At 73.0% G+C, this 55,932-nt stretch carries 51 protein-coding genes and 1 riboswitch (1 of these 52 only partly in view); of the genes, 24 read left to right on the forward strand and 27 right to left on the reverse strand.

The features are described 5' to 3' along the window. Positions 1-333: 333 nt before the first annotated feature. On the reverse strand, positions 334-1,167 hold the full coding sequence (locus AC07A6_RS30600) for a glycosyltransferase family 2 protein (RefSeq protein ID WP_478779335.1): 834 nt from the start codon (positions 1,165-1,167) through the stop codon (positions 334-336). 23 nt (positions 1,168-1,190) lie between these two features. Continuing rightward, positions 1,191-2,552 carry a tetratricopeptide repeat protein gene (locus AC07A6_RS30605; protein WP_478779336.1) on the reverse strand — a complete coding sequence of 454 codons (1,362 nt, stop codon included), beginning with the start codon at positions 2,550-2,552 and terminating at the stop codon, positions 1,191-1,193. A 144-nt stretch (positions 2,553-2,696) separates the two neighbouring features. Between AC07A6_RS30605 and AC07A6_RS30610 the strand changes: the two genes are divergently transcribed. Both AC07A6_RS30610 and AC07A6_RS30615 read left to right on the forward strand, forming a co-directional pair. Further along, positions 2,697-2,855, forward strand: coding sequence for a hypothetical protein (locus AC07A6_RS30610; protein ID WP_478779312.1), 159 nt, complete (start codon positions 2,697-2,699; stop codon positions 2,853-2,855). Positions 2,856-2,975: 120 nt separating this feature from the next. Continuing rightward, entirely contained in the window at positions 2,976-3,230 is a 255-nt protein-coding gene (locus AC07A6_RS30615; protein ID WP_478779313.1) for a hypothetical protein, read from the forward strand. 58 nt (positions 3,231-3,288) lie between these two features. Here AC07A6_RS30615 and AC07A6_RS30620 read toward each other — a convergent pair whose 3' ends face one another. Then, complete coding sequence (locus AC07A6_RS30620) at positions 3,289-3,543, reverse strand: hypothetical protein (protein ID WP_362469866.1); 255 nt, start codon at positions 3,541-3,543, stop codon at positions 3,289-3,291. Positions 3,544-3,710: 167 nt separating this feature from the next. Here AC07A6_RS30620 and AC07A6_RS30625 point away from each other — a divergent pair, with 167 nt between their 5' ends. Next, the gene (locus AC07A6_RS30625) at positions 3,711-4,496 is read left to right on the forward strand and encodes an alpha/beta fold hydrolase (RefSeq protein WP_478779314.1); all 786 of its coding nucleotides are present in this window, start codon (positions 3,711-3,713) and stop codon (positions 4,494-4,496) included. Positions 4,497-5,016: 520 nt separating this feature from the next. On the opposite strand, the gene cobC is transcribed toward AC07A6_RS30625, so the two are convergent. After that, positions 5,017-6,426: an Rv2231c family pyridoxal phosphate-dependent protein CobC gene (gene cobC / locus AC07A6_RS30630; RefSeq protein ID WP_478779337.1), complete on the reverse strand. Its 1,410-nt coding sequence runs from the start codon at positions 6,424-6,426 to the stop codon at positions 5,017-5,019. Between the two features lie 119 nt (positions 6,427-6,545). Here cobC and AC07A6_RS30635 point away from each other — a divergent pair, with 119 nt between their 5' ends. Continuing rightward, the gene (locus AC07A6_RS30635) at positions 6,546-7,301 is read left to right on the forward strand and encodes a ZIP family metal transporter (protein WP_362474613.1); all 756 of its coding nucleotides are present in this window, start codon (positions 6,546-6,548) and stop codon (positions 7,299-7,301) included. Positions 7,302-7,321: 20 nt separating this feature from the next. On the opposite strand, the gene AC07A6_RS30640 is transcribed toward AC07A6_RS30635, so the two are convergent. From AC07A6_RS30640 to AC07A6_RS30670, 7 genes are all read right to left on the reverse strand, one after another. Further along, entirely contained in the window at positions 7,322-8,677 is a 1,356-nt protein-coding gene (locus AC07A6_RS30640) for a cobyrinic acid a,c-diamide synthase CobB (RefSeq protein ID WP_362474616.1), read from the reverse strand. Between the two features lie 5 nt (positions 8,678-8,682). Further along, positions 8,683-9,282, reverse strand: coding sequence for a cob(I)yrinic acid a,c-diamide adenosyltransferase (gene cobO, locus AC07A6_RS30645; protein ID WP_079425618.1), 600 nt, complete (start codon positions 9,280-9,282; stop codon positions 8,683-8,685). Further along, positions 9,282-11,369 (reverse strand): putative cobaltochelatase, encoded by a 2,088-nt coding sequence (locus AC07A6_RS30650; RefSeq protein WP_478779315.1) that lies wholly within the window; start codon positions 11,367-11,369, stop codon positions 9,282-9,284. Before AC07A6_RS30650 ends, cobO begins: the two co-directional genes overlap by 1 nt. A 331-nt stretch (positions 11,370-11,700) precedes the next feature. Beyond that, complete coding sequence (locus AC07A6_RS30655; protein ID WP_478779316.1) at positions 11,701-13,221, reverse strand: cobyric acid synthase; 1,521 nt, start codon at positions 13,219-13,221, stop codon at positions 11,701-11,703. Beyond that, positions 13,218-14,174, reverse strand: a complete 957-nt coding sequence (locus AC07A6_RS30660; protein WP_478779317.1) for a cobalamin biosynthesis protein — start codon at positions 14,172-14,174, stop codon at positions 13,218-13,220. Before AC07A6_RS30660 ends, AC07A6_RS30655 begins: the two co-directional genes overlap by 4 nt. A 58-nt stretch (positions 14,175-14,232) precedes the next feature. Continuing rightward, positions 14,233-14,318: riboswitch (cobalamin riboswitch) on the reverse strand. A gap of 158 nt (positions 14,319-14,476) precedes the next feature. Then, on the reverse strand, positions 14,477-14,698 hold the full coding sequence (locus tag AC07A6_RS30665; RefSeq protein WP_007263389.1) for a hypothetical protein: 222 nt from the start codon (positions 14,696-14,698) through the stop codon (positions 14,477-14,479). A 28-nt stretch (positions 14,699-14,726) separates the two neighbouring features. Further along, the gene (locus tag AC07A6_RS30670) at positions 14,727-16,010 is read right to left on the reverse strand and encodes an inorganic phosphate transporter (RefSeq protein ID WP_362460732.1); all 1,284 of its coding nucleotides are present in this window, start codon (positions 16,008-16,010) and stop codon (positions 14,727-14,729) included. A 319-nt stretch (positions 16,011-16,329) separates the two neighbouring features. On the opposite strand from AC07A6_RS30670, the gene AC07A6_RS30675 reads away from it, so the two are divergent. Together AC07A6_RS30675 and AC07A6_RS30680 are read left to right on the forward strand one after the other, a co-directional pair. Continuing rightward, positions 16,330-17,460 carry an alpha/beta hydrolase family protein gene (locus tag AC07A6_RS30675; RefSeq protein WP_362460729.1) on the forward strand — a complete coding sequence of 377 codons (1,131 nt, stop codon included), beginning with the start codon at positions 16,330-16,332 and terminating at the stop codon, positions 17,458-17,460. 140 nt (positions 17,461-17,600) lie between these two features. Next, positions 17,601-19,013, forward strand: a complete 1,413-nt coding sequence (locus AC07A6_RS30680; RefSeq protein ID WP_478779318.1) for a hypothetical protein — start codon at positions 17,601-17,603, stop codon at positions 19,011-19,013. A gap of 121 nt (positions 19,014-19,134) precedes the next feature. On the opposite strand, the gene AC07A6_RS30685 is transcribed toward AC07A6_RS30680, so the two are convergent. Both AC07A6_RS30685 and ypfJ read right to left on the reverse strand, forming a co-directional pair. Continuing rightward, positions 19,135-19,530, reverse strand: a complete 396-nt coding sequence (locus tag AC07A6_RS30685) for a VOC family protein (protein WP_478779319.1) — start codon at positions 19,528-19,530, stop codon at positions 19,135-19,137. Between the two features lie 69 nt (positions 19,531-19,599). Further along, positions 19,600-20,490: a KPN_02809 family neutral zinc metallopeptidase gene (ypfJ, locus tag AC07A6_RS30690; RefSeq protein WP_478779320.1), complete on the reverse strand. Its 891-nt coding sequence runs from the start codon at positions 20,488-20,490 to the stop codon at positions 19,600-19,602. A gap of 256 nt (positions 20,491-20,746) precedes the next feature. Between ypfJ and AC07A6_RS30695 the strand changes: the two genes are divergently transcribed. The 3 genes from AC07A6_RS30695 to AC07A6_RS30705 all read left to right on the forward strand — a co-directional run bounded on the left by AC07A6_RS30695 (position 20,747) and on the right by AC07A6_RS30705 (position 23,927). Continuing rightward, complete coding sequence (locus AC07A6_RS30695; protein ID WP_362460720.1) at positions 20,747-22,345, forward strand: ABC-F family ATP-binding cassette domain-containing protein; 1,599 nt, start codon at positions 20,747-20,749, stop codon at positions 22,343-22,345. 375 nt (positions 22,346-22,720) lie between these two features. Continuing rightward, complete coding sequence (locus tag AC07A6_RS30700) at positions 22,721-22,942, forward strand: helix-turn-helix domain-containing protein (protein WP_007263382.1); 222 nt, start codon at positions 22,721-22,723, stop codon at positions 22,940-22,942. A 205-nt stretch (positions 22,943-23,147) separates the two neighbouring features. Then, on the forward strand, positions 23,148-23,927 hold the full coding sequence (locus AC07A6_RS30705) for an enoyl-CoA hydratase/isomerase family protein (RefSeq protein WP_362460717.1): 780 nt from the start codon (positions 23,148-23,150) through the stop codon (positions 23,925-23,927). 315 nt (positions 23,928-24,242) lie between these two features. Here AC07A6_RS30705 and AC07A6_RS30710 read toward each other — a convergent pair whose 3' ends face one another. From AC07A6_RS30710 to AC07A6_RS30735, 6 genes are all read right to left on the reverse strand, one after another. Further along, positions 24,243-24,998, reverse strand: coding sequence for an SDR family oxidoreductase (locus AC07A6_RS30710; protein WP_362467601.1), 756 nt, complete (start codon positions 24,996-24,998; stop codon positions 24,243-24,245). 10 nt (positions 24,999-25,008) lie between these two features. Continuing rightward, positions 25,009-25,794 (reverse strand): SURF1 family cytochrome oxidase biogenesis protein, encoded by a 786-nt coding sequence (locus AC07A6_RS30715; protein ID WP_478779321.1) that lies wholly within the window; start codon positions 25,792-25,794, stop codon positions 25,009-25,011. Between the two features lie 92 nt (positions 25,795-25,886). Further along, positions 25,887-26,120, reverse strand: a complete 234-nt coding sequence (locus AC07A6_RS30720; protein WP_078905232.1) for a hypothetical protein — start codon at positions 26,118-26,120, stop codon at positions 25,887-25,889. 86 nt (positions 26,121-26,206) lie between these two features. Further along, entirely contained in the window at positions 26,207-27,184 is a 978-nt protein-coding gene (locus AC07A6_RS30725; protein WP_478779322.1) for a DEDDh family exonuclease, read from the reverse strand. A gap of 74 nt (positions 27,185-27,258) precedes the next feature. Next, positions 27,259-29,874 (reverse strand): MXAN_6230/SCO0854 family RING domain-containing protein, encoded by a 2,616-nt coding sequence (locus AC07A6_RS30730; RefSeq protein WP_478779323.1) that lies wholly within the window; start codon positions 29,872-29,874, stop codon positions 27,259-27,261. Between the two features lie 149 nt (positions 29,875-30,023). Continuing rightward, complete coding sequence (locus AC07A6_RS30735; protein WP_478779324.1) at positions 30,024-30,650, reverse strand: TetR/AcrR family transcriptional regulator; 627 nt, start codon at positions 30,648-30,650, stop codon at positions 30,024-30,026. A gap of 140 nt (positions 30,651-30,790) precedes the next feature. Here AC07A6_RS30735 and AC07A6_RS30740 point away from each other — a divergent pair, with 140 nt between their 5' ends. Genes AC07A6_RS30740 through AC07A6_RS30755 form a run of 4 tightly spaced genes read left to right on the forward strand, consistent with a single transcriptional unit; the run spans position 30,791 to position 35,003 of the window. Further along, complete coding sequence (locus tag AC07A6_RS30740) at positions 30,791-31,588, forward strand: acetoacetate decarboxylase family protein (protein WP_125818894.1); 798 nt, start codon at positions 30,791-30,793, stop codon at positions 31,586-31,588. 1 nt (position 31,589) lies between these two features. Beyond that, positions 31,590-32,474 carry an SDR family NAD(P)-dependent oxidoreductase gene (locus AC07A6_RS30745; RefSeq protein ID WP_478779325.1) on the forward strand — a complete coding sequence of 295 codons (885 nt, stop codon included), beginning with the start codon at positions 31,590-31,592 and terminating at the stop codon, positions 32,472-32,474. Positions 32,475-32,493: 19 nt separating this feature from the next. Continuing rightward, positions 32,494-33,786, forward strand: coding sequence for an amidohydrolase family protein (locus tag AC07A6_RS30750; protein WP_362467587.1), 1,293 nt, complete (start codon positions 32,494-32,496; stop codon positions 33,784-33,786). Continuing rightward, positions 33,783-35,003: an amidohydrolase family protein gene (locus AC07A6_RS30755; RefSeq protein ID WP_478779326.1), complete on the forward strand. Its 1,221-nt coding sequence runs from the start codon at positions 33,783-33,785 to the stop codon at positions 35,001-35,003. The genes AC07A6_RS30750 and AC07A6_RS30755 overlap by 4 nt, the downstream gene beginning before the upstream one ends. A gap of 59 nt (positions 35,004-35,062) precedes the next feature. Here AC07A6_RS30755 and AC07A6_RS30760 read toward each other — a convergent pair whose 3' ends face one another. Beyond that, entirely contained in the window at positions 35,063-38,170 is a 3,108-nt protein-coding gene (locus tag AC07A6_RS30760) for an NACHT domain-containing protein (protein ID WP_478779327.1), read from the reverse strand. 121 nt (positions 38,171-38,291) lie between these two features. On the opposite strand from AC07A6_RS30760, the gene AC07A6_RS30765 reads away from it, so the two are divergent. Genes AC07A6_RS30765 through AC07A6_RS30775 form a run of 3 tightly spaced genes read left to right on the forward strand, consistent with a single transcriptional unit; the run spans position 38,292 to position 40,988 of the window. Next, positions 38,292-39,230, forward strand: a complete 939-nt coding sequence (locus AC07A6_RS30765) for a sterol desaturase family protein (RefSeq protein ID WP_478779328.1) — start codon at positions 38,292-38,294, stop codon at positions 39,228-39,230. After that, entirely contained in the window at positions 39,227-39,916 is a 690-nt protein-coding gene (locus AC07A6_RS30770) for a lysoplasmalogenase (protein WP_386272962.1), read from the forward strand. Before AC07A6_RS30765 ends, AC07A6_RS30770 begins: the two co-directional genes overlap by 4 nt. Before the next feature lie 28 nt (positions 39,917-39,944). After that, positions 39,945-40,988 carry a zinc-dependent alcohol dehydrogenase family protein gene (locus AC07A6_RS30775; RefSeq protein ID WP_362467579.1) on the forward strand — a complete coding sequence of 348 codons (1,044 nt, stop codon included), beginning with the start codon at positions 39,945-39,947 and terminating at the stop codon, positions 40,986-40,988. A 62-nt stretch (positions 40,989-41,050) separates the two neighbouring features. Here AC07A6_RS30775 and AC07A6_RS30780 read toward each other — a convergent pair whose 3' ends face one another. Further along, positions 41,051-42,595, reverse strand: a complete 1,545-nt coding sequence (locus tag AC07A6_RS30780) for a S8 family serine peptidase (RefSeq protein ID WP_362467577.1) — start codon at positions 42,593-42,595, stop codon at positions 41,051-41,053. A gap of 257 nt (positions 42,596-42,852) precedes the next feature. Here AC07A6_RS30780 and AC07A6_RS30785 point away from each other — a divergent pair, with 257 nt between their 5' ends. The 3 genes from AC07A6_RS30785 (at position 42,853) to moaA (ending at position 46,007) form a co-directional block, all read left to right on the forward strand. Further along, a complete protein-coding gene (locus tag AC07A6_RS30785) occupies positions 42,853-43,218 on the forward strand; it encodes a DUF485 domain-containing protein (protein WP_362467575.1) in 366 nt (121 codons plus the stop codon). Next, positions 43,215-44,852, forward strand: a complete 1,638-nt coding sequence (locus AC07A6_RS30790) for a solute symporter family protein (protein ID WP_478779329.1) — start codon at positions 43,215-43,217, stop codon at positions 44,850-44,852. The genes AC07A6_RS30785 and AC07A6_RS30790 overlap by 4 nt, the downstream gene beginning before the upstream one ends. A 165-nt stretch (positions 44,853-45,017) precedes the next feature. Next, a complete protein-coding gene (gene moaA, locus AC07A6_RS30795) occupies positions 45,018-46,007 on the forward strand; it encodes a GTP 3',8-cyclase MoaA (RefSeq protein ID WP_478779330.1) in 990 nt (329 codons plus the stop codon). Between the two features lie 63 nt (positions 46,008-46,070). On the opposite strand, the gene AC07A6_RS30800 is transcribed toward moaA, so the two are convergent. Both AC07A6_RS30800 and AC07A6_RS30805 read right to left on the reverse strand, forming a co-directional pair. Further along, positions 46,071-46,307 (reverse strand): hypothetical protein, encoded by a 237-nt coding sequence (locus tag AC07A6_RS30800; RefSeq protein WP_007263363.1) that lies wholly within the window; start codon positions 46,305-46,307, stop codon positions 46,071-46,073. 138 nt (positions 46,308-46,445) lie between these two features. Next, positions 46,446-46,778, reverse strand: a complete 333-nt coding sequence (locus AC07A6_RS30805; RefSeq protein ID WP_362467568.1) for a DUF3099 domain-containing protein — start codon at positions 46,776-46,778, stop codon at positions 46,446-46,448. 178 nt (positions 46,779-46,956) lie between these two features. Here AC07A6_RS30805 and AC07A6_RS30810 point away from each other — a divergent pair, with 178 nt between their 5' ends. Then, positions 46,957-47,235, forward strand: a complete 279-nt coding sequence (locus tag AC07A6_RS30810; protein ID WP_362467566.1) for a GlsB/YeaQ/YmgE family stress response membrane protein — start codon at positions 46,957-46,959, stop codon at positions 47,233-47,235. A gap of 72 nt (positions 47,236-47,307) precedes the next feature. Here the strand turns inward: AC07A6_RS30810 and tyrS are convergent, their stop codons facing one another. Genes tyrS through AC07A6_RS30825 form a run of 3 tightly spaced genes read right to left on the reverse strand, consistent with a single transcriptional unit; the run spans position 47,308 to position 51,546 of the window. Continuing rightward, positions 47,308-48,576: a tyrosine--tRNA ligase gene (gene tyrS, locus AC07A6_RS30815; protein WP_478779331.1), complete on the reverse strand. Its 1,269-nt coding sequence runs from the start codon at positions 48,574-48,576 to the stop codon at positions 47,308-47,310. Between the two features lie 52 nt (positions 48,577-48,628). Next, entirely contained in the window at positions 48,629-50,023 is a 1,395-nt protein-coding gene (locus tag AC07A6_RS30820) for a metallopeptidase TldD-related protein (protein ID WP_362467562.1), read from the reverse strand. Next, positions 50,023-51,546: a TldD/PmbA family protein gene (locus AC07A6_RS30825; protein ID WP_362467560.1), complete on the reverse strand. Its 1,524-nt coding sequence runs from the start codon at positions 51,544-51,546 to the stop codon at positions 50,023-50,025. The genes AC07A6_RS30820 and AC07A6_RS30825 overlap by 1 nt, the downstream gene beginning before the upstream one ends. Before the next feature lie 184 nt (positions 51,547-51,730). On the opposite strand from AC07A6_RS30825, the gene fabG reads away from it, so the two are divergent. The 3 genes from fabG to AC07A6_RS30840 all read left to right on the forward strand — a co-directional run bounded on the left by fabG (position 51,731) and on the right by AC07A6_RS30840 (position 53,910). After that, positions 51,731-52,450: a 3-oxoacyl-[acyl-carrier-protein] reductase gene (gene fabG / locus AC07A6_RS30830; RefSeq protein ID WP_125819328.1), complete on the forward strand. Its 720-nt coding sequence runs from the start codon at positions 51,731-51,733 to the stop codon at positions 52,448-52,450. A 5-nt stretch (positions 52,451-52,455) separates the two neighbouring features. Further along, positions 52,456-53,226, forward strand: a complete 771-nt coding sequence (fabI, locus tag AC07A6_RS30835; protein ID WP_007263356.1) for an enoyl-ACP reductase FabI — start codon at positions 52,456-52,458, stop codon at positions 53,224-53,226. A gap of 240 nt (positions 53,227-53,466) precedes the next feature. Continuing rightward, a complete protein-coding gene (locus AC07A6_RS30840) occupies positions 53,467-53,910 on the forward strand; it encodes a hypothetical protein (protein WP_362467557.1) in 444 nt (147 codons plus the stop codon). 15 nt (positions 53,911-53,925) lie between these two features. On the opposite strand, the gene AC07A6_RS30845 is transcribed toward AC07A6_RS30840, so the two are convergent. Further along, complete coding sequence (locus AC07A6_RS30845; protein WP_385771523.1) at positions 53,926-54,603, reverse strand: FadR/GntR family transcriptional regulator; 678 nt, start codon at positions 54,601-54,603, stop codon at positions 53,926-53,928. A 120-nt stretch (positions 54,604-54,723) separates the two neighbouring features. On the opposite strand from AC07A6_RS30845, the gene AC07A6_RS30850 reads away from it, so the two are divergent. After that, positions 54,724-55,932, forward strand: the 5' portion of a protein-coding gene (locus tag AC07A6_RS30850) for a CynX/NimT family MFS transporter (protein ID WP_478779332.1). 81 nt of this gene lie beyond the right edge of the window; only the first 1,209 of its 1,290 coding nucleotides appear in the window; it begins with the start codon at positions 54,724-54,726; its stop codon lies off the right edge, out of view.

Below are 55,932 nucleotides of genomic sequence, written 5' to 3' on the forward strand. Positions count from 1 at the left end.
GCGTCACTTCGTGATCGCCTTCGGCGACCCTTGACAGGCCGTCCCGCCCCGGAAAGCCGAAAGACTGCCGGGAAACCCCCAAAGAAACGGCACGGCCGATAGTTGGAGGGACGGGTCCCTCAGCGCTGAGGCGAGGGGCCGGGCGCTGGCCCGCCGGGCATTCGGGCCCCAAAAGTCGCGATCCCGGGCCAGGGCGCGACTACCTGCACGAGAGGCCGATCCGATCCCCCTGGGAAGCCCCCAGGCGCAGCAGATCGCTACGCGCTCCTCGTATCTCGGCGTCTGTCGGCAGTCTTGGGCTGATACCCGCGCCAGAGGTAGATCGGAGCAGCGTCAGATCACGGGCGGGCGGCCGAGGCGGGTCATCTGCCATACCGTCCGCCAGCTGATGGGGCGTCGGGGTGGGCAGGGGCGGCGGACGCCCTCGAAGAAGCCGGCCCACCATGCGGTGAGGCCCGTGAGCGGGGGGCGCTGCGCCAGGGTGTAGGCGGCCCATGTGGCGAGGTAGACGGGGACGAGGACTGCGGGCAGGTGGCGTTTGGCCAGCCATACGCGGTTGCGGCCCGTGTTGCGGTAGTAGACGGCGTGGCGGGACGCGGCCGTGCGGGGGTGCTGGAGGACGAGGTCCGCCCGGTAGTGGATCTCCCAGCCGGCGTCCAGCGCACGCCAGGCGAAGTCGGTTTCCTCGTGTGCGTAGAAGAAGGGGGCCGGGAAGTCGCCGATCTGATCGAAGAGGGTCGTGCGGATGGCGTGGCCACCGCCGAGGTACGTCGTGACCGGGCCGGACCTCAGCGGGTCCGATCCGCCCAGGCGGGGGACGTGCCTGCGCTGGCTCAGACCGTTCTCGTCTGCGATCCGGAAGCTCACGATGCCGAGGTGGGGGTTCTCCGCGAAGGCCTCCCGGACCAGGCGGAGGGTGTCCGTGCGGGGGAGGAGGCCGTCGTCATCCAGGACGACGACGATGTCGTTGGTGTCCGGAAGCGCGCGCACGCCGGTGTTCCGGCCGCCCGGGATGCCAAGGTTCTCCGGCAGGTTGATCGAGTGCACCCACGCCGGGAGCGGGGGCAGCTCGACTCCTTGGCCGAGCACCACGACGGTCGGCGGGTCGCCCTCTTGAGCAGCCACCGATTCCAGGAGTGCTCGCAGCTCGTCTGGGCGGTCGCCCATGGTCAGTACGACCACGCCGATCGTCACGGCCGGCCCCGCAGAAGCTCGGTTGCCCGCTGCTCAAGACTTCCGGCCCCGGGCACGCCCCGTTGCCGGTATCGGGCTACGGTCGATCGGATCACGTTGATTTCCTGCCTGCTCCGGTGGGAGACCACACCATCCATGAAGTCCAGAGAGCGGTTCCATAAACCGACGGCTTCTTCGTGGCGCCGTTGGGCAGCCACGCACTTGCCAAGGTTGATCATGGTCAGGCCATGCCCGCGTTGGTACGTGCCCGGTGTACGGCCGACGAGGGCTTGGCGGTAGTGCCGCTCGGCCGCTCTGTGGTCCTTCATCGCAGTCAATGTCTTGCCCGTGTGCGAGGCCACCGTGGCCGCCACTGGGCCGGAGGCCGCCGAGTACGCAGGCACCGGATCGCGTACGTCCTGCACGGCGTCTTCGGCTGCCAGCAGCGCGGCCGCGGCTCTGGCGCCCATACCGCTGGCACCGTAGGCCCTCGCGCAGGTGACCAGGAGCAAGGCCTCGGTCTGCCGGTCGACCTTTCCGGACGCGCGCCCCAGTGCCTCCTTGGCGAGCTCCACGCATGAGTCCGGTTGGTCCAGGTCCAGGCCCTGGTGGGTCATGGCTCGCATCATCCAGGCAGCTTGCCCTGCGGGGTCGGACTCGCAGGCCAGTTGGTAGCCAAGGAGGTAGTACTGCTGCGCCACTCCTTCACGGCCCAGGTCGTGGTGTTTCCATCCGACCAGGCAGGCCAGCTGAGTGGCTGCCCCGAACGCGTCCTTGCGCACCGTGGCCGACGGGAATCGAGCCTTCAGCATCGGGGCCACCGTGTCGGTCAGGTACGCGGTGGCCGTGGTCAACCCGTGGCCGCCACCGAGCTTGTCGTCCGCAGTCCTGAACATTTCCGTCAGCTGCCGGACCGTCCCCACTTCTTCCGGCCCGACGCTGCCGCCATCCCGGGCGGCTTTGAGGGTGGCCGCTACTGCTTCGTGGTCGTAGTTCAAAGGGAGGCGGACTGCCGCGGTGGCAAAGGCGGTGGTCAGGAATTCCCTGCGACGGAGCATCACGTATCTCCCGAGGTCGGCAGCCGTAGCCAACGGATCGGCACTCAAGGCGTCCCCGGTGCCTGCGCAGGCCAGACCGATCTCTGCAACCGTTACCCTCCGTTTCGTCCTTCTGGTGAGAGCCTCGGCGATATAGAACCGAGTCCGACCGGACGGTGTACCGCCGGCCATCCAATAGGAAACGGCGGACGGAGAGGTGCTGAGCGCCTCCCCTGCCTCGGACGCGACAGCGCGGATTTCGCGGGCCAGTGCGTAGTAGGTGACTCCGGCCTCGGCGATGACGTCGGCCAACTGGCTGTTCGGAGTCCGGCTATCCGCCAATGTCCGCCCCCAGTAAGCGATCTTGAACGGCTTGAACGACTTGCTGACGCTCTCACCGTACTCACTTTCCGTGCTCGAGAGTTCACTGTTCATCACAAGGAGGTGCAGCGGGAGACCGTCCGCTGATGCTTGGAATGGAGCTTCATGTCTGAGACAGAAGGCCGCCCGCTCGACGGCAGTGCCGTGGCCAGGGCCTTGGCGAACCCGATCCTGGTGATCGAGCCCGGGACGGACCTGCTCGAGCGGGCCCGTGCCGGGTGGGAGCGCTTCCTCAGCACCTTCGGGGGAGCGTTTGATGAGTGAGCAGTACGAGTATGTGCCGCTGTTGAGCACTGGAAGGAGCTGGCCTACATCCGAAATGCCTCGGGTCGCGAGTTCACCACCGCTGTCGGGAACGTCGTGCCGGCCTGAGAGGCTCGCGGCATGGGCATCGCGAAGAAGGGCACGCGGACCATCGTCGTGGACGGCGAGAGGTACCGGTGGGTGGTTGCGCCCGATGACGAGCCCGGGCTGGGGATCGTCGTCGTGCACGACGAGGTGGACGGGCAGCGGATGGTGACGTGGGTCGAGCACGGGACGGTGATCACGCCGGGGCTCGTCGAGGTCGTCATCCGGCGGGCACTGGAGAGCCACGGCTGGACGCCCCGGGAGCGGGGGAAGCAGCTCACGTTGCGCTGAAAGCCGCAGGGGCGGCCCGACGTTGTCGTCGGGCCGCCCCCCGGGGGGTCGCTCCGGGTCAGGCGCCCAGGTGGGAGCCGTTCGCCCACTTCTTCTCGCCGTCCTTGTGGCAGGACGACTGGTAGACCGGGCCCGCGAACGCCGGGAGGTTGTGGGGGACCGCGGCGAGCGTCGAGCAGTCCGACGAGTAGGCCTTGTGGCCGCCGTCGAAGTAGTCGATCTCGACACCGTCGTTGGCCAGGGCGGCACCGGCCCCGCCCAGGAGGATGCCGGCAGCCAGGACGGACGCGGTGACAGCGGAACGAATACGCATGACTCCCCTAAGGATCAATGGAGGGACGCGCCGGTCGATCCGCGCGTCGGCCGGTCCAACCGTCCCCGGGCGCCGGCAGGAACGGCCGTTCACTCCAATGCCCTCAGCTGTATCGTTTCGGCGGCCTGCGCTTCCGCCGGTTGGGTGGCGCGTGCAAGCATCTGCGGATGATCAGACTTGCCGATGATCTCGGCCACCTTTCGTACGACGTCGCAGGTGACGGGCCGCCCGTCGTACTCGTGCACGCCGGCGTCGCCGACCACCGGATGTGGGACGCCGTCGTGCCCGGCCTCGCGGAGCACTACGCGGTCGTCCGCTACGACCTGCGCGGCTTCGGCGAATCCGCCCCGCCGGCAGGCCCGTACGGCGACGTGGATGACCTGCTGCGGCTCCTGGACCACCTCGGCCACGACCGGGTCCGGCTCGTGGGCGCTTCCTGGGGCGGCCGCGTGGCCCTGGACTTCACCCTCGCCCACCCGGAACGGGTGCACTCCCTGGCCCTGTTCGCCGCCCCCTGGCCCGGCTACGACTGGTCCGCGGAGATGCACGCGTACGACGGCGCGGAGACGGCCGCCCTGGCCGCGGGGGACGTGGACGCCGCCACGCAGATCAACCTGGACATGTGGCTGCGCGGTCCCGCCCGGGAGTGGGACGAGGTCCCGGCCGGTCTGGCCGACCGGGTCCGTGAGCCGATGCGGACGTCGCTGGTGAACATGGCCGTACGTGACGAACACGGGCAGGGGGCGGGGAGCGCTGACCTCGCCGCCGTCGCCGTTCCCACGCTGGTCGGTGTCGGCAAGCTGGACGTCGCCGACTTCCAGGACATCGCCCGCCGCTACGCCGCCGAGATCCCGGGCGCGACCCTGGTCGAATTCCCCACCGCCGCCCACCTGATCGCCATGGACGCGCCCGCCGAACTCGCCGCACAACTGGCCCCGTTCCTGGCCCGGTAGGACGTATCGGCCCCAGACGGCCGCCGGACGCCGAGAAATGAGGAGCGCGTAGCGATCTGTCGCGCCTGGGGGCTCCGCAGGTCGCTCTGATCGGCCTCTCGTGCGGGTAGTCGCGCCCCTGGTCCGGGATCGCGGATGTTCGGGGCCCGGATGCCCGGCGGGCCGGCCCCCGGCCCCTCGCCTCATCGCTGACGGACCCGTCCCTCCAACCATCGACCGTGCCGTTCTTTTGGGGGTTTCCCGGCAGTCTTTCGGCTTTCCGGGGCGGGCCGGTCTGTCAAGGGTCGCCGAAGGCGATCGCGAAGCGACGCGACCGAAGGGAGCGCCCTTGACAGGCCGGCACGACACGGAAGGACGATGGGACTGACGGGAAGCCCCCAACCTTCCCTGAGGCCGTCCGAGGGGATCCCGCTCCCCGGCCCCCGGCCCGCAGGCAAGGGGGCGGGTGGGCAACCACCGCCCCACCCCACGGGGTCGAGGGGGAGATAGCGCGCCCGCACCGCGAGCCCCGCCCCGCCCCCTACCGCCCCGCCAGGGCCAGGGCGTGGTCCAGGGCCTGGAGGAGGCGGCCCGTTGTGGCGCGGTCGCGGACCGCCAGGCGGAGCCAGTCGGCGTCCAGGCCCGGGAAGGTGTCGCCGCGGCGCACCGCGAAGCCCAGGGCGCGCAGGCGGGTGCGTACGTCTGCCGCGCCCGGGATGCGGACCAGGACGAACGGGCCCTCGGCCACCCCCGACACCGTGACCTCCTCGAACTCCGCCAGCCCCGCCAGCAGGTGCTCCCGGTCCACGGCGATGCGCTGCGCGGCGGTCTCCGCCTCCGCCAGGGCATCGGGCGAGACGCAGGCCTCCGCCGCCACCAGCGCCGGCGTCGACACCGGCCACAGCGGCTGCGCGGCGGCCAGCTTCGCGATGACCTCCGGCTCGGCCAGCACGTACCCGATGCGCAGCCCCGCCAGCCCCCAGGTCTTGGTCAGGCTGCGGAGGACGACCAGTCCGGGGACGTCCATCCGCCCGGCCAGCGCCTCCCGCTCGCCCGGGACGGCGTCCATGAACGCCTCGTCCACCACCAGGGTCCGACCCGGCCGGGCCAGCGCCGCCAGCGTCGCCGCCGGGTGCAGGACCGACGTCGGGTTGGTGGGGTTGCCGACCACCACCAGGTCGGCCTCCTCCGGTACTGCCGCCGGGTCCAGCCGGAAGCCGTCCTCGGGGCGCAGCAGGACCCGTTCCACCCGGTGCCCGGCGTCCCGCAGGGCCGCCTCGGGCTCGGTGAACTGCGGGTGCACCACGACCGGCCGTTCGGCGTCCAGGGCCCGCGCGATCAGTACGAACGCCTCCGCGGCCCCCGCCGTCAGCAGCACCCGTTCGACGGGGAGACCGTGCCGGGCCGCGACCGCCGCGCGTGCCGCCCGCCCGTCGGGGTACGCGGCCAGGTCGCCGAGGCAGGCCGCGATCCGGTCCTTGAGCCACTGCGGCGGCGTGTCGGAGCGTACGTTCACCGCGAGGTCCACCAGCGCGCCGCCCGCGTCGGCCACCTCCGCGTCGCCGTGGTGGCGCAGGTCGTGCTCCTCGGCGGTGGCCACCGCGCAGGTGGCCGCCACCGAGCGGCGCTTCGGCACGAGGAGTTCCCCGCCGCCCGCCAGGGCCGCCGCCTCCGCCACCGAAGCCGTGCCGGAGGCGGCCCGCACCGACGCCGAGGGGTGCGGTACCGGGATCAGGGCGAGCCGTTCCGCCGGATAGCCGACCAGCGGCACGCCGAAACGTTCCGCCGCGCCCGCGATGCCCGGCTCCCCGGTCTTCGACTCCACCGTGGCCAGCGCCGTCACCGCCCCGGTGGCCAGCCCGGCCCCCCGCAGCGTCTCCTCGACCAGCGCGCAGACCTCCTCGACGGAGACCCCCGCACGCCCGCCGACCCCGACCACCACCCGCGTCACGTACTCGCCCACCGGGATACCTCCTGCGTCCCTCGTCCGTCTGTCTCCGTCAACACGCTGCCGCCCGCCACCCGCGTGCGGAAGTGCGCACCCGGCCGCCAGTCGGTATTCAGGGGCACATGGCGGTGATCGTGGCTTTGGGCGCGTTCCTCATGACGCTGGCGGGCGGCTGGACGGCGCAACGCGTCACCGACCGCCGCCACCTGGTGCTCGGCCTGGCCGGCGGGCTGATGCTCGGCGTGGTCGGCCTCGACCTGCTCCCGGAGGCCATGCACGCCGCCGGCCAGGAGGTGTTCGGCGTCCCGCTGGCCCTGCTGCTCTTCGTCGGCGGCTTCCTCGTCGCCCACGTGGTGGAGCGCCTGCTCGCCGTACGCCAGGCCGCGCACGGCGCCGCGAATGGCGATGGGAACGACGGGCACGGCCGCAGCGCCGGGCGCGTCCCGCAGGTCGGCCTCACCGCGGCCGCCGCGATGGTCGGTCACAGCCTCGCCGACGGAGTGGCCCTCGGCGCCGCCTTCCAGGTCGGCGGCGGCATGGGCGTGGCCGTGGCACTGGCCGTCATCACCCACGACTTCGCCGACGGGTTCAACACGTACACGCTCACCCGCCTCTACGGGAACGCCCGCCGCAAGGCCCTGCTGATGCTCTTCGCGGACGCCGTCGCCCCGGTCGTCGGCGCCGCGTCCACCCTGCTGTTCACCCTTCCGGAGGAACCCCTCGGGGCGTACCTCGGGTTCTTCGGCGGGGCCCTGCTGTACCTGGCCGCCGCCGAGATCCTGCCCGAGGCGCACCACGAGCACCCCGCCCTGTCCACGCTGATGTGCACGGTGGGCGGGGTGGCCGGGATCTGGCTCGTGGTCGGCCTCGCGGAATGACCCCCGGCCGGGGAGGCCGGTCACCGGTGCGCTGCCGCGGCTTCCGCGAAGCGCCGGGCGACCGACGGCTGTGCCGCCCAGTGGGTGTGGAGGTAACTGGCGTGCACGCCCTGCCGGACGAAGCCCTCGACGCGGCGTTCGGGATGCGTGAACCCCCACGCCGGCGCCGCTCCGGCGCCCGGCTCGACCACCGTCCGGTGGAACTCGTGCCCCCGCAGCCGCGTCCCGGCGGCGGCCAGCGAGCTGTCCGACACCGCGACCGCCTCGCGGTAGCCGAGGGTCAGCCGCTCCGACATCCGGGCGTCGGCGTCGAGCACCCCGCACATCGGCTTCCCGTCGAGGGAACGCGCCAGGTACAGCAGCCCGGCGCACTCGGCGGCCACCGGTCCGCCGGCCGCCGCGAAGTCCGCGACGGCCTTGCGCAGGGGCTCGTTCGCGGAGAGCTCCGGGGCGTACACCTCCGGGAACCCGCCGCCTATCACGAGCCCGCTCGTGCCCTCGGGGAGCGCCTCGTCGTGGAGGGGGTCGAAGGTGACCACCTCGGCGCCGGCGGCCGTCAGCAGCTCGGCGTGCTCGGCGTAGGAGAACGTGAACGCGGGCCCGCCGGCGACGGCGACGACGGGACGCGGCCCCCCGACGGGGGTGACGGCCCCCTCCGGAGACCACGGCTCGCACTCCAGCGCCGGAGCCGTCCGCGCCAGCGCCATCAGCGCGTCCAGGTCGCAGCCGGACCGCACCTGCTCGGCCAGCGCCGCGACGGCGGCGACCGCGTCGGCCCGCCGCTCGGCCACCGGGACCAGGCCCAGGTGCCGGGACGGCGTCGCCACCTGCGGGGCCCGCCGCATGACACCGAGGACCGGCATCCCGGCCTCCTCCAGCGCCTCCCGCAGCATCGCCTCGTGCCGGTCGGAGCCCACCTTGTTGAGGATCACCCCGCCGAGCCGCACCTGCGGGTCGAACGAGGCGAAGCCGTGCACCAGCGCGGCCACCGACCGGGACTGCGAGGAGGCGTCCACCACCAGCACCACCGGCGCCCGCAGCAGCTTCGCCACCTGCGCCGTCGAGGCCAGCTCACCCCGTCCGGCGGCGCCGTCGTAGAGCCCCATCACGCCCTCGACCACGGCCAGGTCGCAGCCGGCCGCCCCGTGCGCGAACAGCGGTGCGACCAGCTCCGGCCCGCACATGAAGGCGTCCAGGTTGCGCCCCGGCCGGCCGGTGGCCAGCGCGTGGTAGCCGGGGTCGATGTAGTCGGGCCCGGCCTTGTGCGGGGACACGGCCAGGCCGCGTTCCGCGAAGGCCGCCATCAGGCCCGTCGCCACGGTGGTCTTGCCGCTGCCGGAGGACGGCGCGGCGATGACCAGCCGGGGCACGTTCACGGACGTCACCACTCGATGCCCTTCTGGCCCTTCTGGCCGGCGTCCATGGGGTGCTTGACCTTGGTCATCTCGGTGACCAGGTCCGCGAACTCCAGCAGCTTCTCCGGGGCGTTGCGGCCGGTGATGACCACGTGCTGGGTGCCGGGGCGGTTCCGCAGCACCTCGATCACCTCGTCCACGTCGATCCAGCCCCAGTGCATCGGGTACGCGAACTCGTCGAGGACGTACAGCTTGTGCGTCTCGGCGGCCAGGTCGCGCTTGACCTGCTCCCAGCCCTCCTTGGCGGCCTGCTCGTTGTCGAGCTGCGCGTCGCGCTGGACCCAGGACCAGCCCTCGCCCATCTTGTGCCAGACGACGGACCCGCCCTCGCCGGAGGCGCCCAGCACCTTCAGCGCGTTCTCCTCGCCGACCTTCCACTTCGCCGACTTGACGAACTGGAACACCCCGATCGGCCAGCCCTGGTTCCAGGCGCGCAGCGCCAGGCCGAACGCGGCCGTCGACTTGCCCTTGCCCGGCCCGGTGTGCACGAAGACGAGCGGGCGGTTGCGGCGCTGACGCGTCGTGAGCCCGTCGTCCGGAACGACGGTCGGCTGTCCCTGCGGCATTACGCGGCCCTCCTGGGGGTTTCACGGGTCACTGAGGTACGTACGTTCTTCACGAGCCCGGCCAGCGAGTCGGCCCGCAGCCCGTCGAGGGTCACGGCGGGCGCGCCCAGATCGGCGGCCAGCGCCCCCGCGAGCCCCAGCCGGACCGGCCCGGACTCGCAGTCCACCACCACCGAGGCGATGCCCTCGGCGGCCAGCAGCCGGGCGCTGCGCCCCGACAGCTCGCGCGGGTCACCGCCGACGGCCCCGGCCGAGGTGGCCCGGCCGTCGGTGACGACCACCAGCAGCGGGCGGCGCGAGGGGTCCCGCAGCCGCTCGATCCGCAGCACCTCGTGGGCCTTGAGCAGGCCCGGGCCGAGCGGGGTGCGGCCGCCGGTGGGCAGCTTCTCCAGCCGGGCGGCGGCCGCGTCCACCGAGGAGGTGGGCGGCAGCGCCAGTTCGGCGTCCGCGCCGCGGAAGGTGATCAGGCCGACCTTGTCCCGGCGCTGGTACGCGTCCAGCAGCAGCGACAGCACCGCGCCCTTGACGGCGCCCATCCGCTGCCGGGCGGCCATCGAGCCCGAGGCGTCGACGCAGAACAGCACGAGGTTGCCCTCGCGGCCCTCCCGGGTGGCCTGGCGCAGGTCGTCCCGGCGCACGACGAGGCCGCGCCCGACGCGGCCGCGCGCCTTCTGGTGCGGGGCGGCGGCGTGCACGGTGGCCGCCAGGTGCAGCTTCGTCAGCTGCCCCCGGGGGCGCTGGGAGCCGGTGGTCCGGCCGTGCGCGGTGCGGGCGCGCGAACGCCGTCCAGCCGCGCCCTCGCCCAGGCCGGGCACGCTGAGCGTCTTGGTGCGGAACGGCTCGGCAGCCCCCACGGCGGCCTGCTCCGCGCCGCCGGACCCGCCCTGCTGCGGGGCGGAGGGCTGCGGCTCGGGAGCCGCTTCCTCCGGCGCGGCGGTCTCCTCGGGCGCGTGCCCGGTCTCGGGGCCGCCGCCCTGCGGGGGCACCCCGCCGCCGTCCCCGCCGGGGCCGCCGCCGTCACCGCCGCCGTCGTCCGGGCCCTCGGGCTCCGGGTCCGGCTCGGGCTCCGGCTCCTCGTCGGGGAAGCCGTCCAGGATCTCGTCGAGCTTGTCCTCGTCCAGGCCGGGCGCGTCGAAGGGGTTGCGCCGGCGCCGGTGGGGGAGGGCCAGCAGGGCGGCCTGCCGGACGTCCTCCTTGAGCACCGAGGTCCGTCCCGCCCAGGCGGCCAGCGCGGTCGCGGTACGGGCCATCACGATGTCGGCGCGCATGCCGTCGACCTCGAACCCGGCGCAGGTGGCGGCGATCTGCAGCAGCGCCGTGTCCCCGAGCCGGACCTGCGGGAGCAGCGCCCGGGCGGCCACGACCCGCGCCCGCACCTCGCTCTCGTCCCCGGTCCAGCGGGCGGCGAAGCCCGCGGGGTCGTCCTCGTACGCGAGCCGGCGGCGCACCACCTCGACGCGCTGCGCGGGCTCCCGGGAGGCGGCGACCTCCACGGTCAGCCCGAACCGGTCGAGGAGCTGCGGGCGCAGCTCGCCCTCCTCGGGGTTCATGGTGCCGACGAGCAGGAACCGGGCCGCGTGCCGCACGGAGACGCCCTCGCGCTCGACGTAGGAGGCGCCCATGGCGGCGGCGTCGAGGAGGAGGTCGATGAGGTGGTCGTGGAGCAGGTTGACCTCGTCGACGTACAGGATCCCGCGGTGCGCGTCGGCGAGCAGGCCGGGCTCGAAGGCCTTCACGCCCTCGGCGAGGGCGCGTTCGATGTCGAGGGCGCCGACGAGGCGGTCCTCGGAGGCGCCGACGGGCAGCTCGACCATGCGCGCGGGGCGGCCGGCGCCGGGGCCGGGCTCGTGCGGGCCGTCCGGGCAGGCCGGGTCGGGCGCGGCCGGCGCGCACGAGAACCGGCAGCCGGGGACGACGTCCACCTGCGGCAGCAGCGCCGACAGCGCGCGCACGGCGGTGGACTTGGCGGTCCCCTTCTCGCCGCGCACGAGCACACCGCCGACCGCCGGGCTCACGGCGTTGAGCAGGAGCGCCAGCCGCAGGTCGGTCTGGCCGACCACTGCGGTGAACGGGTAGGGGGTGGTCATGGGTTGCTCACTCCTCCTGTACGGGTGTGCGTGCGCGGGCTGTCGGGGATCGTGCGGGGGCTCGCGGTGCGGGCTGGGCGGCCGGTGCCGGGGCTGCCGCTGCGCGGGGCTGGGTCCCCTACCCGCCCTTCGCCCGTTCCCCGGGGCTGCGCCCCGGACCCCTTCCTGGGGGCTCCGCCCCCAGACCCCCGCGCCTCAAACGCCGGCGAGGCTGGATTTCGCGCAGCGAAATTCCAGCCCGCGCGGCGTTTGAGCGCAACGGGGGCAGGGGCAGCGCCCCTGGGAACGGTGGAAGGGCGGGTAGGGGAGCAGCCCCGCAGGGCCGGGGCCGTCACGGCGCGCCCGGGGGGAGGAACGGGAGCCCGGACGGGGCGCCGCCCTCGATCAGCTGAAGCAGCGCACGCGTATCCGCATGCTCGGCGATCAGGTCGCCCAGCAGGTCCAGCTGCTCCTCCCGCAGCGCGGCGAACGACGTGTCCGGCGCCGGTACGAAGCGGCGCCCGGCAGCCGCCGCGACCTCGCGGAGGAACGCCCGGCGGAAGCCGTCCGACTCCAGCGAGCCGTGCCAGTGGGTGCCCCACACCGATCCGACCCGGCAGCCGTCCAGGAACGGCTCGCCGCCCAGCACCTCGGCCACCCCGTGGTGGATCTCGTAGCCCGAGACCTCCTCGCCCAGGGCGGTGCCCTCGGGCCGGGCCAGGGTCTTCTCCACCGCGAAGCGCACCCGCACCGGCAGCAGTCCCAGCCCCGCCACCGAGCCGGCCTTCGACTCGACCTCGTCCTCGATGTGCTCGCCCAGTGCCTGGAAGCCGCCGCAGATGCCCAGCACCGGCCGCCCCTCGGCGGCCCGCCGGGCCAGCGCGCCGGCGAGGCCCCGCTCCCGGAGCCACTCCAGCGCCTTCACCGTGCCGCGCGTGCCCGGTACGACGACCAGGTCGGCGTCGGCCAGTTCCTCGGCCCGGTCCACGAACCGCACGACTACGCCCGGCTCGGCCGCGAGCGCGTCGACGTCGGTGAAGTTCGACATCAGCGGCACCGCGCACACCGCGACCCGCAGCACGTCCTCGCCGACCGGCGGGGCGACCACGGACTCGCGTACCGCGCCCCGGAGGGAGACCCGCAGGCCGTCCTCCTCGTCGATGCCCAGCCCGTGCCGGAAGGGCAGCACCCCGTACGTCGACCGTCCCGTGAGGCCGCGCAGCATCTCCATGCCGGGCTCCAGCAGGGACACGTCGCCGCGGAACTTGTTGACCATGTACCCGGCGATCAGCGACTGGTCCTCCGGCGACAGCAGGGCCGTCGTCCCGAAGAAGGAGGCGAAGACGCCGCCCCGGTCGATGTCGCCGACCACGACCACCGGGAACCGTGCGGCCCGCGCGATGCCCATGTTCACGATGTCGGTCCGGCGCAGGTTGATCTCGGCCGGACTGCCGGCCCCTTCGCAGATCACGGCGTCATACGTGCCCCGCAGCTGCTCCAGGCAGTCCGTGACGATGCCGAGGAGCTGCTCCTGGCGGCCGCCGTGGTAGCCGCGGGCGCTCATCTCGCCGACGGGCTTGCCCAGCAGCACCACCTGGCTGCTGCGGTCGCTGCCCGGCTTGAGCAGGACCGGGTTCATCAGCGCGGTCGGCTCCACCCGGGCGGCCTGGGCCTGCATGGCCTGGGCGCGGCCGATCTCGGCGCCCTCCCGCGTCACGAAGGAGTTCAGCGACATGTTCTGGGCCTTGAACGGGGCGACCTTCACGCCCTGCCGGGCCAGCCAGCGGCAGATCCCCGCCGTGACCACGCTCTTGCCCGCGTCCGATGTCGTACCGGCGACCAGCAGTCCGCCGCCGCGCCCCGTCCCGCTCATGCCCGTCCCCTTCTCGTCATCGCCACGGCCGAGCGCACGGCCACGCAGGCCCCGAGCGCCAGCCAGGTCACCCGTCGCGACAGTCTTACGGCCCGCTCGATGTCCGCGACCTCCACCGGCCGTCCCCGCTCCCCGTTGAGGACCGCCCGGTGCTCGACCCGGCCGCCGTAGGACAGGGTCCCGCCCAGCCGGACGCCGAGCGCGCCGGCGAAGGAGGCCTCGACCGGGCCGGCGTTGGGGCTGGGGTGGGCGGCGGCGTCGGCGCGCCAGGCCCGTACGGCTCCGCGCCGGTCGGGGCCGGCGGCCACGGCGGCGAGGGCGGTGAGCCGGGCCCCGGGCCAGCCGGCCAGGTCGTCGAGGCGGGCGGAGGCCCAGCCGTAGCGCAGGTAGCGGGGCGACTTGTGGCCGACCATCGCGTCCAGGGTGTTCACGGCGCGGAAGGCCAGCAGTCCGGGGACCCCGGCGAGGGCGCCCCACACCAGGGCCCCGACGACCGCGTCGGAGGTGTTCTCGGCGACGGACTCCACGACGGCCCGGGCCATCTGCTGCTCGTCGAGTGCCTGGGGGTCGCGCCCGCACAGGTGGGGGAGCCGCTCGCGGGCGACCTCCGCGTCCCCGGCAGCGAGCGCCCCGCCGATGGCGCGGGCCTCCCGGCCGAGGGAGGTGCCGCCGACGACGGCCCAGGTGGCCGCGGCGGTCAGGGCGATACGGGCGGCCGCGGGCCGGGAGCGCACGGCGCGTGCGCCCAGCGCGCCGACGGCGGCGGCGCCGCCCGCGCAGACGAGGGTGTGCAGGAGGCCGCGGGCGCGGTCGTCGCGCCACAGGGCGCCCTCGACGGCGGCGGCGGCTCGTCCGAAGGCGGCCACGGGGTGCCCCCGGCGGGGATCCCCGAGGATCCGGTCGCCGATCAGCCCCGCCGTGGCGCCGTACGCGAAGACGCGGTCGGCACGCATGGTGGCAGGTATGTCCTCACTCAGGGTCCGCGCCCTGGTTCGACGTGTCCGGCGGCGAGAGTTCCTGGCTCCCGGGGTGCACGCGGTGCGTGCGTTCCCCGGTGACAGTGGCGGGACCGCGCCGGATTCGCACCGGACTTCCTCTCCATGCCGCCGTATTGGCTCGGGCAGTCCACCACGCCCCGCGAACGCCCGTCAACTTGCCGTTGACCTGGTGGGACGGAGGGCGGAGGAGGGGCGCGGGTACGCGAAAGCTCCCTCCGGGAATCCCGGAGGGAGCCGTCGTACGCGGTGCGGCGGTGTCAGCTGACGATCAGGTAGATCCCGTAGGCCACGGCCGCCGCGCAGAGCGCGAAGCAGGCGTAGGCGCCGCTGCGGGCCAGGGTCGCGGCCCCGCCCTGCTCGGTGGCGGCCTCGTGCTTGGAGAGGCCCACCAGGCCCAGGGTGAACAGGGCCACGAGGGCGACGGTGGCGGAGAGGCTGACCCCGAAGACGGAGCCGAGTGCTGCCCAGTCGATCTTCATACTGCCGTTTCCTCTGTCGTTCTCGGGGTCAGACCGCCGCGGCCGGGGCCGTGGGGGTCGTCGGGGCGGCCGGGTTGGCCGTCGAGGCCGGGATGGTGGCCTTGAGGTCCTCGTCGGTGACGGCGGCGGTGGTGCCCGCGAGCGGCGGGACCGCGACGGCGGCCATGGCGGTGGTGACCACGCCGGGCTCCTCGGCCTCGGTGGAGGCGGTGCCGGTCTCGTTGACGTTGGTGTGGTCGACGACCTGGCGGCGGGAGATCAGCCAGATGGCGAGGCAGGAGCCGACCAGGAAGACGGTGACGGCGACGACGCCGATGTCACCGGTGCGCATGACCAGCTCGGCGCCGGAGGCGACGAGGGCGGCGGCCGGCAGGGTCAGGCCCCACGCGACGAACATGCGGGTGGCGGTGGACCAGCGGACCACGCCGCCCTTGCGGCCCAGGCCCGCACCCATGACGGCGCCGGAGCAGGCGTGCGTGGTGGAGAGGGAGAAGCCGAGGTTGGAGGAGGCCAGGATGACGCTGGCGGCCGAGGTCTGGGCGGCGAAGCCCTGCTGCGGCTGCAGGTCGGTCAGGCCGGAGCCCATGGTGCGGATGATGCGCCAGCCGCCCAGGTAGGTGCCCAGCGCGATGGCCAGACCGGCGGAGACGATGACCCAGACCGGGGGGTTGGAGCCGGGCGCGAGCGCGCCGCCGGCGACCAGGGCCAGGGTGATGATGCCCATCGTCTTCTGCGCGTCGTTGGTGCCGTGCGCGAGGGAGACGAGACCGGCGGAGGCGATCTGGCCGGCCTTGTAGCCCTTGGCGGAGGTCTTCTCGCCGATCTTGCCGTTCAGCTTGTACGTGACCTTCGTGGCCAGCATCGCGGCCACGCCGGCCACGATGGGCGCGGCGACGGCGGGGAGCAGCACCTTGGTGACGAGCGTGTCGCCGTTGACGGCACCGAGGCCGGCGGAGGCGACGGCCGCACCGACCAGGCCGCCCATCAGGGCGTGCGAGGAGCTGGAGGGGAGGCCGACCAGCCAGGTGACGAGGTTCCAGAGGATCGCGCCGACCAGGGCGGCGAAGATCACCTCCGGCTGAATGCCCTCCTCGTTGACCAGGCCCTTGGAGATCGTCTTGGCGACCTCCACGGACATGAACGCGCCGACGAGGTTGAGCACGGCGGACATGGCCACCGCCGTCTTGGGCTTGAGGGCGCCGGTCGAGATGGTGGTGGCCATCGCGTTGGCTGTGTCGTGGAAACCGTTCGTGAAGTCGAACACGAGAGCGGTGATGATCACGATCCCGAGGAGAAGCGTTATGTGCTCCATTTACCCAGGCTTCTGTTTGGCGTCAGTGGCTCGGCGACCGTAGGCAACCTGGGTGAACGGAAGATGAACTGACTCGGGCGGTGTGGTGTCCCCACGCGACACACGATCGGGTCATTCGTCCTGATTCTGTCGCAGCCATCCCGATTCCTGCACGTCAAACGTGGGTGAACGGAACCGTCCGGGAAAGCCCCCCGGCCTGCGGACGACCTCCTCCGACCCCGGAAAGAGAGGTAGATCACTCCGCTTCGGCGGCTCCGCCGGCCCGCCCGCCGTCGCCCGCCGTCGCGCGCCGGAACCGGAACGGGCCGAGACTGGAACGGTGCGTACCGCCACAGCGACGGCAGCGGCCGTCACCACGACCCTGATCGGCGCCGGAGCGGCCGCGGTCGCGGCCGGCCGGTACGCCGCCGACGCGGCCCTGCGACCCGAACCGGGCCGCCCGCTGCCCGGCGGCCCCCGCCTCAGCGTGCACTCCACCGGACCCGGCCGGGTGGTCCTCACCCGCACGCTGGCCTCCCTGCGCCCCGGCGTCCACGGCCTGGAGGCACCCGGGGTGCACGCGGTGGTCGGCTCCGTCCTGACCGACGTCCCGCACGACCCGGACACCGTCGTACGCCGCCTCCTCTCCGTCGGCCACGGCGAGCTGACCCCCGGCACCCGGGTCGCCCTCACCCCTCAGGTGCACCGGGGCAACCCTCGCTCCGCCCTCGGGCTGGACCACGCCGACGTGGACGTCCCCGGCGAGCTCGGCCCGCTCCCGGCCTGGTTCCTGCCCGGCGCCCGGGGCACCTGGGTGATCACCGTCCACGGGCTCGGCACCGGCCGGGAGCACCCGATGGCGGTCATGCCCTTCCTGCACCGCCACCGCCTCCCGGTGCTCGACCTCGGCTACCGGGGCGACATCGGCGCCCCCGCCTCCCCGGACGGCCTCGGCCACCTCGGCGAGTCGGAGTGGCGGGACCTGGACGCCGCCATCCGCTACGCCGTGCGCTACGGGGCCCGCCGCGTGGTCCTGTACGGCTGGTCCACCGGGGCCGCCATGGCCCTGCGCGTCCTGGAGCGCTCGGCCCTGGCCGGCCGGGTCTCCGGGCTCGTGCTGGACTCGCCCGTCATGGACTGGCACGCCACCCTGCGCGCCCTGGCCGCCGCCCGCGGCACCCCGGCCCCGCTGCTCCCGCTCGCCGTCCGGGCCGCCGAGGGCCGCGCCGGGCTGCGCGCCGACCACCTCGCGCCGGGGGCCGACCCGGGCGCGCTGCGCGTGCCCGTCCTGATCTTCCACGGGCCCGCCGACGCGATCGCCCCCTGGGAGCCCTCCCGCCGCCTCGCCGCCGCCCGGCCCGACCTGGTCACCCTGCACACCGTGATGGACGCCGGGCACGGGGCGATGTGGAACGCCGACCCGCTGCGCTACGAGGAGGCGCTGCGACGCTTCCTCACCCCCCTCATGTGACGTGTGATGTGGCGCCCGGGTGAAGGGCCTGTGGCGGACGGGGCGCGGTGGGGGATTCATCCCGGTTCATCCGCCCTGTGACCTGTGGAAATGACCCGTTCCGTTTGGGCTTTCGGCCAGTGACGGGCGAGACTGCTTCCGTGACGTCCCGAAAGCCTGATGAGCAGTTGGCTCGCGACTCCAGACTCCGACTCGTCTCCCAGCGCTCCGTCGCCACGGCGCGCAAGGCGGTGACCGACCGGCGAACCCGGCCGGCCACCCGGCCCCCGGCGGGCACCCCCGCCACGGCGGACCTGGCGAACCGCGCCCGCGCCTCGCTCGCCGACGCGGTACGGCTGGCCCGCTGGGCCGAGCTGAACCTCGGCGCGGGCGACGGCGGCCGCCCGGCGCCCTCGGGCGCACTGCCCGCCGTCGACGTCGAACGGGCCGCCGCGGAACTGGGCCTGACGCACGGGCAGATCCGCGTCGGCTGGGACCGCGCCCGCCTCTCCGGCCTCGTCGAGGTGCACGGCGGACACGCCCGCCCCGGCTGGCGGCTGCGCGCCTGGGACCGCGACGACACCGCCGTACTGCGCGGCTGGGTCGCCCTCTTCGACGCCTGGTCGCTCGTCCACCCGGCCCCCGCGGACATCGCCCCCTCGGCCGTCGCCGAGGTGGTCGAGGCCATGCCGCAGCTGCTGTCGCTGCTCCAGCTGTCCGCCGGCCCGGTGACCGTCCCCGACCTCCTGGACCTGCTCGGCCAGCGGGTCACCGAGCTGCGCGACGAGCGCTGCGAGGTCCCCTACGGCCCCGAGCCCGCCGCCGGCTCCACCGCCGCCGAGCCCCGGCCGCTGCCGCTCGCCCGGCTGCTGCGCTGGGCCCTGGGCGGACTCGCCGCCGTGGACGCCGTCACCCTCGGCCCCGCCCGCGCCACCCTCACCCCCCTCGGCAGCTGGGCCGTGTGGGTGAAGCTGGAGCAGATCTGCGTCGCCGCCCAGAGCCCGGCCGGGAACATCGAGCAGTCCGCCGCCGCCATGCTGCACGGCTGCGCCCGGCTCACCCCCGGACCGGCCCGCGCCGAGTACCAGGCCTGGCTCGCCGCCCGGCCCGTCGGCCACGCCGTCAGCGAGCTGCTGCACGCCGCCCGCGGCGAGGACGCCCTGCTGCGCGGCCTGGCCTTCGAGGCCCTGCGCGTGGTCGGAGCCCCCGCCGAGCGCGAGGTGCGCGCGGCCCTGCGCGAGCCCGCGCTGCGGCCGTACGCCCTGCTCTGGCTCGCCGAGCACGACGGGGTCGACCCCGACGACGCCCAGGACGTGCTCACCCCCGAGGAGTCGACCTGGCTCTGGGTGGACACCGCCGCCGCCATTGCCGACCACGGCGAGGCCGACCTGCTCGCCCGGCACCTCGACTCCGCCGTCCGCACCACCGTCCCCCGGCTGCTGGACGAGGTCCGCGCGGTCGGCCACCCCCGCACGGTGCAGGTGCTGGTCGCCCTGGCCGCCGCCCACCCCGACCCCGCCCTCGCCAAGGCGGTCCGCCGGGCCGCCTTCCAGGTCCACACCGGCGGCGCCTGAGCCCCGGCCGGGCGGTTTCCCGGGACCACGCGCCGCGGGCGGTTCCCCTGCCCGCGGCCCGCGGGCCGTCCGTGGCCGGTCGCGCGGTTCCCCGCGCCCCTGGCGGGGCGCGGGCGCCGCGTCAGAGCTGGGGGGCGTACGTCCCGAAGCTCCAGACGTTGCCCTCGGCGTCCCGCGCCATGTAGTCCCGCGACCCGTAGTCCTGGTCGGTGGGCTCCATCAGGATCTCCACGCCGTGCTCGGCCGCCCGCCGGTGATGGGCGTCCACGTCGTCGACCACGACGTAGACCCCCGCCGGGCCCGCCGCCTCCATGGCCTTGTCGAAGGCGCCCCCGCGCCCCTTGCTGCCCAGCATCACCGCGCCGCCGCCGTACGCCAGCTCCGCGTGCATCACCGCGCCGTCGTCGCCCTCGTAGACCGCGACCTGGGTGAACCCGAACGCCTCGGTGAGCTGCTGGATCGCCGCCTTCGCGTCGCGGTAGAGCAGCGTGGGGTAGATGGACGGAACGCCTGCCATGACGATCACTCCCTCTCGTGACGGTGGCCCAAGTGACCCGCGTCACAGCATGGCAGGCGGCGCCGACAGTCAGCGGAAGGTGTTGCACTGGGCCATGTCGCCCGTGCGGTAGCCCTGGTAGAACCACTGCTGGCGCTGCTCGGCCGAGCCGTGGGTCCAGGACTCCGGGGTGACCCGACCCTGGAACTTCTCCTGGATCCGGTCGTCGCCGACCGCCGCCGCCGCGTCCAGGCCGTCCCGGATGTCCTGGTCGGTGAGGCTGGTGATCAGCGGCCGCCCCGTGGACTCGTCCGGGGTCCTCGTCGCGTTGTGCGCCCACACCCCCGCGTAGCAGTCGGCCTGGAGCTCGACCTTCACCGCGTTGCTGTTCGCGCCCTGCCGCCCGTCCTGGGCCCGCTGGAGCGTCCCGGTCAGGTTCTGGATGTGGTGCCCGTACTCGTGGGCGACCACGTAGGCCTGTGCGAAGGGGCCGCCGCTCGCCCCGAACTTCGTCCGCAGCTCGTCGAAGAAGCCCAGGTCCAGGTAGACCTGCCGGTCGCCGGGGCAGTAGAAGGGCCCGACCGCCGAGGTGGCCGCCCCGCAGGCGGTGTTCACCCGGCCGGTGAAGAAGACCGTCGACGCCGGGCGGTAGGCGCCGCCGCGCTTCTGGAACTCCTGCTTCCAGAAGTCCTGGGTGCTGTTGACCACCGCGACCAGCCGGCAGTCCTCGCGCGTGTTCGCGTCCTGCCCGGTCTTGCAGGCCTGCTGCACCTGCGCCGCCGAGGAGGAGGTCGCCACCGGCTCCGGACTGCCGTCCGACAGGCCCAGCTGCTCCGGGCCCACCCCGAAGAGCAGCCCCAGCACCAGCGCGATCAGGCCGACGAGGCCACCGCCGATCGTGGCCCTCCCGCCCGGGACACGGCTGCCGCGCACGTCCTTGACCTCGGACGTGTCCAGATTGGCGTTGTCGTCGAACTGCATCCCGCACCGCCCATATCGGTGAGACCCCAGGGGCCGGCTGCCGCCCCTGCGGCGAGTGTCAACCCCTTCATCCTGATACGTCCCCGGGCGGCCCCGCGTGGCCCGTGCGCCGAACGGGGGACGGGAGGCCCAGAAAAGTGCTTGCGCACCCCCGGTAGAATGAATCCCATGGCAAATCTCCTCGCGGATTAGCGGCGTCGAAGCAACGCGCGTCCTGCCCCCACTTCCGCCGTCCCCACCGCCCTGGAGTATTTCCGTGATCACCGCCACCGGCATCGAGCTGCGCGCCGGCGCCCGCATCCTCATCGAGAACGCGTCCTTCCGTGTCGCCAAGGGCGACCGCATCGGGCTCGTCGGCCGCAACGGGGCGGGCAAGACCACCCTCACCAAGTGCCTCGCGGGCGAAGGCCTGCCCGCCGGCGGCACCATCACCCGCTCCGGTGAGGTCGGCTACCTCCCGCAGGACCCGCGCACCGGCGACCTCGACGTGCTCGCCCGCGACCGGATCCTCTCCGCCCGCGGGCTCGACGTGCTGATCAAGAAGATGCGCGCCAACGAGGAGCGCATCGCCACCGGCTCCGGCGCCACCCGCGACAAGGCGCTCAAGCAGTACGAGCGCCAGGAGACCGAGTTCCTGACCAAGGGCGGCTACGCCGCCGAGTCCGAGGCCGCGACCATCTCGGCCGCCCTCAGCCTCCCCGACCGGGTCCTCGGCCAGCCCCTGCACACCCTCTCCGGCGGCCAGCGCCGCCGCGTCGAGCTCGCCCGGATCCTCTTCTCGGACGCCGACACCCTGCTCCTCGACGAGCCCACCAACCACCTCGACGCCGACTCGATCGTCTGGCTCCGCGACTACCTGAAGAACTACCGCGGCGGCTTCATCGTGATCTCCCACGACGTCGACCTCGTCGAGACCGTGGTCAACAAGGTCTTCTACCTCGACGCCAACCGGTCCCAGATCGACGTCTACAACATGGGCTGGAAGCTCTACCAGCAGCAGCGCGAGGCCGACGAGAAGCGCCGCAAGCGCGAGCGCCAGAACGCCGAGAAGAAGGCCGCGGCGCTGAACTCGCAGGCCGACAAGATGCGCGCCAAGGCCACCAAGACGGTCGCCGCCCAGAACATGGCCAAGCGCGCGGAACGGCTGCTCTCCGGCCTGGAGGCCGTCCGCGCCTCCGACAAGGTCGCCAAGCTCCGCTTCCCGGAGCCGGCGCCCTGCGGCAAGACCCCGCTGACCGCCGAGGGACTGTCGAAGTCCTACGGCTCGCTGGAGATCTTCACCGACGTCGACCTGGCCATCGACAAGGGCTCCCGCGTGGTCATCCTCGGCCTCAACGGCGCCGGCAAGACCACCCTGCTGCGCCTGCTGTCGGGCACGGAGAAGCCCGACACCGGCACGGTCGTGCCCGGGCACGGCCTCAAGCTGGGCTACTACGCCCAGGAGCACGAGACGCTCGACCCGGAGCGCACGGTCCTGGAGAACATGCGCTCCTCCGCCCCCGACCTGGACCTGGTCGAGGTGCGCAAGACGCTCGGCTCCTTCCTCTTCTCCGGCGACGACGTGGACAAGCCCGCGGGCGTGCTCTCCGGCGGCGAGAAGACCCGTCTGGCCCTGGCCACCCTGGTCGTCTCCTCGGCCAACGTCCTGCTGCTCGACGAGCCCACCAACAACCTCGACCCGGCCAGCCGCGAGGAGATCCTCGGCGCGCTGCGCACCTACAAGGGCGCGGTCATCCTCGTCACGCACGACGAGGGCGCCGTGGAGGCCCTGGAGCCGGAGCGGATCATCCTGCTCCCGGACGGGGTCGAGGACCTGTGGGGCCCGGACTACCGGGACCTGGTCGCCCTCGCCTGACCGCCGCCGGGCGGCCCCGCCCGACGGCCCCGCGGGGTTGATCCAGTTCCTTATGGATCATTCGGCTCAGACGTGATCCATCATCTGAGTGAGACGGTCTCGTACCCCCGCGCCCTGTACATCGGCCCCGGCCGCGTCCCCGTGGACGCGCGTCCGGGGCCGGCGTTTTTCCGTTTCCGGCCCCTGACCTGGTGATTCCCTCCGGCGCTGGAGAAATGTGACGGAGGTCATGCGGCGGAAGAGGAGATTCCGTTCTGCTCGGGTGTCCACGGACCGGGAAATGCCGTCGCACCGACCTTGCTGAATGGGTGGCCAGGAAGCCGGGGAGGGGTGATCATGAGAAGTCCAGAGCGCACTTCCCACGAGGAGGCACGGGTGGCCGAGACTCTGAAGAAGGGCAGCCGGGTGACCGGCGCCGCGCGCGACAAGCTCGCGGCAGACCTGAAGAAGAAGTACGACTCCGGTGCGAGTATCCGGGCGCTGGCCGAAGAGACCGGCCGGTCCTACGGATTCGTCCACCGGATGCTCAGCGAGTCCGGAGTCACGCTGCGCGGTCGCGGTGGCGCGACACGCGGCAAGAAGGCGGCCGCGGCCTGACCCTGGCCGTCAGGCCGGGGCCGGTGCCGAAGACCGCCCGACAGCTCCGTTCTCTTTCACGCTGTCTGATCCATGCTGTCGGTTTCGTCCCGTTCCACGCACGGTACCTTCGGTGACCCCCGGTCGGCCCCGCGGTCGGCTGGGTGGTTACTGTGCAGTCACTTAGGCCGGGCACACGGCCGCGACTGCACACCGGAGGCACCAGATGGCTCTGCTCGACAAGGATGGCGTACGGCTCACCATCGACGACACGGTCGCCACGGTGACACTGACCAATCCGGCCAAGCGAAACGCCCAATCCCCCGCGCTCTGGCGGGCGTTGGCGGAGGCCGGACGGTCGTTGCCCGGCACCGTACGGGTCGTCGTGCTGCGCGGCGAGGGCAAGTCCTTCTCCGCGGGGCTCGACCGGCAGGCGTTCACCCCCGAGGGTTTCGAGGGCGAGCCGTCCTTCCTCGATCTGGCGCGCGGTTCCGACGAACTGCTCGACTCCACCATCGCCGAGTACCAGGAGGCCTTCACCTGGTGGCGACGCAATGACATCGTCTCCATCGCCGCCGTACAGGGCCATGCGATCGGCGCCGGCTTCCAGCTCGCGCTCGCCTGCGACCTGCGCGTCGTCGCGGACGACGTGCAGTTCGCCATGCGCGAGACCAGCCTGGGCCTGGTCCCCGACCTGGCCGGCACCCAGCCACTGACCGCCCTGGTCGGCTACGCCCGCGCGCTGGAGATCTGCGCCACGGGCCGCTTCGTGCACGCCGAGGAGGCCGAGCGGGTCGGCCTCGCCAACCTGGTCGTCCCGGCCGCCGAGCTGGAGGCCGCCGTCCAGGACCTCACCACCGCCCTGCTGGCCCCGCCCCGCGACGCCGTCATCGAGACCAAGGCGCTGCTGGCCGCGGCCACGTCCCGTACGTACGACGACCAGCGCACCGCCGAGCGCGCCGCCCAGGCCCGCCGGCTGCGCGACCTCGCGGGCCTGTCGGACTGAGCCGTTCCCCGGGGGCTCCGCCCCCGGACCCCCGCGCCTCAAACGCCGGCGGGGCTGGATCATCCAGCCCGCGCGGCGTTTGAGCGCAACGGGGTCAGGGGCGGAGCCCCTGGGAACGGTGGAAGGGCGGGTAGGGGACGGCCCCGCGCAGCGGCCCACCCACCCGCACCCGACACACCGGCCCCGGCCCCGCGAACCGGCCCCGCCCCGGGTCCGACGGACGGAGTCCGGCGCAGCGGCGCGAAGCCGGGGAGGCCGCCTGCGGCCGAGCCGCGCGAGCGGCGCGTCGGGAAATTGGGAGCGGCGCGTCAGGAACTAAAAGCCGTGGCGGGCTCCGCCGTCCACCGGGAGCATCAGGCCCGTGAGGTACGACGCCGCCGGGGACAGGAGGAACGCCGCCGTGCGGCCGAACTCCTCCGGCGTGCCGTAGCGCCGCAGCGGGATGCGGGACTCGTTGCCCGCGCGGGCCGCGTCCGAGTCGCCGGACAGCGCGTCCAGCTCCCGCACCCGGTCCGTGTCGATCCGCGCCGGCAGCAGCCCGATCACGCGGATCCCGCGCGGCCCCAGGTCCACCGACAGGGACTTGGCGAAGCCCGCCAGCCCCGGCCGCAGGCCGTTCGAGATGGTCAGGCCCTGGATCGGCTCGTGCACCGACCCCGACAGCACGAAGCCGATGACCCCGCCCTCGCCCAGCTCGGCCGCGGCCGTCCGGGCGAGGCGGACCGCGCCGAGGAAGACGGTGTCGAACGCGGCCGCCCACTGCTCGTCGGTGTTGTCCGCCGCCAGGCCCGGCGTGGGGCCGCCGACGCTGATGAGGATGCCGTCGAAGCGGCCGAAGCGCTCCCGCGCGGTGGCCACCAGCCGTTCGGCCGCGGCCGGGTCGGAGTTGTCCGCCACCACGCCCACCGCGTTCGGGCCGAGTTCGGCGGCGGCGTCCGCCACCCGCTTCTCGTCCCTGCCCGTCAGTACGACCTTCGCCCCGTCGGCGGTGAGCTCGCGCGCGGAGGCGAAGCCGAGGCCCCGCGTGGCACCGGTGACGACGTAGACACGGTCCTTCAGTCCAAGATCCATGCGGGACAACCTACGCCGAAGCGTGCTCCGGCGACACGGCCTTGGCCGCCGCCTCCTCGCGGTCGCGCTTCTCCCGCCGCACCAGCACCAGCCATCCCACCGGCACCGCCGACGCGAACAGCCACCACTGGATCGCGTACGCCATGTGCGCGCCGATCGAGTCGTGGTCGGGCTCGGCCACCGTCTCGGGGCTGCCGCCAGCCGGCTCGGGGTCCGTCAGTTCGAGGTAGCCGCCGAGCACCGGCCTGCCCAGGGCGGCCGCCTGCTGCTCGCTGTTGATCAGCATCACCTGGCGGTCGGGCAGGCCCTTGCGGTCCTTGATCCCGCTGCCGCCGCTGGTCTCGTCGGCCTTGAGCCGGCCGGTCACCGTGACCTCGCCCGCGGGCGCGGCCGGCACCGGCGGGTAGGCGCGCGGGTCGTCGCCGCCGGGCACCCAGCCCCGGTTGACCAGGACCACCCGGCCGTCGCCCAGTACGAGCGGCGTCACCACGTGGAAGCCGACCTTGTCGTCGTTCGAGGTGCGCATGCGGACGACGACCTCGTGCGCGGGGTCGTACGTGCCGGTGGCGGTGACGGCACGCCAGTAGTCGGCCCTCGGGACGGTGTGGCCGGGCGAGGTGACCCCCGTCACCGGCACGGGCTTCCCGTACAGGTTCTTCGCGATCAGCTCGTTCTGGGCGACCCGGTGCTCGTGGCGGTGGAACTGCCAGAACCCCAGCTTGATCATCACGGGGATGAGGACGAGGGCGACGAGGGTGAGGGACACCCACTGCCGGGTCAGCACAAAGCGGTACACGCCCACGACGGTACCCCCAGCGACGAGGACCCCGGCGGCCGGGTGGCCATCCGGGGTCCGGGGGAGCGGAAAGGGGGGAGCGGAGCGGGCGGTCAGACGCGGTCGACGATGCCCACCTTCCCCTCCGCGCGGGCGCAGTGCCCGCCGCAGTACCACGAGCCCTCGACCTCGACGCCCTGCCCGATGATCTGGACCCGGCAGTGCTCGCAGATGGGCGCCATGCGGTGGATGGCGCAGGAGAAGCAGTCGAAGACGTGCACCGCGCCCTGCGCGTGCACCTCGAAGGACATGCCGTAGTCGTTTCCGCAGACCTCGCAACGTGCCATGCGCCGCATGCTGTGCGGGGCGGGCGGACGGAACAAGATCCACCGGGGTGAGTCGCCGCGCCTGCACCCGGCCGGAGCAACGCCCGCTACTTCTCCTCGGCGGCCGCCACGTCGCGCAGCAGCTGGGTGAAGGCCGCCTCCTCCACGATGGGGGTGCCGTACGACTTGGCCCTGACCGTCTTCGAGGTCGAGGAGTCGGGGTCGTTGGTCACGAGCAGGCTGGTGAGCCGGGACACGCTCGTCGCGACGTGCAGGCCCGCCTCCACCGCCCGGTCCTCCAGCAGCTCCCGGTCCACGGAGGTGTCCCCGGAGAAGGCGATCCGCATGCCCTGCCTGAGCGGCTTGCCGTCCTCGAAGCGCCCCGGGTTCGGGTACGGGCACGGGGGCCGCTTGCGCGAGGCCCGCCAGCTGCCGCCGTTCCCGTACGAGGACTGGTAGCCGACCCTCGGCGTCGCGGGGGAGTCCGACCACTCCGTCAGCGGGCGGCACTCCAGCAGGGGCAGCCGTACGCCGTCCCGCGCGGCCGCGTGCAGCGACGGACGGAACGCCTCCGCCAGTACCCGGGCGTCGTCCAGCGCGTGGTGGGCGCGCTGCTGGACCACGCCGTAGTGCGCGGCGAGGGACTCCAGCTTGTGGTTGGGCAGCGGGAGGTTCAGCTCCTTCGACAGGGCGATGGTGCACAGCCGCTGCCGTACGGGAGCGGTCGCGGAGGCCCGCGCGTACTCCCGGGCGATCATCTGCCAGTCGAAGATGGCGTTGTGCGCGACGAGGACCCGGTCGGCGAGCCGGCCCGCGAACTCCTCGGCGATGTCCTCGAAGAGCGGGGCGTCCTGGAGCATCGCACTGGTCAGGCCGTGGATCCAGGTGGGTCCGGGGTCACGGCGCGGGTTGACCAGCGTGTACCAGTGGTCCTCCACGTTGCCCCGGGCGTCGAGCCGGTAGACGGCCGCCGAGACTATCCGGTCGTCGCGAGCGAGCCCGGTGGTCTCCACGTCGACGACCGCGTACCCCTGGGGGTACGCGGTCGGCCATTCCGCCTCTGCGGTCGTACGGTCGTCGAGCATGGTCACAGAGGATATCGGCACGGACTGACACCCGTGGCCCGATCCCCCTCGGCCCGAGCCGCCCTCCGGCCCGGTCAGGGCCCCGCCGCCAGCTCCGCCACCAGGTCCGGGGCGCCCACCGAGGCGAAGGATCCGGCCACTTCGGCCGGCCCCGGGAACAGCCGGTACGCCGTCCCCGAGGCGCCCGCCCCGGCGGCGGTGGCGTGCACCGTGGCCAGGAACACCCTGCGGCCCGCGCTCTCTTCGACGACGGCCGCCCCCGTGTCCGCGGCCGGGTGCCGCTCCTCGGGCTCGCCGAGCGCGGCGACGCGGGAGGCGAATCCGGCCACCGTCTCCGCCTCCCCGGCCCGGTACTTCCACAGTTCCCCGGACCGGATGACGGCCACCTCGCGGGAACGGGCCGCGGCCCGCCACACCGCGAGGTCCCACAGGGTGGTGCGGGTCCCGGAACCGAAGTGCTCCCACACGTCCCGCGCCACGGACGCCAGCCGCTCCCCGTGCGAGTCGACGCTCTGGAAGCCCTCCGACGGCGGCAGGTGGACGTCCGCCCACAGGGCCCGGCGGGCGGGGAGGTCGAGGACCATCGGCATGCAGACCCTGGACCCGCCCGTCAGGTCGAAGCGCTGGCGCACGGTCCGCGGGTCGTACGAGGAGTCGCGCGGGCGGTCCGCGGGCAGCGCCATGAAGCCCGCGAAGGCGTCCGGCAGTTCGTCGAAGGGGACGTTGTTGTAGCTGAAGACGACCGGGACCGCGTAGGCGTCCCCGTGCTCCGCGAGGGTCGCCAGGTCCAGGTCCACGTACTCGGTGGCGCCCTCCGGGGCGGGCGCCGACGTGAGGTCGCCCGAGTGCACGGCGGCCCCGTCCGGCCCGTACCGCAGCCGGGTGTAGTCGCACAGCCCCGTGTACTTCCAGTCGGCGTCGAAGAACGCCACGGACAGGTCCAGGTCGGTGCGGTTGCCCTCGGGTTCCGTCCAGTGCAGGAACAGCCGCAGCACCTCGCCCTCCGGCAGGGTCTGCGTGCTGCCGCGCGGCACGGCGACCAGCGACCGGGCGGCGTTGCGCTCGCCGAAGGGCACCGTGAGGTCCGCGAGCCCGGCGTCCAGGACCGCCAGGTCGTACGCCTCCCCGCCGCCGGCGGCGAACCGGCGCAGCACCTCCGCCTCCAGCCGGGCCGTGACCGCCCCGACGAGCCGCGCGGGCAGCGGGGCCCGCTCCTCCCACGCCACCTGGGCGCGCGCCACCCGGCCGCGCGGGAAGAACACCCGGCGTCCGCCGAGGCGGTCCTCGGCGCGGGTGCGCAGCGCGCCGAGCGCGGAGAGCAGCGGGCCCGCGCCCACCCGGGGCAGCCCCCGGTCGAGCGCCCGCTCCAGCTCGGGCAGGAGTGCGGCGTCCGGGTGCAGGCGCAGCAGGCGGTCGAGGCGGCGTACGAGCTCCCCGGGGCGCTCCCCGGCGAGCACGGCGGCGCCCGCCGCGTCCCCGGCGGCGAGGGCCTGCTCCAGCCGGCCGGCCCAGGTCGCGGGCCGGATCCGGTCACCGTCCACGCGGACGGCGTCCGGGTGCGCGGCGGCGGTCTCCAGCAGGGCCGCGCCGAGCGGGGTGCCGGCGGACGCGGTGGTGCCGCGCAGCACGGCGAAGGCGCGCGCGGCGCGCGGGTGCCGGGTGTGCCGCTCGAAGGGGTGCAGCGGCTCGGCGGCCCGCTTCCAGGCGGTGGGGTGCCGCAGCAGGTCCTCGACCAGGTACCGCGGGTCGAACGAGTCGAGCACCGCGAGGAGTTCCCGGCGCAGCGGCCGTCCGGGCTTCGCGAACCGGGGCAGCGGCAGCAGGCCCGCCTCCCCGCCGGACAGTACGGCGAGGAGCCGCAGCACGTCGGTGGCGGTGGTGAGGCGGGTGGCGAGCAGCGGCCGGGCCGCGTCGGCGGTCCGCCGGCCGAGCAGCAGCCTGCCGAGGACCTGCGCCTTGGTCTCGCGCACCGGGATCTCCACGGGCAGCCAGCCCAGGTCCGCCGGGGCGGAGGGCAGCAGGAGGTCAAGGTCCTCGCGGTCCTCGGGGGACGGCGGGGTCTGCCGGGCGAGCAGCGAGGCGACCACGCGGGCACAGTCGGCCGCCCGGTCGGTGCCGAGCCGCAGCAGCCGCAGCGGCCCGGCCGGGAGGCCCTCGGCCTTGCGGGCGGCGGACCGGGCGGATCCGGTGCGCTCGGTCCTTAGGAAGGGGTCGGCGGGGTCGACGCGGCGGTGGCAGACGGGGCAGCCGGTGTAGTCGGCGCCGTCCCAGCAGGTGCGGCAGACGAGGTGGGCGCAGGGCGCGACGGGGTGGACCGTGCCGGTCTCCCCGCACAGCACGCAGGGCTGCTCGGGCTCCTGGAGCAGCAGGGCGAGGACGCGGCCGGTGTACCAGCGCTCGGTGTCGTGCGGGATGGAGAAGGGGAAGCGGCGGAAGAGCGGCTTGTGCACCCGGTCGGCGCCCAACAGCTCGTCCACCAGCGCGAGCAGCCGCAGCCGCTCCTCGGCGAGGTCGGTCGGCGCGAGCTCCGAGAGCGCGGCGTGCAGCTCCGGCGCGAGGGCGTGGCCGCGTTCCAGCAGCTCGCCCTCCAGTGGCCGTACCCCTTGGCGGCCGGGCGACGCGGCGGCGACGGGCCGGTCGACGTAGACGGTCCCCAGCCGGCGCAGCAGGACGGATTCGATGGCGGACACGGGTGAAGCTCCCCCTCCGGGAAAGGCGAAACGGGGGCGGAGAGTGGGCGCGCGGGATCTTTTGACAAAAGTGGTGAGAAGGATGCGCGCCGGGGAGCCGCCCCCGCACCGCCGATCCCATCACGGGCCCGCCCGCCAGGGCAATCCGATTAGCTTCCCGGCCGTGTGAGCAGGGCCTCGGTGAGCGCCCGCACCGACAGCAGGAACAGCCGCTCCGGGTCCGCCGGCCGGGCCAGGGCGCGGGCGAGCGCCGGGTCGCCGGGGGCGGCCTCCGGATCCCACAGCTCGCCCTCGCCCGGTGACTGGGCGGGGGAGCGCTCGCGGTTGCGCTCGACGAGCAGGAAGCCGACGATCTGGAACTGCACGGCGCGCACCGCGTCGGCGGCCCGCGCCCCGCGCAGCCCGGCGGCGTGCACCTCGTCGACCAGCGCCCGCTGCGCGGGCAGGAACATCCGCTCGGTGAGCCCGCGCTCGTGGACCATCGCGATCAGGTGCGGGCGCGCGCGGATCTCGCGCCGCAGGGTCCGGGCCACCGAGACGATCCGCTCGGCCGGGGTGCGGCCCTGCGGGCTGACGGCGCCCATCTCCTGGACGGTCCGCTCCACGAGGGCGTCGAGCAGCCGCTCGCGGTTGCCGACGTGCCAGTAGATCGAGGTCACCGCCGTGCCCAGCTCGGCGGCGAGGCCCCGCATGGTCAGGCCCGCCGGACCGTGCCGCCTGACCAGGGCCGCGGCGGCCTCCAGCACCTCCTCGCGGGTCAGTGCGCTTCTCGCCATGGGCCCGGGTCCGCCAATCTGTCGCCACGTCAGTTTCGGCCCGTGCAGGGGTCTTTACCCTTCATCGGCAGCGGTGTAACTGTGTTACAGAACCGCCCCCGGCCCCCGCCGGGGGGACCCTCGGAAGGGTGGTGCGAGACATGGCACGCATACGGTACGGAGCGCGGACCGAGGCCGAGATCGCGGCGTCGCGCGAGAAGAGCGCCAAGCTCCCCGACATCTGGTCCACGGGCGTGGTGGCCGTCTGGGAGACCGACCCCGACGTGGTGGCGGCGGTCCTGCCGCCGCCGCTCAAGCCCGCCGAACGGCCCCTCGTACGGGCCAACATCAGCAAGGTCGACCTGCCCGGCTACCCCCTCGGCGCCGGCTCGGTGGCCGTGGCCGCCCGGCACGGAGGGGTCGAGGGCTGGTACCCGCTCGTCATGCCGATGACCCACGAGCGCGCCCTGACCGGCGGCCGCGAGGTGTTCGGCGAGCCGAAGAAGCTGGGCGAGGTCACCGTCGAGCGCGAGGGGCTCGTCGTACGGGCCGCCCTTGCCCGGCACGGGATCGCCTTCGTCGAGGTGCGCGGGGCCGTGGACCGCGAGCTGCCGCTGCCCGAGCCGACGGTGAAGACCGACTTCTACTTCAAGTTCCTCCCGGCGGTCGACGGCTCGGGCCTGGACGGCGACCCGGTCCTCGTGCACTGCACGCGCAACGAGAAGGTCCGCAAACTGGAGCACCTCACCGGTGACGTCGTACTGCGCGAGTCGATGTACGACCCCGTCGCCGACCTCCCCGTACGCCGCCTCGTGGAACTCACCATCGGCGAGAAGACCACCGACCAGAAGGGCCGGGTCGTCGAGCGGGTCAGCGCCCAGGCCCTGCTCCCGTACCTCCACCAGCGCTACGACGACCCCCTCCAGATCCTCGACGGCCCGCCCGAGGGGAGCGTGTGACATGAGGCTCGAACCTGGACAGGTGGCCGTCGTCACCGGCGCCGCGAGCGGCATCGGCCTCGCCATGGCCCGCCGCTTCGCCGCCGAGGGACTCAAGGTGGTCCTCGCCGACGTGGAGGAGGCCGCCCTGCGCAAGGCCGCCGGCGAACTCGCCGCCGACGGCGCCGAGGTCCTCGCCCGGCTCGTCGACGTCAGCGAACGCGACTCCGTGACCTCCCTCGCCGACGCCGCCTACGAGACCTTCGGCGCCGTACACGTCCTCTGCAACAACGCGGGCGTCGGATCCGGCGCCGAGGGCCGCATGTGGGAGCACGAGCCCAACGACTGGAAGTGGGCCTTCTCCGTCAACGTCTGGGGCGTCTTCCACGGCATCCAGGCCTTCGTCCCCCGCATGATCGCCTCCGGCGCCCCCGGCCACGTCGTCAACACCTCCTCCGGCGACGGCGGCATCGCCCCCCTGCCCACCGCCTCCGTGTACGCCGTCACCAAGGCGGCCGTGGTCACCATGACCGAGTCCCTCTACGCCCACCTCAAGGCCGAGGGCGTCCCCGTCGGCGCCTCCGTCCTCTTCCCCGGACCGCACATGCTGCGCACCGGCCTGTGGGAGTCGCACCGCAACCGGCCCGAGCGCTTCGCGAAGGAGCGGCCGCGCAGGTCCCCGTACCGCAGCCTCGACCAGTACGAGGCCGCGATGAAGCAGGCCGGGCACGAGGTGCGCTTCACCCCGGTCGAGGAGGTCGCCGAGCACGTCGTCGACGGCATCCGCGCCGACCGCTTCTGGATGCTGCCGGCCAGCGAGCACAGCGACCGGCAGATCCGCGCCCGGTCGCAGTCCATGCTCGACCGCGCCAACCCCGCCTACCTGGAGAGCTTCATCCTCGACTGACTCGACTGAGGGGACCGCCGTGCCTGACGAGACGTACGAAGACCCGTACCTGATCATCTCCTCCGACTGCCACGCGGGGCTGCCCACCGAGCAGTACCGCCCCTACCTCGACCCCCGCTTCCACCGCCAGTTCGACGAGTTCCTCGGCCAGCGCGACGCCCGCCGCGAGGAGGCCACCCGGCTCGGCGTGCGCAACGAGGCCTTCGCCGAGAAGTGGTTCCACGACCACGAGGAAGGCCTCAAGGGCGGCTGGGACAGCACCCAGCGGCTCAAGGAACTCGACGGCGACGGAGTGGCCGCCGAGGTCGTCTTCCCCGACGCGGACGCCGTCGACAGCCAGACCGCCGCCCCCTTCGGGGTGGGCCTGGGCCTGTCCGGCGACCAGGACCCCGAGCTCGGCATGGCGGGCGCGCAGGCCCACAACCGCTGGCTGGCCGAGTTCGTCGGGCGCAACCCCGAACGGCACTGCGGGGTCGCCCTGCTGCCCGTCACCGGCGAGCCGGCCAAAGTGGTCGCCGAGATCCACCGGGCCAAGGAGTCCGGCCTCGGGGCCCTGATGATCCCCTCCATGTGGGTGGACCGGGAGCCCTACCACGACCGCCGCTACGACCCCGTGTGGGCGGCCGCCGCCGAGACGGCGATGCCGATCGTCACCCACTCGGGCGCCGCGCCCCGCCAGGAGTACGGCGACCACCTGGGCATCTACGTCTCCGAGGTCACCTGGTGGCCGGCCCGCCCGCTGTGGTTCCTGCTCTGGTCCGGGGTCTTCGAACGCCACCCCGGCCTGAAGTTCGGCGTGGCCGAGTCGGGCTGCTGGTGGCTGCCGAACCTCCTGTGGTTCATGGACCGCCTCTACCTCGGCGCCCACGGCGGCAAGAAGCTCTCCCCCTTCTCGGAGCTGAAGCGCCCGCCGAGCGAGTACCTGGACCGGCAGGTGTTCGTCTGCGCGACCAACACCAAGCGCCGGGAGCTGGCCCAGCGCTACGAGATCGGCGTGGACAACATCCTGTGGGGCTCGGACTTCCCGCACCCCGAGGGCACCTGGCCCGACACCCGCAACTGGCTGAGGAACACCTTCCACGACATCCCGGTCTCCGAGACCCGCCGGATGCTCGGCCTGGCCGCCGCCGAGGTCTTCGGCTTCGACACGCAGGCCCTCGCCCCGATCGCCCGCCGCATCGGCCCCACCCCGGCCGAGCTGGGCCAGAGCCCCGACCAGGCGGCGGTGGAGGCCTCCTGGGCCCGCTCCCGCGAGACCGGCCGGCACTGGCTCACCGGCGGGGACTTCCCGGTCATGGGGGTGTCGGCATGACGGAGGACCGCTACACGGTGATCTCGGCGGACTGCCACGCGGGCGCCGACCTGCTCGACTACAAGCCGTACCTGGCCAAACGCCACCACGAGGCCTTCGACGCCTGGGCCGCCACCTACGTCAACCCGTACGAGGACCTCCTCGCCGACTCGGCCGACCTCAACTGGAACTCCGCCCGGCGCCTCGCCGAACTCGAAGCGGACGGGATCGTGGCGGAGGTGATCTTCCCGAACACCATCCCGCCCTTCTTCCCCAAGGCCTCGCTGATGGCCCAGCCGCCGACGGCCGAGGAGTACGAGCTGAGGTGGGCCGGCCTCCAGGCGCACAACCGGTGGCTGGCGGACTTCTGCGCGGACGCCCCGGGGCGGCGGGCGGGCGTCGCGCAGATCCTCCTCAACGACGTGGACGCGGCGGTCGCCGAGATCCGCCGCACCCGGGAGGACGGCCTGACCGGCGGCGTCCTGCTGCCCGGCGTCCCGCCCGGCTCACCGGTCCCCGAGCTGTACTCGGCCGCGTACGACCCGATCTGGGCGGTGTGCGCGGAGCTGGACGTCCCGGTCAACCACCACGGCGGTTCGGCGTCGCCGCCGCTCGGCGACGAACCGGCCGCGCGGGCCGTCTTCATGGTGGAGACCACCTGGTTCTCGCACCGCGCCCTGTGGCACCTGATCTTCGGCGGCGCCTTCCGCCGCCACCCGGACCTCAAGCTGGTCCTGACGGAGCAGGGCTCCGGCTGGATCCCGGGCGTGCTGGAGATGCTGGACTACTACCACGGCCGCCTGGTCGCGGCGTCCTCCACCGCCGAGGCCAAGTTCGGGGCGGGCCTGGCGGAGTCCATGGGCCGGGGGCCGAGCGAGGTCTGGCGGGACAACTGCTTCGTGGGCGCCAGCTTCATGCGCCCGCACGAGGTCCCGCTGCGGGAGCGGATCGGCCTGGACAAGATCATGTGGGGCAGCGACTTCCCCCACGACGAGGGCACCACCCCCTTCTCCCGCGAAGGCCTGCGGATCGCGTACGCGGGCCTGCCGAGGGAGGAGGTCGCGGCGATGGCCGGCGGCAACGCGGCCCGCGTGTACGGCTTCGACCTGACCCTGCTGGACGCGCTCGCGGCGAAGCACGGCCCGCTGGTCTCGGAGATCGCCGAGCCCCTGACCCGGATCCCGCCGGAGGCCACCAGCCCGGCCTTCGCCCGGGGGGCCTCGGTCCGCGTCTGGTAGCCCGCGGGCTCCCGCCGGAGCGGCCCCGGTCCGTGGGGGACCCGGGCCGCCCCGGCGGGTCAGGGGAGGCGGGTGATCTGCCCGGGGGCAAGTGAATCGGCCCCGAGCACCCGCACGTTCGCTCCTACCTTGACCTTGAGCCCGGGCGTCCGGGCCAGGGGCGAGAGGTCGTACTCGCCCCCGTTCAGCAGGGTCAGCCGGGACAGCTCCGGGAGTTCCAGCAGCGCGGACAGCCCCTGCGGGAAGGTGCAGTTGCTCAGGGCCAGCATCTCCAGCCCGGGACAGCGCAGCGGCACCTCGGGGCCGACCTCCGCGTCGATGACCTGCAGCCCCTTGAGGGCGGACGGATCGGGCAGGGTCAGGAAGTCGGCCGTCCGCGCGGGGCCGGAGAAGGTCAGCCAAGCCAGTTCCGGCCAGCGGTCGATGGCGTCGAGGGCCAGGTGGGCGGCCCACGAATGCAGGTGCAGGTGCCTGAGCCCCTCGGGTGCGGGCAGGTCGGAGACCCGGTCGACGCCGGGCACCGGGTAGTCGAGGAGCAGGTAGGCCAAGGTGCCCATCCGGGCCAGCGGGGCGAGGCCCAGCCGCTCCGAGGCGTTGACGAGGGTGAGGCTCTCCAGGGACCGGAGCTCGGTCAGCGGGTCGAGGAACGCTATCCGGCGGCAGTCGTACATGCCCAGGTACCTGAGCTCCTCGAACACCGGGAGGCCGGTCAGTTCTGTCAGGGAGCTCTGGAGGAGCACGAGGTTCTCCAGCTGCTTCAGGCCCCGCACCTGCGGTGGCAGGCCCACGCCCCCGCTCAGGGCGATCCGGCGGAGCCCGGTCATCCGGGGGAGCACCGCGAGCTGCGCCGCCGTGCGCACCCACAGCTGGACGTCGTCCAGCCGGGTGCGCGCCAGCACGGTGTCCGCGTACTCCCTCACCTGCTCGAAGCGGTCCCAGCCGTCGGCCAGCTCCCGCCGCACCTTGTACCGGTCGTCGGGGCGGAACCGCGCCAGCAGCTCGACCGCCTGGTCCCCGCCGATCAGCGTGGCCGTCCGTACCGTGGCCGCCGCCGCGTCCTCCTCCAGGAACAGCGGCTCCGTCAGCAGCTCCAGCACCAGCGGCCCCGCCTTCGCCAGCTCCTCCGCCTGTGCGGGGGTGCGCGGCGGCAGGAGTTCGGCGGTGCGCCGCTCGACCTCGTGCCGTACCGCCGGGTCGAGTTCCGGCGCGTGTTCCAGGCAGGCGGCGGCCAGCAGGACCAGCCGGCCCCGGTGCTTCTTCACCTTGTCCGCCCTGGCCAGGATCCGGCGCAGCAGCGTGGCGCGCTCGTCGGGACGCGCGTGGCCCACGGCCATGCGCACCACGTCGTCCCAGGTGTCGTCGTGGGCGTTGCTCACGAGTACGCCCAGGTCGCGGGCCTCGACCGCGGCCTTCGCGCCGAGGTAGTCCTGGAAGGTCCGGTGGACGAAGTGCACCGTGCCCGGGACGGGTTCGCGCAGCAGCCCGCTGCGGATCAGCAGGTGGTTGAAGACCTCGGTCGCGGTGCCCTGCTGCCGGACCTGCGCCATGGAGTCCAGCCACTCCTCCACCAGCTCCACGACCTCGTCGTAGTCGGCCTCGGCCTGCCCGTTGCGGATGAGCCAGTACGCCAGCCGCTGGAGCAGCACGGTCTGCTCGTCACGGGTGAGCCGGACCCCTTCCACGTCGGTGATCTCCCGCTCGGCGTCCCGCCGTACGAGCAGCATCTCCAGCGCGGCGTCGTACAGCTCCTTGCGGGCGCGGGGCAGCTGCATGCGGCGGTCCCGGTTGAGTGCGCAGAGCAGGGCGCACATCAGCGGGTTGGCGGCCAGCTTGCCCAGGTCGCGTCGGGTGCCGACCGCTTCCCGCAGGGAGGCCTCGTACTGCGCGACCGTCGCCCGCTGGGCTTCGTCGGAGCACTCGGCGTACGCGGCGGCGTGCCAGTGCCCGATGAAGGAGCCGATGTCCTCCCGTTCCATGGGCAGCAGGGAGTGGGCCGTGAAGGACTGGCCCGCGAGCCAGTCCTCGGGGACCGCCGACGGGCGGGTGGTCACCACGTACCGGGCGTTCGGGAAGGCGGAGATCAGGCGGCGCAGCCACATCTGCGTGCGCGCGCGCAGGCGCAGCGGGACCTCGTCCACCCCGTCGACCAGGACCAGGGCCCGTCCCTCGCTCATGACGTCCTCGACCCAGCCGTGCGGAGGGGTGAGCGGGACGCCGGACTCGGGCAGGAACTCCGCCGGGAGCGGCAGGCGTTCGGTGGCGGTGAAGGAGCGCAGCCGCAGGACGAACGGCACACAGGCGTTCCACGGGGCGAGGGCGCCGGTGAAGGAGCGCCGGGCGGCGTTGACGGCGAGCCACTGCACGAGGGTGCTCTTGCCGGAACCGGCGGGGCCGCGCAGCAGCGTGCGTTCGGCGGAGGCCAGTGCCTCGTCCGCCCTGCGGACCGTGCGGTGGGCGGCGGGGTTCCCAGGGAGCAGCTGCTCCCTGCTCACCGCGAGGCTTATGTAGGCCACGTCCAGGGGCCATTCCTGCGGGGAGCGGCTGAGGGTGATGCCGAAGAGCTGGAGCCGGCCGTGGGTGTCGGCGACGTACTCGGCGTACCGCTGCTCGAAGGCGTGGGCTGCGCCGTCCGCGTCCCGCTCCTTCTTCTTTTTGAGGTCGTGCACCGCATCGGCCAGGACGCCGGTGCGGTGCAGGATCTCGATCGTGGCCCGCGGGGCGAAGGCCGGCAGGCTGGTCATGTGCTCCACCGCGTGCACGCAGCTCTGGGCGACCAGGTCCCGGTACAGGGCCTGCGCGGCGTCGCCGAGGCCCGCCGGCGGGGTGTGGGTCAGGACCCGGTCCGCGAGGGCCTCGGGCGAGAGGTCCAGGGCGAGCAGGTCGTCGATGTCCAGGGCGCCCAGGGCGGCGAAGGCGTCGCCGACGGCGTCCACCGCGGCCAGCCGCTCGTTCTCGGGCAGTGCGGCCGAGGCCGCGTCGAGCCGTCCGGCCAGCGTCTCGGTGAGCCGGCGTACCTCCGGGTCGCGCAGTTCCGCCGGGGGTTTGGACCAGGGACGGCCGGGCCGGACCGGGTCGGGGGCCAGGCCCGCGCCGGGGGCCCGCGCCAGGAAGGACTTGACCACGGCGCTCGCGGCGGTGCCCGCCACCCTTAAGAGAACGCTTTCCACACCCGTCAAAGGACCTCCCCGATCCGGTCGCCAGTATCCCGGGTACCGCCGGTAACTTCGCCGGATACCGATCGGTAACAACCTCTAGCGGCGCCCCCGAAAGCGCCTCTATGGTGCGGTCATGCCGAACCTGCCCGATGTCGTGCTGTGGTCCATACCCGCCTTCGTGCTGCTCACCGTCATCGAGGTGGTCAGCTACCGGCTCCATCCCGACGAGGACGCCGCCGGCTACGACGCCAAGGACGCGGTGACCAGCGTCACCATGGGGATCGGCAGCATCGGCTTCGACCTGCTCTGGAAGATCCCGGTCGTCGCGGTCTTCACCGCCGTCTACGAGCTGACCCCGCTGCGGGTGCCGTTCCTGTGGTGGACCGCCCTGCTGATGCTGCTCGTCCAGGACTTCCTCTACTACTGGCAGCACCGGCTCCACCACGTCATCCGCATCCTGTGGGCCTGCCACGTCGTCCACCACAGCAGCCGCAGGTTCAACCTCACCACCGCCCTGCGCCAGCCCTGGACCAGCGCGACCACCTGGTGGTTCTACCTCCCGATGGTCGCCCTCGGCGTGCACCCGGCCGCGATCCCCTTCTGCTACGGCATCAACCTGCTCTACCAGTTCTGGGTGCACACCGAGCGGATCGGCAAGCTCCCGCGGCCCTACGAGTACGTCTTCAACACCCCCTCCCACCACCGCGTCCACCACGCCTCCCAGGGCGGCTACCTGGACCGCAACTTCGGCGGGATCCTGATCGTCTGGGACCGGATGTTCGGCTCCTGGGTGGGGGAGACGGAGCGGCCCGTCTACGGGCTGACCAAGAACATCGGCACCCACAACCCGCTGCGCGTCGCCACCCACGAGTACGCCGCCATCGCCCGCGACGTACGCGCCGCCGACAGCTGGCGCGAGCGCGCCGGGCGGGTGTTCCGGGGGCCGGGCTGGCAGCCGGCCGCCAAGCGGGCCGAAGCCGAGCGGGCCGAAGCCGAGCGGGCCGAAGCCGGGCGCGCCGCCGTGCCCGCCGCGGAGACCACCGCCGCGGCCGCGCCGGAGCGCGCCGCGTGAGCGCCGCGGGGACCCGTACGCCCTCCCGGTCCGTCCGGGACGCGGCCGCCGGGCGGACCGGGCGCGTGCTGCTCGCCGGCTTCGCCGCGGCCGCCGCCGCCGACCTCGGCTCACTGCTGGCCGGCTGGCACCTCGGGCACGTCCTCGCCAAGCCGCTGCTGATGCCGCTGCTGGTGGGGTACGCACTCACCCGCCGCGCGCCCCGGCTGCTGGTCGCCGCCCTGCTCTTCGGGTGGGGCGGGGACCTCGCGCTGCTCTTCGACGCCGAGCCCGCCTTCCTGATCGGGATGGGCTCCTTCGCCCTCGGGCACGTCTGCTACCTGGCCCTCTTCGGCCGGGGCCGGACGAACCCCGCGCTCGGGGGCGCGTACGCCCTCGCGCTCGTCGGGACCGTCGCGCTGCTGTGGCCCGACCTGCCGGCCGGCCTGCGGATCCCCGTCGCCGGGTACAGCCTGCTGCTCACCGCCATGGCCTTCCGCTCCAGTGCCCTCGGGCGCGCGGCGGGCGCCGGCGGGGCGCTGTTCCTGCTGTCCGACACCCTCATCGCGACCGGGGTCGCCGAGTGGCCCCAGCTGCCGCGCCCCGACTTCTGGATCATGGCCACCTACCTCGCGGCCCAGTACCTGCTGGCCACGGGCGCGATCACTCGCGAGCAGGCGTACGGTAGGGAAGTCATACAAGACTGAACTACTTGATCCGGAGGGCTGCACCACCATGCGCGCCACCGTCATCCACGCCCCGCACGACATCCGCGTGGAGGAGGTGCCCGACGCTGCGATCCAGCGCCCCGAGGACGCCGTCGTCCGCGTCCTGCGCGCCTGCATCTGCGGCAGCGACCTGTGGGCCTACCGCGGCGAGGCCGCGCGCCAGCCGGGCCAGCGGATCGGGCACGAGTTCCTGGGCATCGTCGAGGAGACCGGCTCCGCCGTCTCCGGCCTGAAGGCCGGCGACCTGGTCGTCGCCCCCTTCATGTGGTCCGACGGCACCTGCGACTACTGCTCCGAGGGCCTGTACACCTCCTGCGTGCACGGCGGCTTCTGGGGCTCGGTCGGTTTCGACGGCGGCCAGGGCGAGGCCGTCCGGGTCCCGCACGCCGACGGCACCCTGGTGAAGCTGCCCGCCGCGGCCGCCTCCGACGACCACCTGCTGACCGGGCTGCTCGCGCTGTCCGACGTCATGGGCACCGGCCACCACGCCGCCCTGGGCGCGGGCGTCCGCGCCGGCTCCACCGTCGCCGTCGTCGGCGACGGCGCGGTCGGCCTGTGCGGGGTCCTCGCGGCCAAGCGGCTCGGCGCCGAGCGGATCATCGCGCTCGGCCGGCACAGCGCTCGTACGGACATCGCCAAGCTCTTCGGGGCCACCGACGTGGTCGCCGAGCGCGGTGAGGCCGCCGAGGCCGCCGTCCGCGAGCTGACCGGCGGCCAGGGCGCGCACGCCGTCATCGAGGCGGTCGGCACCGAGCAGTCGATGCGGACCGCCGTGAACATCACCCGCGACGGCGGCGCCATCGGCTACGTCGGCGTCCCGCACGGCAGCGGCACCGGTCTCGACCTCGGCGTGATGTTCGACCGGAACATCACCCTGCGCGGCGGCGTGGCCCCGGTCCGGGCCTACATCCCGGAGCTGCTGGAGGACGTGCTGAGCGGCGCGATCGACCCGGCCCCCGTCTTCGACCGCGCCGTCTCCCTGGACGAGGTCCCGGACGGCTACCGCGCGATGGACGACCGCAGCGCGCTGAAGGTCCTGATCAAGCCCTGAGTGCCGAAGGGCCGGGCGGGGAGAACCCCCGCCCGGCCCTCACGCGTTCACGCGATGCGCTCCTACTGGACGGCCTTCAGCGCGTCCACCACGCCCGCGCCGTAGTACGCCGTCTGGCCCCACTTGGCGGTGCAGGTGGTGGCGTTGACCAGCTGGCCGGTGGCGTCGTAGATCTTCTCCGGGCAGGCGACCTTCGTGGCCTGGGCCTTCAGCATGGCCTGGAGCTGCGAGGGCGTGGCCGTCGGGTGGGCGCTCTTGAGCAGCGCCGCGACGCCCGCGACGTGCGGGCCGGCCATCGAGGTGCCCTGCTTGTAGCCGTAGCCGCCGCCCAGGACGGTCGACAGCACGCGGCCGTTGGCGTCCGGGGTGGCCGGGACCTGCCACTTGTCGCCGCCGGGGGCCGCGACGTCGACGACACCCAGGCCGTAGCTGGAGTAGTACGACTTGAAGCCCTTGTCGCCAGTCGCGCTCACCGTGACCACACCCGGCAGCTGGGTGGGCAGGTCCAGGCAGACCTTCGGGTCGATGGTGCGCGGCACCGGGGTGCTGTCGTTCGGGCTGGTGGTGTCCTGGATCGAGTCCGCCGCCAGGTCGTGGTTGGAGTTGCCGGCCGAGGCCACGCTGAGGACGCCCTTGCGCTCGGCGTACTTGGTGGCCCGGGTGAGGGCCTCCACCAGCGCCTTCTGGTCGTCGTCGTTCTTGCAGGTGTAGTTCCACGGGTCGACGTAGTAGCTGTTGTTGGTCACCTCGATCCCCTTCTCGGCGGCGAACATGAAGCCGCAGACGACCGCCTCGGTGTAGAAGAGGCTGGTCCCGGGCTCGCTCACCTTGATGCCGGCGACCTTCGCGCCCGGCGCGACACCGCTGACGCCGATCCCGTTGCGGGCGGCGGCTATGGTGCCGGCGACGTGGGTGCCGTGGTCGCTGCCGTTGGTGTACGGGCGCCACGCGCCGTCGGTGGTGTCGGCGACGCCGCCGACGCAGTTGGCCGACTGCTCCTTGGAGAAGTTGGGGGCCAAGTCGGGGTGAGTGTCGTCGACACCCGTGTCGATGACGCCCACGGTGACGTCGGGGCTGCCATCGTTGATCTTGTGCGCCGCGTCGGCCTTGATAGCCCGCAGGTCCCACTGGTTGGACTCCAGGGGCTCCTGGCCCGGCTCGGCCTGCGCCGCCGCCTTGGCGGCATCGGCCGCGCTCAGCGTCTGGGTCGTGCCCTCCTCGGTGGTCTGCACCGCCTTCAGGGCGGTCGTACGAGTGGCGCCGACCGACGCGAAGAGGCCGCGCTGCGCCCGCAGCTGCTTGGCGAAGTCCGGGTTCTCGGAGTGCGCGACGATGACCCCGATCTGCTCGTGGGCGACCACGACCGTCCCGCCGGCCCGCTCGATGGCCTTCTTCGCCGCCGTCGCCGTGGCGTACACGTTCAGGTTCGCCACGTAGGACAGCTTCGGGCCGGTGGCGGCGGGCTGCGCGGCCGTCACCGAGTCCGCCGTGTTGCCCAGCGGGGCGGCCGAGGCGGCCACCGAGGGCAGGAAGGCGAGCGAGGCAGTGAGCGCCAGGCCGACCGGTACGGCGAGGGCTCGCCGGCGGTCGTGTCCCAGATGAGCCATGGGATCTCCACATCATCCGTGAAAAAGCCGTCCGCACGCGGTCGCGTCGGACGGGTTCATGACACGCGAACCTAGCGCTGACGTCCCTGTTTGCGCCATCAGTTCGAGAAAGAAGTTCTCAAAGAATCAGCGGGTGTTGAACCGTCCCGACACGCCGGCCGTGCCGTTGACAGGGGGGATCAGCACCACCGTCCCCCCACACGGAGGTTGTTTTGTCCGTCGTCCCCACCGCACCCGCGTCACAAGGAGAACCCCCCGTGACCACCGAAGCAGCGCCGCCGCCGGGCGGCGCGGCCCCGGCCCCGGCACACCCGTCGGCCGAAGAGTTCACGCGCGTCCAGCAGAGCCCCGAATTCGCCGAACTGCGCGGCTCCTACCGGTCCTTCGCCTTCCCGCTCACCGTGGCCTTCATCGCCTGGTACCTGCTCTACGTCCTGCTGTCCAGCTACGCGGGCGGCTTCATGGGGACCAAGCTCTTCGGCAACATCAACGTCGCCCTGGTCCTCGGCGTCGCCCAGTTCCTGACGACCTTCCTGATCGCCTGGCTCTACTCGCGGCACGCCGCCGCCAAGCTCGACCCCAAGGCCGAGGCCATCAAGAAGCGCATGGAGGCCGGAGCATGACCCCGAGCGCGCACACCCTCCCCGGGCTGACGTCCGCCGCCGGAGCGAGCGAGCACCGCCCGCTGATCATCACCCTCTTCGGGCTGTTCGTCGTCGCCACCCTCATCATCACCGTCTGGGCCGGCCGCCAGACCAAGGACGCCGCCGACTTCTACGCCGGCGGCCGCCAGTTCACCGGGTTCCAGAACGGCCTCGCCATCTCCGGCGACTACATGTCCGCCGCGTCCTTCCTCGGCATCGCCGGAGCCATCGCCCTCTTCGGCTACGACGGCTTCCTCTACTCCATCGGCTTCCTCGTCGCCTGGCTGGTGGCCCTGCTGCTGGTCGCCGAGCCGCTGCGCAACTCCGGCCGCTACACGATGGGCGACGTCCTCGCGTACCGGATGCGCCAGCGGCCCGTCCGCACCGCCGCGGGCACCTCCACCATCGTGGTCTCGATCTTCTACCTGCTCGCCCAGATGGCCGGCGCCGGCGTGCTCGTCTCGCTGCTCCTCGGCATCACCAGCGACGGCGGCAAGGTCGCCGTCGTCGCCCTGGTCGGCCTGCTGATGATCGTCTACGTCACCATCGGCGGCATGAAGGGCACCACCTGGGTCCAGATGGTCAAGGCCGTCCTGCTCATCGCGGGCGCCCTGCTGATCACCTTCCTGGTGCTGCTGAAGTTCGACTTCAACATCTCCGCCCTGCTGGGCCAGGCCGCGGAGAACAGCGGCCAGGGCACCAAGTTCCTGGAGCCCGGGCTCAAGTACGGCAAGGACGGGCTCACCAAGCTCGACTTCATCTCCCTCGGCCTCGCCCTGGTCCTCGGCACCGCCGGCCTGCCGCACATCCTGATCCGCTTCTACACCGTCCCCACGGCCAAGGCCGCCCGCAAGTCCGTGAACTGGGCCATCGGCATCATCGGCGCCTTCTACCTGATGACCATCGCCCTCGGCTTCGGCGCCGCGGCCCTGCTCAAGCGGGCCGACATCCTGGCCTCCAACAAGGCGGGCAACACCGCCGCCCCGCTGCTCGCTCAGGAGATCGGCGGCGGCGCGGACTCCACCGGCGGCGCGATCCTGCTCGCGGTGATCTCGGCGGTCGCCTTCGCCACCATCCTCGCCGTGGTCGCGGGCCTGACCCTGGCCTCCTCCTCTTCCTTCGCGCACGACATCTACGTGAACGTCATCCGCAAGGGACAGGCCACCGAGAAGGAGGAGGTGCGCGCCGCCCGCTGGTCCACCGTGGTCATCGGCGCCGTCGCCATCTTCCTCGGGGCCCTCGCCCGCGACATGAACGTGGCCGGCCTGGTCGCCCTCGCCTTCGCGGTCGCGGCCTCCGCGAACCTCCCGACGATCCTCTACAGCCTCTTCTGGAAGCGCTTCACCACCCGGGGCGCGCTGTGGTCGATCTACGGCGGGCTGATCTCGGCGGTCGGGCTCGTCCTCTTCTCCCCGGTCGTCTCCGGCAAGCCCACCTCGATGTTCAAGGACGCCGACTTCTACTGGTTCCCGCTGGAGAACCCGGGGATCATCTCCATCCCCCTCGGCTTCCTCCTCGGGTGGCTGGGAACGGTCCTGTCCAAGGAGGAGGCCGACCCGCAGAAGTTCGCCGAGCTGGAGGTACGCTCCCTCACCGGCACCGGGGCCCACTGACAGCGGCTCCCCGAAACCGTACGAACACCGTGCGTGGCCGCGTCGTAGTTCCCTACGACGCGGCCGCGTTACGTCTCGTTCATTCGGGCATCCCTCCCCGACACACGGGTCGCGTACGCTCGAACTGAAGAAACCTCTAGATCCGGACAGGGGAGGGGGCCCACAGTGCTTCTCGACACGTACGGCCGCGTGGCCACTGACCTGCGCGTCTCGCTCACCGACCGGTGCAACCTGCGGTGTACCTACTGCATGCCCGAGGAGGGCCTGCAGTGGCTGGGAAAGACCGACCTGCTGAGTGACGACGAGATCGTCCGGCTGATCCGCATCGCCGTGACCAGCCTCGGCATCACCGAGGTCCGCTTCACCGGCGGAGAGCCGCTGCTGCGGCCCGGCCTGGTCGGCATCGTGGAGCAGTGCGCGGCCCTGGAGCCCCGCCCCAAGATGTCGCTGACCACCAACGGCATCGGCCTCAAGCGCACCGCCCAGGCCCTCAAGGCCGCCGGCCTGGACAGGGTGAACGTTTCCCTCGACACGCTGCGGCCCGAGGTCTTCAAGACCCTCACCCGCCGCGACCGCCACCACGACGTGATCGACGGCATGGCCGCCGCCCGCGAGGCCGGCCTCACCCCCGTCAAGGTCAACGCCGTCCTGATGCCGGGACTGAACGACGACGAGGCGCCCGACCTGCTGGCCTGGGCCGTGGAGAACGAGTACGAGCTCCGCTTCATCGAGCAGATGCCCCTGGACGCCCAGCACGGCTGGAAGCGCGACGGCATGATCACCGCCGGGGACATCCTGGCCTCCCTGCGCACCCGCTTCACCCTCACGGAGGAAGGCGCCGAGGAGCGCGGCTCGGCCCCGGCCGAGCGCTGGGTGGTCGACGGCGGCCCGGCCACCGTCGGCGTGATCGCCTCCGTCACCCGCCCCTTCTGCGGAGCCTGCGACCGCACCCGGCTCACGGCCGACGGCCAGATCCGTACGTGCCTGTTCGCCACCGAGGAGTCGGACCTGCGCTCCGCGCTGCGCTCGGGCGCCCCGGACGAGGAGATCGCCCGCCTGTGGAAGGTGGCGATGTGGGGCAAGAAGGCCGGGTCCGGACTCGACGACCCGTCCTTCCTGCAGCCCGACCGCCCCATGTCGGCGATCGGCGGCTGACACCCCCGGGCCGCTGACGCCCCCGGGCCGCTGAACGCCCCGGGGCGGCCGACGCCCCGGGGCCTACGGGCGCTCGCGCTCGGAGCCCTCGGGCTGGACCCATTCGTCCAGCTTCACGACGTCCTTGAGGAAACCGCGGACCCCCAGGAACTGGGAGAGGTGTTCGCGGTGTTCCGCGCACGCCAGCCAGGTCTTGCGCCGCTCCGGCGTGTGCAGTTTCGGGTTGTTCCACGCCAGGACCCAGACGGCCGCGTCGCGGCAGCCCTTGGCGGAGCAGGTGGGGGTTTCGGGAGAAGTCACGGCCCCAACCCTACAAACGGAAGGGCGACGCCGGGCAGCCACGGGGGGAGCTGCCCGGCGTCGGTCCGTCGCTCCGACGGGGGATGCGGAGCGCGTAGGCAGTATGTCACGCACGACCCCGTGCGGTGCACCGGAACTTCATGATTGATCTGAGCTTTTATTGAGGTTTCCCGAGTCCAGTGCCGGGCGCACAGGGGCGGGGATGAAGTTCGAGGGCAGATTCGGCGTCGACTCGCGTCCCGCGTTGGCGATGACGACGGCGATGTACGGCAGCAGCAGGCCGGCGGCCAGCGTCACCATGGCCACGTGGCGCTCCACGTTCCACAGGACCACCGTGGCGACCACCGACAGGGTCCGGATCCCCATCGAGATGACGTACCGGCGCTGGCGCCCCCGTACGTCCTCGGCGAGGCCCATCCGGGCCCCGGTGATCCGGAATACCTCGGGTCCGTTCCGCTTCGTCCGCTGCATGCTCCACCGCCCGATCCGCCCGCCGGACACTCCCCGGTCCGGACCACTCCACGGTACGCCGCGCCTGCCGGGGCGAGGAGAGGGGGTGCCCCCGAACGGGAGTGTCCGAAATGCGTTGTACGCCGGATGGGTCGAAACTGGGCCCACATGCGCACAACGCGCCACGAGGAGGCTCGACATGCAATGGTTGTGGGCGATCATCGTCGGTTTCGTGCTGGGCCTCGTAGCCCGCGCCATCCTGCCGGGCAAACAACACCAGCCCCTCTGGCTGACCACCCTCTTCGGCATCGCCGGCGCCATCCTCGGAAACGCCGTCTCGCGCTGGGTCGGCGTCGAGGACACCAGGGGCGTCGACTGGCTCCGGCACCTGTTCCAGCTCATCGGGGCCGTGGTCATCGTCGGCCTCGGCGACATGGTCTACATGGCCCTGCGGGGCGGCAGACGCCACACGGTCTGACCCGGGTACGGCGAAAGGGGCCGACGCGGACGGTGAAGTCCGCGCCGGCCCCTTCGCCGTGCTCCGTACGCGTCAGGCGCCGGTGACCTCCACCGCGGCCAGGTTCTTCTTGCCGCGGCGCAGCACCAGCCAGCGCCCGTGCAGCAGGTCCTCCGGCGCGGGGACCGCGTCCTCGGCGGTGACCTTCACGTTGTTCACGTAGGCGCCGCCCTCCTTCACGGTGCGGCGGCCCGCGGACTTGCTGGCGACCAGGCCGGTCTCCGCGAACAGGTCCACGACCTGCGCCAGCTCGGCGACGCGGGCGTGCGGCAGCTCGGAGAGGGCCGCGGTCAGCGTGGCCTCGTCCAGCTCCGCCAGGTCGCCCTGGCCGAACAGCGCCTTCGACGCCGCGATCACGGCGGAGCACTGGTCCGCGCCGTGCACCAGCGTGGTCAGCTCCTCCGCCAGCGCCCGCTGGGCGGCCCGCATCTGCGGACGCTCCGCGGTCTGCGCCTCCAGCTCCTCCAGCTCCTCACGGGACCTGAAGGACAGGATCCGCATGTAGGTCGAGATGTCCCGGTCGTCCACGTTCAGCCAGAACTGGTAGAACGCGTACGGGGTGGTCATCTCCGGGTCCAGCCAGACGGCCCCGCCCTCGGTCTTGCCGAACTTGGTGCCGTCCGCCTTGACCATCAGGGGGGTCGCCATCGCGTGCACGTGCGCCGCCGGCTCGACCCGGTGGATCAGGTCCAGGCCCGCCGTCAGGTTGCCCCACTGGTCGGAGCCGCCCTGCTGGAGGGTGCAGCCGTGGCGCCGGTACAGCTCCAGGAAGTCCATGCCCTGGAGCAGCTGGTAGCTGAACTCCGTGTAGCTGATGCCCTGGTCGGACTCCAGCCGCTTGGCGACCGAGTCCTTCGTCAGCATCTTGTTGACGCGGAAGTGCTTGCCGATGTCCCGCAGGAACTCGATGGCGGACATGCCCGCCGTCCAGTCCAGGTTGTTCACCAAGACCGCGGCGTTCTCGCCCTCGAAGGACAGGAACGGCTCGATCTGCGAACGCAGCCGGTTCACCCACTCCGCGATGACCGCGGGGTCGTTCAGGGTGCGCTCGGCCGTCGGGCGCGGGTCCCCGATCTGCCCGGTGGCCCCGCCGACCAGCGCCAGCGGCCTGTTGCCGGCCAGCTGGAGCCGGCGCATCGTGAGCACCTGCACCAGGTGTCCCACGTGCAGCGAGGCCGCGGTCGGGTCGTAGCCGCAATAGAACGTGACGGGACCGTCCGCGAAGGCCTTGCGCAGCGCTTCTTCGTCCGTGGACTGGGCGAACAGCCCGCGCCACTTCAGTTCGTCGACGATGTCCGTCACGGTCTCTCGACTCCTTACGAAATGTGGAAATGCCGAGCTCAGTCTAGGTGGATCAGACGCCCTTGCTGACCGAACTCATGTTGAAGTCCGGGATGCGGACGGGCGGCATCGCGGCCCGCGTGAACCAGTCGCCCCACTCGCGCGGAAGGGTCTTCTCGGTGCGCCCCGCCTCCGAGGCCCGCGACAGCAGGTCCACCGGCGACTCGTTGAACCGGAAGTTGTTCACCTCGCCCGTGACCTGCCCGTTCTCCACCAGGTAGACCCCGTCCCGGGTCAGGCCGGTGAGCAGCAGCGTGGCCGGGTCCACCTCGCGGATGTACCAGAGGCAGGTCAGCAGCAGACCCCGCTCGGTGCCCGCCACCATCTCGTCCAGGGACTTCTCGCCGCCCCCGTCCAGGATCAGGTTCCCGAAGGACGGGGAGAGCGGCAGCCCGGTCAGCGCGGCGCTGTGCCGGGTCGTGGTCAGCCGGGCCAGCTCGCCCTCCTTGATCCACTCCGTCGCCGGGACCGGCAGGCCGTTGTCGAAGACGGACGCGTCGTCGCCCGAGCTGTGCGCGATCACGAACGGCGAGGACTCCAGGCCCGGCGCGTTCGGGTCGCTGCGCAGGGTCAGCGGCAGCCGCGACAGCCGCTCCCCGATCCGAGTGCCGCCGCCGGGCTTGGAGAAGACCGTCCGGCCCTCCGTCGCGTCCCGGGCCGTCGCCGACCACATCTGGTAGATCAGCAGGTCGGCCACCGCGGTCGGCGGCAGCAGGGTCTCGTACCGGCCCGCCGGCAGCTCGACCTTCCGCTCGGCCCAGCCCAGCCGCACGGCCAGCTCCGCGTCCAGGGCCGTCGGGTCCACGTCCTTGAAGTCCCGGGTGGCCCGGCCGGCCCAGGCCGAGCGCAGCCGGTCGGGCGACTTGGCGTTGAGCTCCAGGGTGCCGTTCGGCTGGTCGTGGCGCAGCCGCAGCCCGGTCGAGGTGCCGACGTAGGTGGAGGTCAGCTCGTGGTTCGCGAAGCCGTACAGCTCGCGGCCGCCCGCCCGGGCCCGGGCGAAGGCCTCGCCGAGGGCCGGGGCGAAGTCCGCGAACACGGCCGAGGAGGTCTCGTCCGGGGCGTCGGTGAAGTCCGGTGAGGCCGGGGTGCCGGTCACCAGCGGCTGGGCGTCCTCGGCGGGACCGCCCGCCCGTGCGGCCGCCTCGGCGGCCCGGACCAGCGGCTCCAGGTCGGCGGCGGTGACGGCGGAGCGCGAGACGACCCCCGAGGCCGTGCCCTCCTTGCCGTCGACGGTGGCGATGACCGTCAGGGTCCGGCCGCGGGTGACGCCGTTGGTGGTGAGCGCGTTCCCGGCCCAGCGCAGGTTGGCGCTGGACTCCTCGTCCGCGATGACGACGCAGCCGTCGGCGGTGGACAGCTCCAGGGCCCGCTCGACGATCTCGTGGGGCTTCGTGCGGTTCGGCGACATCAGCGTCCGGCCTCCTGGGTGGTGTTCAAGATGTTCACGTCGCGGAACAGGGCCGACGGGCAGCCGTGCGAGACCGCCGCGACCTGCCCCGGCTGGGCCTTGCCGCAGTTGAAGGCGCCGCCCAGGACGTAGGTCTGCGGGCCGCCGACCTTCTCCATGGAGCCCCAGAACTCGGTGGTGGTGGCCTGGTACGCGACGTCGCGCAGCTGTCCGGCCAGCCTGCCGTTCTCGATCCGGAAGAAGCGCTGCCCGGTGAACTGGAAGTTGTAGCGCTGCATGTCGATCGACCAGGACCGGTCGCCGACCACGTAGATCCCGCGCTCCACCCCGCCGATCAGGTCCTCCGTGGAGAGCCCGCCCGGGTCCGGCCGGAGCGAGACGTTCGCCATCCGCTGCACGGGCACGTGCCCGGGGGAGTCGGCGTACGCGCAGCCGTTGGAGCGGCCGAGGCCGGTCAGCTTCGCGATCCGCCGGTCGGTCTGGTAGCCGGCCAGGGTGCCGTCCTTGACCAGGTCCCAGCTCTGCGCCTCGACGCCCTCGTCGTCGTAGCCGATGGTGGCCAGACCGTGCTCGGCGGTGCGGTCACCGGTCACGTTCATGATCGAGGAGCCGTACTTGAGCTTGCCCAGCTGGTCGAAGGTGGCGAAGGAGGTCCCCGCGTACGCGGCCTCGTAGCCCAGCGCCCGGTCGAGCTCGGTGGCGTGGCCGATGGACTCGTGGATGGTGAGCCACAGGTTGGACGGGTCCACGACCAGGTCGTAGCGGCCGGCCTGCACGCTGGGGGCCCGCATCTTCTCGGCGAGCAGGGCCGGGATCTGCTCCAGCTCGGCGTCCCAGTCCCAGCCGGTGCCGGTCAGGTACTCCCAGCCGCGCCCGGTGGGCGGGGCGATCGTGCGCATCGAGTCGAACTCGCCGGTGGTGCCGTTGACGGCGACCGCGGTGAGCTGGGGGTGGACGCGCACCCGCTGCTGGGTGGTCGAGGTGCCCGCCGTATCGGCGTAGAACTTGTTCTCGTGGACGGCGAGGAGGGAGGCGTCCACGTGCGCCACGCCCTCGGCCGCCAGCAGCCGCGCGCTCCAGTCGGCGAGCAGCGCCGACTTCTCGGCGTCCGGCACCTCGAAGGGGTCGACGTCGTAGGCGGAGATCCAGGTCCTGTCGGCGTGCACCGGCTCCTCGGCCAGTTCCACCCGTTCGTCCGAGCCGGCCGCCTTGATCACCTGGGCGGACAGCTTCGCCATGGCCACGGCCTGCGAGGCCACCCTGGCGGCGGCGTCCATGGTCAGGTCCACGCCGGAGGCGAAGCCCCAGCTGCCGCCGTGCACCACCCGGACCGCGTAACCGAGGTCGGTGGTGTCGGAGCCGCCGGAGGGCTTGGCGTCGCGCAGCCGCCAGGAGGCGCTGCGGATCCGCTCCAGCCGGAAGTCGGCATGGTCGGCGCCCAGCGCGCGGGCCCGGGCGAGTGCCGCGTCGGCGAGCGCCCGCAGGGGCAGCGCGGTGAAAGCCGCGTCGATGGAATGGGCCACGGAAGTCCTCCCGGGGTCGGGGCCGGTCGCCCCGATCATGTCGCGCCCGGGGCGGCTGTGCCTACATCTTTCTGTAGGGACTCGACAGAGCGGATCGCGAGGCCCTGTCGGAGCCCGATTCTCCGGATGCCCGGCGCGGCCTATAGGTTTTTGCTAATCAGACCGCTAGCGAAAGGGTGATCCGTTGAGCCGCTCGGTTCTCGTCACCGGAGGAAACCGGGGCATCGGCCTCGCCATCGCCCGAGCCTTCGCAGAGGCCGGCGACAAGGTCGCCATCACGTACCGTTCGGGCGAGCCCCCGCAGGAGCTCACCTCGCTCGGTGTGCTGGCGGTGCGCTGTGACATCACCGACTCCGAGCAGGTGGAGCAGGCCTACAAGGAGATCGAGGAGAAGCACGGCAACGTCGAGGTGCTGGTGGCCAACGCCGGCATCACCAAGGACACGCTGCTGATGCGGATGTCGGAGGAGGACTTCGCCTCCGTCGTCGACACCAACCTCACCGGCACCTTCCGCGTGGTCAAGCGCGCGAACCGCGGCATGCTCCGCGCCAAGAAGGGCCGCGTCGTCCTGATCTCCTCGGTCGTGGGCCTGCTGGGCTCGGCCGGCCAGGCCAACTACGCCGCCTCCAAGGCCGCGCTGGTGGGCTTCGCCCGCTCGCTCGCCCGTGAGCTGGGCTCCCGCAACATCACCTTCAACGTGGTCGCCCCCGGCTTCGTGGACACCGACATGACGAAGGTGCTCACCGACGAGCAGCGTGCGGGCATCGTGGCGAACGTACCGCTCGCCCGCTACGCGCAGCCCGAGGAGATCGCGGCAGCCGTCAGCTTCCTGGCGTCCGACGACGCCGCGTACATCACCGGAGCCGTCATTCCCGTTGACGGCGGATTGGGCATGGGTCACTGATCACCATGAGCGGAATTCTCGAGGGCAAGCGCATCCTCATCACGGGTGTGCTGATGGAGTCCTCCATCGCTTTCCACACCGCCCGGCTGGCCCAGGAGCAGGGCGCCGAGGTCATCCTCACCGCGTGGCCGCGGCCGTCGCTGACCGAGCGCATCGCCAAGAAGCTGCCCAAGCCGGTCAAGGTGATCGAGCTCGACGTCACCAACGACGAGCACCTCGCCCGCCTGGAGGGCCTCGTCCGCGACGAGCTCGGCGGCCTCGACGGCGTCGTGCACTCCATCGGCTTCGCCCCGCAGGACGCCCTCGGCGGCAACTTCCTGAACACCCCGTTCGAGTCGGTCGCCACCGCCATGCACGTCTCGGCGTTCTCGCTGAAGTCGCTGACGATGGCCTGCAAGCCGCTCTTCCCGGCGGAGGGCGCGGCCGTCGTCGGCCTCACCTTCGACGCGCAGTTCGCCTGGCCGCAGTACGACTGGATGGGCCCGGCCAAGGCCGCCCTGGAGGCCACCAGCCGCTACCTGGCCCGCGACCTGGGCAAGGAGAACATCCGCTGCAACCTGGTCTCGGCCGGCCCGCTCGGCTCCATGGCCGCGAAGTCCATCCCGGGCTTCTCCGACCTGGCGGACACCTGGAACCACCGCTCCATGCTGGAGTGGGACATGAGCGACCCGGAGCCCACGGGCCGCGGTGTCGTCGCGCTGCTGTCGGACTGGTTCCCGAAGACCACCGGCGAGATCGTCCACGTGGACGGCGGCCTGCACGCGATGGGTGCCTGATCCCGGGACCACCCCCTCGTACCGCGGCGATGGCCGCGCCTTCCTCCCGGAAGGCGCGGCCATCGCCGTTTTCCGTGGGCGGCGGAGGCGGCTGAGGGGCACTCAGGGGGCGCCGTGCGGCCCCTGCTCGATCGGATGTCCGAGCCCGGTGTGGATCTTCCCGAGTCGAAAACCGGGACAGATGCCTGCAAAATGACCATGCCGGGATCTTCCCGGTGTGCGCGGGGAGGAGGTACGGGCGTGGGAGCCAGGCCGAGCCGAGCGCTGTCGCTGCTGGTCACCTCGGTGTTCCTGACCGGCCTCCTGGGCCCTGGAGCCCTCGCCCAGCCCGGCGTACGGGAACCCGCGCCCGGCCCCGAAGCGGCCGGCCGGGCCGTCGTGGACCTCGACGACATCCCCGCCGAGCCACCCGTACGGCCCGCACGGCCCCCCGTCCGGGAGCTGTTCGGCGCCGACTGCGACACGCAGATCACCGGCTCCACGGTGGTCGCGTCCTGCCACAACGGCTACCCCGAGACCGACCTGCTCCGCCTCCACGTCGAGTGCGAGCGCTGGTGGGACGTCGACGGGGACGGCGTCCTCGTCCCCCTGGACCCGGCCGGCCGCACCCGGCTCACCGGCCGCTGCTGGAAGGAGGTCCGCACCGCCTGGGTGAGCCACCAGCGCACCCCCGAAGGCCCGTAGGCCGTGTCTTTCGGATCAGGCCGGGGTCTTGCCCAGGCAGACGAAGGGGTAGCCCGCCGCCTCCGCCGCGGCCGTGTCCCCGTCCCCGCGCCGGATCGCCTCGATCAGCCGGGCGTGGTCCAGGTGGTCCGCCGGGTTCAGCTCGGTGCCGACGTCCGTCCGCAGCCAGTCCGCGACCAGGTCGCCGAGGTCCGCGTACAGCTCGATCAGCACGTCGTTGTGCGAGGCCGTCACCACCGCCATGTGCAGGCTCACGTCCGCCGCCACGAACAGCTCCGCGTCCCCGCTCGCCCACGCCTCCTCGCGCCGCGCCAGCAGCGCGTCCAGCTGGACGAGGTCCCGCTCGGTCCGCCGCTCCGCCGCCAGCCGGGCCGCCGAGGACTCCAGCGTCGAGCGCAGCTCCGCGATGTGCCGGGGGTCGGCCCCCGCGAAGCGCCGGTGCATCACCCCGGCCAGCTCGCTGGTGGCGAGCACGTACGTACCCGAACCCTGGCGGATGTCCAGGAGCCCGTTGTGCGCGAGGGCCCGGACCGCCTCCCGCACGGTGTTGCGGGCGACGCCCAGCAGCTCCACCAGCTCGGGCTCGGTGGGGATCCGGCTCCCGACCGGCCACTCGCCGGACGTGATCTGGTTCCTCAGCTGGGCGATCACCTGGTCGACGAGCGCGGATCGCCGGGGCGAGGTCAGCGGCATGGCGGGTGGAATCCCCTCGGGGTCGGCCGGAGCGGCGACGGGCGGAGTGGCGACGGACGGAGCCGTGCGGAACGGTTCAAGACTGGACAACCAATCATCCCATGATTCTATGATGGCGGGATGCACGACGAAGACATCCAGACCATGAACCGCCCGGCGGTCGCGGCCGGCGGCTCCACGGCCCTGCCCGCCCCCGCCCCCGCCGACGCCGCCCCCAAGTGGCTGGGCCCGGTACTCGTCGTCGGAATCGTGCTGGCCGCCCTCAACCTGCGGCCCGCCATCACCAGCCTCGGAGCCCTCTTCGAAGAGGCCCGCACCGGCCTCCACATGAGCGGCACCGTCGCCGGGCTCATCACCTCGGTCCCCGCCCTCTGCTTCGCGGTCTTCGGCGTCACCGCCCCGCGGCTCTCCCGCCGCTTCGGCCCGGCCGCCGTCGTCTGCGCCGGCATGGCCGCCGTCGCCACGGGCCTGCTGATCCGCCCCTTCACCGGCAACGCCGCCGGGTTCCTCGCCGCCAGCGCCCTGTCCCTGGCCGGCATAGCCCTGACCAACGTGCTGCTCCCGGTGATCGTCAAGCGCTACTTCCCGGACCGGGTCGGCACCATGACCGGCCTCTACTCCATGGCCCTGGCCGCCGGCACCTCCCTCGCCGCCGCCGCGACCGTCCCCCTCACCAGCGCCCTCGGCGGCAGCTGGCGCACCGGCCTGCTCATCTGGGCCGTCCTCGCCGTCGCCGCCGTACTGCCCTGGCTGCCCATCGCCGCCGCAGGCCGCCGCGAGAAGGCCGCCGCCCCCGCCGCCGCGACCGCGGCGGCCGGCCCCTCCGTCGTCCGCAGCCGCACCGCATGGGCCCTGGCCTGCTACTTCGGCCTCCAGGCCACCGGCGCCTACGTCACCATGGGCTGGCTCCCGCAGATCTTCCGCGACGCGGGCGTCTCCGCCTCCACCGCCGGAGTCCTGCTCGCCGTCACCATGGTCATGGGCGTCCCCCTGGCCTTCGTCATCCCCGGCCTCGCCGGACGGATGCGCAACCAGGGCCCCATCGCCGTCGTCCTCGGCCTCTTCGGCTTCGCCGGCTACCTGGGGCTCTACCTCGCCCCCGCCGCCGGAGCCTGGGCCTGGGCCCTGCTGCTCGGCATCTCCAACTGCGCCTTCCCCCTCGTCATCACCATGATCGGGCTGCGCGCCAAGTCCCCGGCCGGAGTCGTCAAGCTCTCCGCCTTCGCCCAGAGCACCGGCTACCTCATCTCCATCCCCGGACCCCTGGTCATCGGCACCCTCTACCAGCACAGCGGCGGCTGGGACCTCCCGCTGGCCCTGATGGCGGCC

Source organism: Streptomyces sp. NPDC044002, assembly GCF_056434525.1.

Bases quoted from the DNA above. Each gene is read 5' to 3' on its own strand.
- AC07A6_RS30600 (WP_478779335.1), bottom strand. From the start codon at position 1,167: ATGGGCGACCGCCCAGACGAGCTGCGAGCACTCCTGGAATCGGTGGCT.
- AC07A6_RS30610 (WP_478779312.1), top strand. From the start codon at position 2,697: ATGTCTGAGACAGAAGGCCGCCCGCTCGACGGCAGTGCCGTGGCCAGG.
- AC07A6_RS30615 (WP_478779313.1), top strand. From the start codon at position 2,976: ATGGGCATCGCGAAGAAGGGCACGCGGACCATCGTCGTGGACGGCGAG.
- AC07A6_RS30620 (WP_362469866.1), bottom strand. From the start codon at position 3,543: ATGCGTATTCGTTCCGCTGTCACCGCGTCCGTCCTGGCTGCCGGCATC.
- AC07A6_RS30625 (WP_478779314.1), top strand. From the start codon at position 3,711: ATGATCAGACTTGCCGATGATCTCGGCCACCTTTCGTACGACGTCGCA.
- AC07A6_RS30635 (WP_362474613.1), top strand. From the start codon at position 6,546: ATGGCGGTGATCGTGGCTTTGGGCGCGTTCCTCATGACGCTGGCGGGC.
- cobO (WP_079425618.1), bottom strand. From the start codon at position 9,282: ATGCCGCAGGGACAGCCGACCGTCGTTCCGGACGACGGGCTCACGACG.
- AC07A6_RS30650 (WP_478779315.1), bottom strand. From the start codon at position 11,369: ATGACCACCCCCTACCCGTTCACCGCAGTGGTCGGCCAGACCGACCTG.
- AC07A6_RS30655 (WP_478779316.1), bottom strand. From the start codon at position 13,221: ATGAGCGGGACGGGGCGCGGCGGCGGACTGCTGGTCGCCGGTACGACA.
- AC07A6_RS30660 (WP_478779317.1), bottom strand. From the start codon at position 14,174: ATGCGTGCCGACCGCGTCTTCGCGTACGGCGCCACGGCGGGGCTGATC.
- AC07A6_RS30665 (WP_007263389.1), bottom strand. From the start codon at position 14,698: ATGAAGATCGACTGGGCAGCACTCGGCTCCGTCTTCGGGGTCAGCCTC.
- AC07A6_RS30670 (WP_362460732.1), bottom strand. From the start codon at position 16,010: ATGGAGCACATAACGCTTCTCCTCGGGATCGTGATCATCACCGCTCTC.
- AC07A6_RS30685 (WP_478779319.1), bottom strand. From the start codon at position 19,530: ATGGCAGGCGTTCCGTCCATCTACCCCACGCTGCTCTACCGCGACGCG.
- ypfJ (WP_478779320.1), bottom strand. From the start codon at position 20,490: ATGCAGTTCGACGACAACGCCAATCTGGACACGTCCGAGGTCAAGGAC.
- AC07A6_RS30705 (WP_362460717.1), top strand. From the start codon at position 23,148: ATGGCTCTGCTCGACAAGGATGGCGTACGGCTCACCATCGACGACACG.
- AC07A6_RS30710 (WP_362467601.1), bottom strand. From the start codon at position 24,998: ATGGATCTTGGACTGAAGGACCGTGTCTACGTCGTCACCGGTGCCACG.
- AC07A6_RS30720 (WP_078905232.1), bottom strand. From the start codon at position 26,120: ATGGCACGTTGCGAGGTCTGCGGAAACGACTACGGCATGTCCTTCGAG.
- AC07A6_RS30725 (WP_478779322.1), bottom strand. From the start codon at position 27,184: ATGCTCGACGACCGTACGACCGCAGAGGCGGAATGGCCGACCGCGTAC.
- AC07A6_RS30735 (WP_478779324.1), bottom strand. From the start codon at position 30,650: ATGGCGAGAAGCGCACTGACCCGCGAGGAGGTGCTGGAGGCCGCCGCG.
- AC07A6_RS30740 (WP_125818894.1), top strand. From the start codon at position 30,791: ATGGCACGCATACGGTACGGAGCGCGGACCGAGGCCGAGATCGCGGCG.
- AC07A6_RS30745 (WP_478779325.1), top strand. From the start codon at position 31,590: ATGAGGCTCGAACCTGGACAGGTGGCCGTCGTCACCGGCGCCGCGAGC.
- AC07A6_RS30755 (WP_478779326.1), top strand. From the start codon at position 33,783: ATGACGGAGGACCGCTACACGGTGATCTCGGCGGACTGCCACGCGGGC.
- AC07A6_RS30765 (WP_478779328.1), top strand. From the start codon at position 38,292: ATGCCGAACCTGCCCGATGTCGTGCTGTGGTCCATACCCGCCTTCGTG.
- AC07A6_RS30775 (WP_362467579.1), top strand. From the start codon at position 39,945: ATGCGCGCCACCGTCATCCACGCCCCGCACGACATCCGCGTGGAGGAG.
- AC07A6_RS30780 (WP_362467577.1), bottom strand. From the start codon at position 42,595: ATGGCTCATCTGGGACACGACCGCCGGCGAGCCCTCGCCGTACCGGTC.
- AC07A6_RS30790 (WP_478779329.1), top strand. From the start codon at position 43,215: ATGACCCCGAGCGCGCACACCCTCCCCGGGCTGACGTCCGCCGCCGGA.
- AC07A6_RS30805 (WP_362467568.1), bottom strand. From the start codon at position 46,778: ATGCAGCGGACGAAGCGGAACGGACCCGAGGTATTCCGGATCACCGGG.
- AC07A6_RS30810 (WP_362467566.1), top strand. From the start codon at position 46,957: ATGCAATGGTTGTGGGCGATCATCGTCGGTTTCGTGCTGGGCCTCGTA.
- AC07A6_RS30820 (WP_362467562.1), bottom strand. From the start codon at position 50,023: ATGTCGCCGAACCGCACGAAGCCCCACGAGATCGTCGAGCGGGCCCTG.
- fabI (WP_007263356.1), top strand. From the start codon at position 52,456: ATGAGCGGAATTCTCGAGGGCAAGCGCATCCTCATCACGGGTGTGCTG.
- AC07A6_RS30845 (WP_385771523.1), bottom strand. From the start codon at position 54,603: ATGCCGCTGACCTCGCCCCGGCGATCCGCGCTCGTCGACCAGGTGATC.